At 35.6% G+C, this 57671-nt stretch carries 60 protein-coding genes (1 of these 60 running past the window's edge); 10 read left to right on the forward strand and 50 right to left on the reverse strand.

Going from position 1 to position 57671, the window contains the following annotated elements; translation table 11 throughout:
* Positions 1-441: 441 nt before the first annotated feature.
* The 10 genes from KUA55_RS15655 to KUA55_RS15700 form a co-directional block, all read right to left on the reverse strand.
* Complete coding sequence (locus KUA55_RS15655) at positions 442-930, reverse strand: hypothetical protein (RefSeq protein ID WP_218327335.1); 489 nt, start codon at positions 928-930, stop codon at positions 442-444.
* Between the two features lie 439 nt (positions 931-1369).
* Complete coding sequence (locus KUA55_RS15660) at positions 1370-1909, reverse strand: YagU family protein (RefSeq protein ID WP_218327336.1); 540 nt, start codon at positions 1907-1909, stop codon at positions 1370-1372.
* A gap of 479 nt (positions 1910-2388) precedes the next feature.
* Entirely contained in the window at positions 2389-3063 is a 675-nt protein-coding gene (locus KUA55_RS15665) for a fructose-6-phosphate aldolase (protein WP_218327337.1), read from the reverse strand.
* Between the two features lie 16 nt (positions 3064-3079).
* The gene (locus tag KUA55_RS15670) at positions 3080-3877 is read right to left on the reverse strand and encodes a sorbitol-6-phosphate dehydrogenase subunit (RefSeq protein WP_218327338.1); all 798 of its coding nucleotides are present in this window, start codon (positions 3875-3877) and stop codon (positions 3080-3082) included.
* Between the two features lie 38 nt (positions 3878-3915).
* Entirely contained in the window at positions 3916-4974 is a 1059-nt protein-coding gene (locus KUA55_RS15675; RefSeq protein ID WP_218327339.1) for a zinc-binding dehydrogenase, read from the reverse strand.
* On the reverse strand, positions 4971-6032 hold the full coding sequence (locus KUA55_RS15680) for a galactitol-1-phosphate 5-dehydrogenase (RefSeq protein ID WP_218327340.1): 1062 nt from the start codon (positions 6030-6032) through the stop codon (positions 4971-4973). The genes KUA55_RS15675 and KUA55_RS15680 overlap by 4 nt, the downstream gene beginning before the upstream one ends.
* A 69-nt stretch (positions 6033-6101) precedes the next feature.
* Positions 6102-7373: a PTS galactitol transporter subunit IIC gene (locus tag KUA55_RS15685; RefSeq protein WP_218327341.1), complete on the reverse strand. Its 1272-nt coding sequence runs from the start codon at positions 7371-7373 to the stop codon at positions 6102-6104.
* Positions 7374-7418: 45 nt separating this feature from the next.
* The gene (locus tag KUA55_RS15690) at positions 7419-7715 is read right to left on the reverse strand and encodes a PTS sugar transporter subunit IIB (protein ID WP_218327342.1); all 297 of its coding nucleotides are present in this window, start codon (positions 7713-7715) and stop codon (positions 7419-7421) included.
* 15 nt (positions 7716-7730) lie between these two features.
* Positions 7731-8207, reverse strand: a complete 477-nt coding sequence (locus KUA55_RS15695; RefSeq protein WP_218327343.1) for a PTS sugar transporter subunit IIA — start codon at positions 8205-8207, stop codon at positions 7731-7733.
* A complete protein-coding gene (locus tag KUA55_RS15700) occupies positions 8200-10281 on the reverse strand; it encodes a BglG family transcription antiterminator (protein ID WP_218327424.1) in 2082 nt (693 codons plus the stop codon). The genes KUA55_RS15695 and KUA55_RS15700 overlap by 8 nt, the downstream gene beginning before the upstream one ends.
* A 495-nt stretch (positions 10282-10776) precedes the next feature.
* On the opposite strand from KUA55_RS15700, the gene KUA55_RS15705 reads away from it, so the two are divergent.
* Entirely contained in the window at positions 10777-13140 is a 2364-nt protein-coding gene (locus tag KUA55_RS15705; protein WP_218327344.1) for a phosphoketolase family protein, read from the forward strand.
* A 42-nt stretch (positions 13141-13182) separates the two neighbouring features.
* Here the strand turns inward: KUA55_RS15705 and KUA55_RS15710 are convergent, their stop codons facing one another.
* Positions 13183-13839: an HAD family hydrolase gene (locus KUA55_RS15710; RefSeq protein ID WP_218327345.1), complete on the reverse strand. Its 657-nt coding sequence runs from the start codon at positions 13837-13839 to the stop codon at positions 13183-13185.
* A 158-nt stretch (positions 13840-13997) separates the two neighbouring features.
* Between KUA55_RS15710 and KUA55_RS15715 the strand changes: the two genes are divergently transcribed.
* Positions 13998-15509: a helix-turn-helix domain-containing protein gene (locus tag KUA55_RS15715; protein WP_218327346.1), complete on the forward strand. Its 1512-nt coding sequence runs from the start codon at positions 13998-14000 to the stop codon at positions 15507-15509.
* A gap of 68 nt (positions 15510-15577) precedes the next feature.
* Here KUA55_RS15715 and KUA55_RS15720 read toward each other — a convergent pair whose 3' ends face one another.
* Positions 15578-16330 carry a LytR/AlgR family response regulator transcription factor gene (locus KUA55_RS15720; RefSeq protein WP_218327347.1) on the reverse strand — a complete coding sequence of 251 codons (753 nt, stop codon included), beginning with the start codon at positions 16328-16330 and terminating at the stop codon, positions 15578-15580.
* Position 16331: 1 nt separating this feature from the next.
* A complete protein-coding gene (locus tag KUA55_RS15725; RefSeq protein ID WP_218327348.1) occupies positions 16332-17633 on the reverse strand; it encodes a GHKL domain-containing protein in 1302 nt (433 codons plus the stop codon).
* A gap of 230 nt (positions 17634-17863) precedes the next feature.
* On the opposite strand from KUA55_RS15725, the gene KUA55_RS15730 reads away from it, so the two are divergent.
* Positions 17864-18100: a hypothetical protein gene (locus tag KUA55_RS15730; RefSeq protein ID WP_218327349.1), complete on the forward strand. Its 237-nt coding sequence runs from the start codon at positions 17864-17866 to the stop codon at positions 18098-18100.
* 990 nt (positions 18101-19090) lie between these two features.
* On the opposite strand, the gene KUA55_RS15735 is transcribed toward KUA55_RS15730, so the two are convergent.
* The gene (locus KUA55_RS15735; protein ID WP_218327425.1) at positions 19091-19663 is read right to left on the reverse strand and encodes a TMEM175 family protein; all 573 of its coding nucleotides are present in this window, start codon (positions 19661-19663) and stop codon (positions 19091-19093) included.
* A 140-nt stretch (positions 19664-19803) separates the two neighbouring features.
* On the opposite strand from KUA55_RS15735, the gene KUA55_RS15740 reads away from it, so the two are divergent.
* Positions 19804-19998 carry a hypothetical protein gene (locus KUA55_RS15740; RefSeq protein WP_218327350.1) on the forward strand — a complete coding sequence of 65 codons (195 nt, stop codon included), beginning with the start codon at positions 19804-19806 and terminating at the stop codon, positions 19996-19998.
* A 33-nt stretch (positions 19999-20031) separates the two neighbouring features.
* On the opposite strand, the gene KUA55_RS15745 is transcribed toward KUA55_RS15740, so the two are convergent.
* Both KUA55_RS15745 and KUA55_RS15750 read right to left on the reverse strand, forming a co-directional pair.
* A complete protein-coding gene (locus KUA55_RS15745) occupies positions 20032-20796 on the reverse strand; it encodes a C39 family peptidase (RefSeq protein WP_218327351.1) in 765 nt (254 codons plus the stop codon).
* Between the two features lie 71 nt (positions 20797-20867).
* On the reverse strand, positions 20868-21650 hold the full coding sequence (locus KUA55_RS15750) for a C39 family peptidase (RefSeq protein WP_218327352.1): 783 nt from the start codon (positions 21648-21650) through the stop codon (positions 20868-20870).
* A gap of 198 nt (positions 21651-21848) precedes the next feature.
* On the opposite strand from KUA55_RS15750, the gene KUA55_RS15755 reads away from it, so the two are divergent.
* Positions 21849-22607 (forward strand): SDR family NAD(P)-dependent oxidoreductase, encoded by a 759-nt coding sequence (locus KUA55_RS15755; RefSeq protein WP_218327353.1) that lies wholly within the window; start codon positions 21849-21851, stop codon positions 22605-22607.
* A gap of 455 nt (positions 22608-23062) precedes the next feature.
* Here the strand turns inward: KUA55_RS15755 and KUA55_RS15760 are convergent, their stop codons facing one another.
* The gene (locus KUA55_RS15760; RefSeq protein ID WP_218327354.1) at positions 23063-23881 is read right to left on the reverse strand and encodes a ZIP family metal transporter; all 819 of its coding nucleotides are present in this window, start codon (positions 23879-23881) and stop codon (positions 23063-23065) included.
* A 193-nt stretch (positions 23882-24074) separates the two neighbouring features.
* Between KUA55_RS15760 and spxB the strand changes: the two genes are divergently transcribed.
* Complete coding sequence (spxB, locus tag KUA55_RS15765; RefSeq protein ID WP_218327355.1) at positions 24075-25796, forward strand: pyruvate oxidase; 1722 nt, start codon at positions 24075-24077, stop codon at positions 25794-25796.
* Positions 25797-25838: 42 nt separating this feature from the next.
* On the opposite strand, the gene scrK is transcribed toward spxB, so the two are convergent.
* The 8 genes from scrK to KUA55_RS15805 all read right to left on the reverse strand — a co-directional run bounded on the left by scrK (position 25839) and on the right by KUA55_RS15805 (position 32604).
* On the reverse strand, positions 25839-26717 hold the full coding sequence (gene scrK / locus KUA55_RS15770; RefSeq protein WP_218327356.1) for a fructokinase ScrK: 879 nt from the start codon (positions 26715-26717) through the stop codon (positions 25839-25841).
* A gap of 88 nt (positions 26718-26805) precedes the next feature.
* Complete coding sequence (locus tag KUA55_RS15775) at positions 26806-27705, reverse strand: ketose-bisphosphate aldolase (RefSeq protein WP_218327357.1); 900 nt, start codon at positions 27703-27705, stop codon at positions 26806-26808.
* Positions 27706-27718: 13 nt separating this feature from the next.
* The gene (locus KUA55_RS15780) at positions 27719-28573 is read right to left on the reverse strand and encodes a class II fructose-bisphosphate aldolase (protein ID WP_218327358.1); all 855 of its coding nucleotides are present in this window, start codon (positions 28571-28573) and stop codon (positions 27719-27721) included.
* A gap of 14 nt (positions 28574-28587) precedes the next feature.
* Entirely contained in the window at positions 28588-29673 is a 1086-nt protein-coding gene (locus KUA55_RS15785; protein WP_218327359.1) for a PTS fructose transporter subunit IIC, read from the reverse strand.
* Between the two features lie 19 nt (positions 29674-29692).
* Positions 29693-30004, reverse strand: coding sequence for a PTS fructose transporter subunit IIB (locus KUA55_RS15790; RefSeq protein ID WP_218327360.1), 312 nt, complete (start codon positions 30002-30004; stop codon positions 29693-29695).
* 4 nt (positions 30005-30008) lie between these two features.
* Positions 30009-30476, reverse strand: a complete 468-nt coding sequence (locus KUA55_RS15795) for a PTS sugar transporter subunit IIA (RefSeq protein WP_218327361.1) — start codon at positions 30474-30476, stop codon at positions 30009-30011.
* Positions 30477-31964 (reverse strand): BglG family transcription antiterminator, encoded by a 1488-nt coding sequence (locus tag KUA55_RS15800; RefSeq protein ID WP_218327362.1) that lies wholly within the window; start codon positions 31962-31964, stop codon positions 30477-30479.
* A 262-nt stretch (positions 31965-32226) separates the two neighbouring features.
* Positions 32227-32604, reverse strand: coding sequence for a PTS sugar transporter subunit IIA (locus tag KUA55_RS15805; RefSeq protein ID WP_218327363.1), 378 nt, complete (start codon positions 32602-32604; stop codon positions 32227-32229).
* Between the two features lie 130 nt (positions 32605-32734).
* Here KUA55_RS15805 and KUA55_RS15810 point away from each other — a divergent pair, with 130 nt between their 5' ends.
* Positions 32735-34363: an ABC-F family ATP-binding cassette domain-containing protein gene (locus KUA55_RS15810; protein ID WP_218327364.1), complete on the forward strand. Its 1629-nt coding sequence runs from the start codon at positions 32735-32737 to the stop codon at positions 34361-34363.
* Positions 34364-34404: 41 nt separating this feature from the next.
* Here KUA55_RS15810 and KUA55_RS15815 read toward each other — a convergent pair whose 3' ends face one another.
* Complete coding sequence (locus KUA55_RS15815; RefSeq protein WP_218327365.1) at positions 34405-35370, reverse strand: AEC family transporter; 966 nt, start codon at positions 35368-35370, stop codon at positions 34405-34407.
* A gap of 210 nt (positions 35371-35580) precedes the next feature.
* On the opposite strand from KUA55_RS15815, the gene KUA55_RS15820 reads away from it, so the two are divergent.
* Entirely contained in the window at positions 35581-36462 is an 882-nt protein-coding gene (locus KUA55_RS15820; protein WP_218327366.1) for a LysR family transcriptional regulator, read from the forward strand.
* A 41-nt stretch (positions 36463-36503) separates the two neighbouring features.
* Here the strand turns inward: KUA55_RS15820 and KUA55_RS15825 are convergent, their stop codons facing one another.
* From KUA55_RS15825 to KUA55_RS15870, 10 genes are all read right to left on the reverse strand, one after another.
* Complete coding sequence (locus KUA55_RS15825; protein ID WP_218327367.1) at positions 36504-36695, reverse strand: hypothetical protein; 192 nt, start codon at positions 36693-36695, stop codon at positions 36504-36506.
* A complete protein-coding gene (locus tag KUA55_RS15830; protein WP_218327368.1) occupies positions 36679-36978 on the reverse strand; it encodes a helix-turn-helix domain-containing protein in 300 nt (99 codons plus the stop codon). Before KUA55_RS15830 ends, KUA55_RS15825 begins: the two co-directional genes overlap by 17 nt.
* Positions 36979-37284: 306 nt before the next feature.
* Positions 37285-37899 carry an AAA family ATPase gene (locus KUA55_RS15835; protein ID WP_218327369.1) on the reverse strand — a complete coding sequence of 205 codons (615 nt, stop codon included), beginning with the start codon at positions 37897-37899 and terminating at the stop codon, positions 37285-37287.
* Complete coding sequence (locus KUA55_RS15840; protein ID WP_218327370.1) at positions 37899-38765, reverse strand: class II fructose-bisphosphate aldolase; 867 nt, start codon at positions 38763-38765, stop codon at positions 37899-37901. Before KUA55_RS15840 ends, KUA55_RS15835 begins: the two co-directional genes overlap by 1 nt.
* Before the next feature lie 22 nt (positions 38766-38787).
* Positions 38788-39207, reverse strand: coding sequence for a tetratricopeptide repeat protein (locus tag KUA55_RS15845; RefSeq protein WP_218327371.1), 420 nt, complete (start codon positions 39205-39207; stop codon positions 38788-38790).
* Between the two features lie 16 nt (positions 39208-39223).
* Entirely contained in the window at positions 39224-40507 is a 1284-nt protein-coding gene (locus KUA55_RS15850) for a PTS sugar transporter subunit IIC (RefSeq protein ID WP_218327372.1), read from the reverse strand.
* A 22-nt stretch (positions 40508-40529) separates the two neighbouring features.
* Positions 40530-40838 (reverse strand): PTS sugar transporter subunit IIB, encoded by a 309-nt coding sequence (locus KUA55_RS15855; RefSeq protein ID WP_218327373.1) that lies wholly within the window; start codon positions 40836-40838, stop codon positions 40530-40532.
* A 22-nt stretch (positions 40839-40860) separates the two neighbouring features.
* The gene (locus KUA55_RS15860) at positions 40861-42936 is read right to left on the reverse strand and encodes a BglG family transcription antiterminator (RefSeq protein WP_218327374.1); all 2076 of its coding nucleotides are present in this window, start codon (positions 42934-42936) and stop codon (positions 40861-40863) included.
* A 299-nt stretch (positions 42937-43235) separates the two neighbouring features.
* Positions 43236-44102, reverse strand: a complete 867-nt coding sequence (locus KUA55_RS15865) for a DegV family protein (RefSeq protein WP_218327375.1) — start codon at positions 44100-44102, stop codon at positions 43236-43238.
* Between the two features lie 83 nt (positions 44103-44185).
* A complete protein-coding gene (locus KUA55_RS15870; RefSeq protein ID WP_218327376.1) occupies positions 44186-44731 on the reverse strand; it encodes a prolyl-tRNA synthetase associated domain-containing protein in 546 nt (181 codons plus the stop codon).
* Between the two features lie 98 nt (positions 44732-44829).
* On the opposite strand from KUA55_RS15870, the gene KUA55_RS15875 reads away from it, so the two are divergent.
* A complete protein-coding gene (locus KUA55_RS15875) occupies positions 44830-45720 on the forward strand; it encodes a LysR family transcriptional regulator (RefSeq protein ID WP_246601567.1) in 891 nt (296 codons plus the stop codon).
* Between the two features lie 23 nt (positions 45721-45743).
* Here the strand turns inward: KUA55_RS15875 and KUA55_RS15880 are convergent, their stop codons facing one another.
* From KUA55_RS15880 to rsmG, 14 genes are all read right to left on the reverse strand, one after another.
* Positions 45744-47036 carry an adenylosuccinate synthase gene (locus KUA55_RS15880; protein ID WP_218327377.1) on the reverse strand — a complete coding sequence of 431 codons (1293 nt, stop codon included), beginning with the start codon at positions 47034-47036 and terminating at the stop codon, positions 45744-45746.
* A 167-nt stretch (positions 47037-47203) separates the two neighbouring features.
* Positions 47204-47626 (reverse strand): SRPBCC family protein, encoded by a 423-nt coding sequence (locus KUA55_RS15885; protein WP_218327378.1) that lies wholly within the window; start codon positions 47624-47626, stop codon positions 47204-47206.
* Between the two features lie 71 nt (positions 47627-47697).
* The gene (locus KUA55_RS15890) at positions 47698-48525 is read right to left on the reverse strand and encodes a helix-turn-helix domain-containing protein (RefSeq protein ID WP_218327379.1); all 828 of its coding nucleotides are present in this window, start codon (positions 48523-48525) and stop codon (positions 47698-47700) included.
* 46 nt (positions 48526-48571) lie between these two features.
* Positions 48572-49933 carry a replicative DNA helicase gene (gene dnaB, locus KUA55_RS15895; RefSeq protein ID WP_218327380.1) on the reverse strand — a complete coding sequence of 454 codons (1362 nt, stop codon included), beginning with the start codon at positions 49931-49933 and terminating at the stop codon, positions 48572-48574.
* An 86-nt stretch (positions 49934-50019) separates the two neighbouring features.
* Positions 50020-50262 carry a hypothetical protein gene (locus KUA55_RS15900; RefSeq protein ID WP_218327381.1) on the reverse strand — a complete coding sequence of 81 codons (243 nt, stop codon included), beginning with the start codon at positions 50260-50262 and terminating at the stop codon, positions 50020-50022.
* Positions 50263-50287: 25 nt separating this feature from the next.
* Positions 50288-50953 carry an ABC-2 transporter permease gene (locus tag KUA55_RS15905; protein ID WP_218327382.1) on the reverse strand — a complete coding sequence of 222 codons (666 nt, stop codon included), beginning with the start codon at positions 50951-50953 and terminating at the stop codon, positions 50288-50290.
* Complete coding sequence (locus KUA55_RS15910; protein WP_218327383.1) at positions 50950-51795, reverse strand: ATP-binding cassette domain-containing protein; 846 nt, start codon at positions 51793-51795, stop codon at positions 50950-50952. The genes KUA55_RS15905 and KUA55_RS15910 overlap by 4 nt, the downstream gene beginning before the upstream one ends.
* A gap of 2 nt (positions 51796-51797) precedes the next feature.
* Positions 51798-52169: a GntR family transcriptional regulator gene (locus KUA55_RS15915; RefSeq protein ID WP_218327384.1), complete on the reverse strand. Its 372-nt coding sequence runs from the start codon at positions 52167-52169 to the stop codon at positions 51798-51800.
* Between the two features lie 109 nt (positions 52170-52278).
* Positions 52279-52986 carry a DUF1129 domain-containing protein gene (locus KUA55_RS15920; RefSeq protein ID WP_218327385.1) on the reverse strand — a complete coding sequence of 236 codons (708 nt, stop codon included), beginning with the start codon at positions 52984-52986 and terminating at the stop codon, positions 52279-52281.
* Between the two features lie 17 nt (positions 52987-53003).
* The gene (gene ychF / locus KUA55_RS15925; RefSeq protein ID WP_218327386.1) at positions 53004-54104 is read right to left on the reverse strand and encodes a redox-regulated ATPase YchF; all 1101 of its coding nucleotides are present in this window, start codon (positions 54102-54104) and stop codon (positions 53004-53006) included.
* Positions 54105-54205: 101 nt separating this feature from the next.
* Entirely contained in the window at positions 54206-54391 is a 186-nt protein-coding gene (locus KUA55_RS15930) for a DUF951 domain-containing protein (protein ID WP_218327387.1), read from the reverse strand.
* A gap of 16 nt (positions 54392-54407) precedes the next feature.
* Positions 54408-55298 (reverse strand): ParB/RepB/Spo0J family partition protein, encoded by an 891-nt coding sequence (locus tag KUA55_RS15935; protein ID WP_218327388.1) that lies wholly within the window; start codon positions 55296-55298, stop codon positions 54408-54410.
* The gene (locus tag KUA55_RS15940; protein WP_218327389.1) at positions 55285-56052 is read right to left on the reverse strand and encodes a ParA family protein; all 768 of its coding nucleotides are present in this window, start codon (positions 56050-56052) and stop codon (positions 55285-55287) included. The genes KUA55_RS15935 and KUA55_RS15940 overlap by 14 nt, the downstream gene beginning before the upstream one ends.
* A 134-nt stretch (positions 56053-56186) precedes the next feature.
* Positions 56187-56903, reverse strand: coding sequence for a 16S rRNA (guanine(527)-N(7))-methyltransferase RsmG (rsmG, locus tag KUA55_RS15945; protein ID WP_218327390.1), 717 nt, complete (start codon positions 56901-56903; stop codon positions 56187-56189).
* 219 nt (positions 56904-57122) lie between these two features.
* Between rsmG and KUA55_RS15950 the strand changes: the two genes are divergently transcribed.
* Positions 57123-57671, forward strand: the 5' portion of a protein-coding gene (locus KUA55_RS15950) for a shikimate dehydrogenase (protein WP_218327391.1). The gene runs 333 nt beyond the window's last position; 549 of the gene's 882 nt are visible here — the first part of the coding sequence; the start codon lies at positions 57123-57125; its stop codon lies beyond the right edge, outside the window.

A 57671-nucleotide genomic window follows, 5' to 3' on the forward strand; every position in this document is an offset into this window, starting at 1 on the left:
CAAATTTATTTGTTAATTTTCAACTAACAATTATTTTTATTTGAAAAAAGATTGAAATTAATATGATTTTTGGTTAATATACCAATATAAGCTAGCGTTATATTCGCTTTTAATAAGCGTATATTGCTTTTTAACTTGGTATTCACTATACCAAGTTAAAAAGCAGTGAAGAAAAATAAAAAACTTGTACAAATACCTTCTCCTGAAAAGAGTAGATATCTGTGCAAGTTTTTTTGTAGCTATGGTACCTATAAACAGGCTAACTAAATAACCATTGTGATAAATCAACTTCAAAAATACTTATAAAAATCAAACGTAAATCTTACACTATTTTAGATAACAATTAAAAATAATGTAAAATGACTCAAACTTAAGCACCAACATTACATAATGTGTTTGTGTAACGTTGGATAAATGCAAATTCAAGGAATAAAAGTTCCACTAATTCTTAGTTTTAGTGGAAAATGTTTCATATTTATTTTGCATTCTTTTACTACTTGTCCTATAAACAACATTTAAAATTGAAAGGGAAGACATTAAGATAATAACTACTATAAGATAAGGAATAAAATTCCTCTTGAAAAAAGAGTTCATTAAGTCATAAGTAAAGTAGATTGCATTGAAAAATCCTGCTAGTGAAACATAAAACCATGCAGTTGCTTTATCTAGGAATAGCCATACTTTCTTAGTATCTTCATCACTTAATTTCATCGCATTTAATAGCTGCTTTGATCTCTGTTTTTCTAAATGTATTTTTAAAGGTGGTAGTATCCAATAGATAGGGGACACTTTTTTTTCTCTTAATTCTTCTGGTAATTTTTTTTCAAATGTTAAAAAATTTTCAGATAATTCCAATACAGCTTGATATAAGGGAAATGAAAATAAACTCCACATACCAAAAAAACCACATAAATCAATAAAAATTCGCATTGAATTACCTCCATTGTTGACATTTCTATTTAAAATACATCCATAATATACATAATAAAATTAAAAAAAAATGCTATACAATAGTTTTCTCTTAAAAAATAAAAATTCTCACCCTTGGGCATACCTATAACGGACAGTTTCAATCATAATTAAAATGCACTCAAAAGTTACATTAAAAAAATTCGATATAAGCCCTTATAGCAATTTTACTGATTAAATAAAAAGCGTCACCTATGGGTACGCTCTAAATAGACAATAATAGGGTTTATTAAAGGCTATAAAATTATGACAAAGGAAATTTTTTTTGCATTTGTACAATTTAGTAGTTGAAAAAATTGCAATATAATTTTAAAAGTGACAACAAAAATCACTGCAAACATACTAAAAAGTGTTACTTATGCGTCTATACATAAGTAACACTATTATCACTAGTTAAAATTTAAATGTTGTCAAGATTTCCTTTTTTGTCTTTTGCAATAAGATAGTATACAGTTGACGCTATAGACCAACCCCATACAATGTGACCTAAAAACTCCGATAAATGTTCATCAAATGGTTGGTTCCATGGAGCGGGAATTGTTCCAAGTGCAGGCATTAGAATGATATGCCAGATAACCCACAGTGCTACCCCATATAACGTACCTTGCCAAAGTCCAATTTTTGACCAGTATTGTGAAATGAAAACAAACAATATAGAGAAGCCAATCGCAAATGAAAAATGAAGTATTAATGTGAACCAAAATACTTTTTGGTCTTCTGAATAATAGAAAAATGAGTGTACTATATCGGAAGGAATACCAATTTGTTCAGCCAAATGTTGTGGTGGATTTGTCATATTTCGTGCAATAGTTCTTGGAGGCAAAATATTCTCCCATCCAATTTTTACCATACCTGATATCATACCTGCAATAAATCCAAACCAAACGCTTTTAACAATGATTTCTTTAAGATCAGCTACTGGTTTCTGTAGTTTAATCATAATCAACCCCCTTTTGCTATTAGATTAACATCTTAGGCCTTTTAAAACCGTTTTGTCAATATTAGATTAGCAATTAAATTTTTTCAATGAATATTAACATAAGTACCATTTGGGATAAGATGTTACATGGTATCGTACTTAATTAATCAGGCTCATATAGCGTTCTTTAAATATGCTTCTAACTAAGAGGATCTATATAATATCCATTCAAAAGTTACATTAATTAGCGCTTCTAAAAATTTTGTAGATTAGGATTCTCTAAAAAACAAAAAATGTTACCTATGAGTATATCCTAATAAAATATTTGCTCAATCTAAAAATACAGCACATTACTGAAACAACAATTCCAGCAAATGAACTCAAATTTTCTCTACCCGCTTTGTAGAATTCAAAATCAACCATATACCTATAATGATTAAAAAAATAGACAACTTCTGGGGCGGTACTCCAGAGGTTGTCTCTTATCTGCCTAAATATGATTAAATCCACTCTTCCCCATATAAGTCCACCCAGTCTGCCGTAAATTCATCAACTGCCTGTTTTACACTAGCCAGCTTAAAGCTACTGACTAAAATTTCGGGAGCGAAAGTTACAGCATGAGCACCGTGGTCGATTGCTTCGGTAACCTGACTGACATTTTTTATACTGGAGGCCATAATTTTAGTTTTTAAGTGATTACTGTCAACATATTTTCTAGCGGAATGAATAATGTCAAAAGGGTTCACACCGATATTTTCAGAACGGTTCGAATAGACAGCAATATAATCCGCTTTTGATTCTAACGCTAAAAAAGCCTGCATTTTGGTGTAGACAGCAGTAGCCGTAATCCGACAATCCCGCTGTTGGCTTTTCAAATAATTGATAGCTACAAAACCTGCTTCAGTCGTAGGGATTTTGACATAAACAGTTGGATCAATTTCTTGCCAAATTGTATTGGCATCAGCAATCATTCCTTCACTGTTTTTTGCTGGTACTTGCATATGCAGGGTGCGTTCTGGACCAATCAATTCCAATGTTTTTTTCATATGGGTAAAAAAATCAATTTTTCCTTCTCGTTTGATGATGCTCGGTGTTGAGGTGATTCCTTGAATTGGGACAACTTTCATATATTTTTCAATTAAACTAAGCTTGGTTGTATCCAACATAAATTCCATCTGATGTTCCTCCTTACTAACCACGGGATTTTCCACCAGCGATGTTCGTAATGATACCGCTGACGTAGCTAGCGTGATCTGATAAATAAAAACTTACTACTTCAGCTACTTCGGATAATTTCCCGGCTCGGCCTAAAGGAATACTGGTAGCTTTTTGATAGTTTTGCCGCAACTTTTCAACTGTTGTTCCACGAACAAAGGCTAACGTCTCTTCATAAGCCGCTGACCGCAAAGCTGTCTCTTCCATGATTCCTGGTGCAACTGCTAAGACTCGGATATTATGTTTACCCAATTCTTTGCTCCAGGTCACTGTCATACTATTGATTGCACCTTTCGTACCAACATAAAAACCTTGTCCGATAGAACCTTCATGAGCACTTTCGGTCGACATATTGATAATCACACCAGACTTATTTTTAATCATTTTACTGGCAACTGCCTGACTCATTAAAAAGACACTTTTTTGATTCACGTCAATGCTGCGATCAAACATCTCTTCTGTCAGTTGATGTTTGCCACTACCATCAGGATTGACTAGCATACCCGGTAAAGCAATCCCTGCATTATTCACTAGACCATCAATTCTGCGAAATTTATCAAATACCTGATTCACTTGTTGATCCACTTGTTTTTTATTTGAGACATCCGTTGGGTAAAAGAAATAATTCTCATCTTGAATAGCTGAATTTTCTTTCAAGTCAAAATTTATGACAATCGCTTCATTTACTAGTAAGTTTTCAACAATGCTTTGCCCGATGCCAGAAGAACCGCCAGTTACAATAATTACGCGACCATTTAAAGCCAACCAACTCATACAGTCTCCTCCTTAAAAAAGAGCAGAAATATCTGCTCTTAAAATTCACCTAGATTAGATTCAATCATTACTTTAATTTCATTTCCTGCCATGACTTTATCAAAAGCTTCACGCCAGTCTGCTAAGACATATTTTTTTGTAATCATTTGATCGATCGCAATAGCGCCTTTAGCCAATAAATGCAGCGCAATCGGCCAATCAAAAGGATTTTGTGAGCGGCTACCGATGTACTCGATTTCTCGTTGAATAATTGATTCAGTATCCAATTCAATTTTTTTTGTCGCAAACAAACCTACTTGAATCAATTGTCCTTTTTTTCTAATTAGAGGCAAAGCCTGATTTACAGCGACTGCTGCACCTGATGCATCATACACTTTGTCTACACCGTAACCATCAGTATGCTTCATCACCACTTCTGCTAGATCTTCTTTCATCGTATCGACAATCACATCTGCTCCTAATTCTTTAGCTAATTCCAAACGATGGGCATCTTGAGTAATGCCAGTCATAATAACAAAAGAACCAATTTCTTTCGCAATTTGCAATAGATACAAACCAATTGGACCAGGGCCAATAATGATAATTTTATCTTGCAATTTCAACTGACTTTCCTGATACATCGCATGGACACAGCAGGCCAATGGTTCTGTCATCGCTGCTCCTTGATAACTTAAATGATCCGGTAATACATGAATACTTTCTTCTCTTGCCAAGACATAGTTTGCCATACTGCCATTTTGTTGGGTACCTAATCCTTTACGATAAGGGCAAAGATTATATTGCTTTTGCTGGCAATACTCACATTCACCGCAAACATAAAATGTCGTTTCACTAGTAACTCGATCGCCAATTTTAATTTCCTTCACAGCTTCACCGATAGCGACAACTTCACCAGAAAATTCATGTCCCAAAACAACAGGAGTTGTTGGATTTTTGTATTCACCTTTAAAAGTATGGATGTCTGAACCACAAATGCCAGTATAGGCAACTTTGATTAATACTTTGTCGCCAGTTGCTTCAGGAATCGGCAGCTCGATTAGACTCATTTGATCATAACCAGGTGCTTGCTTTGACACACCTTGCATTGTTTTTGTCATTGTAAATCCTCTTTTCTTTCCGGAAAAATCATCACTTTGTTATACGATTCTTCCCGATTAACCGTTAAATCAAAGGCTTGTTGCACCTCATCTAAAGCAAAACGATGAGAAATTAGACTTTTCAAATCAATTTTTCCTTGTTCAATAAAATCCACAGAATGAAACCATTCTGCTCCCGGAAACGGCGCTGAATAAGAATTCCAAAAACCTTTGATAGTGTATTCTCGTCTAAAAATATTTTCAAAAGCTTCTCTTTGTAATAATACATCGCTATAAGCGATTCCTTGATAACCAATCAAACCACCTTTTTTTGTAATTAATAGGCATTGTTCTTCGGTAATCTTAGAACCGGCACATTCGATTGCAATGTCAACCCCGCTACCATTGGTAAATTCAAAAATTCTTTCTTGAAGAGATTCTTCTAAAGAATTTATCGTATCAGTTACCCCGTAATTTAAAGAGTTGCTTAATTTATTGGCATCAATATCAATGCCTATAATTTTCTTCACTCCGGCTAGACGCAACCATTGAACGGTCAAAATTCCAATCGTTCCTAAACCAAAAATGGCCACCACATCTCCTAATTTGGGATCCAATCCCATAACACCATGAGCAGCAACAGCCAAAGGTTCAATCATAGCGGCTTCTTCAAAAGTAATTTTGTCGCCAATATTGATAATATTCTCTTTGGGCACGGTTACATATTCTTCAAAAGCACCATAGCGGTGAGAGCCAATCATTGTGTAATTTTCACATAGTTGATATTTACCTGCACGACAATATTCACATTCATGACAAGGAATCAACGGTGCGACTGCTACCCGATCACCTAGCTTTACTTTTTTAACATTTTCTCCGATTGCTTCAATTACACCTGAGAATTCATGACCCATAACCATCGGCAACTCATATTTCCAACTGCTCTGCATTTTATGAATATCCGAGCCACAAATCCCCGCTGCTTTTACCTGAACCAATACTTCGTCCTTTGCCGGTTGCGGTTTTGTAATTTCATTTATTTCAAACTGATTCAAATCTGTTAATAAGGCCGCTTTCAAAATTTTTCCTCCTTTGATTTGAACATCATGAAGGAACTAGAATAATGTTCCTTCATTAATACTCAAAAATTAAAGAATACCGCTTACCAATTGTGAGAATTTCAAAATAATCCAGTTTAAGAAATTCCCACCCATATCTAAGGTAGAAACCATTGTTGCGCCTTCTGGGAATTCATAAACGCCACGCATCATTTCTGTATGAACCGGTGCGAAGTTGGTTGCCATCCAAAGAGCTAAGGCAATCACGATTGCACCAGTAATCACAGATTGAATAATATTTCCTTTACGATTGGCTACAATCAACGACACATAAAACGGAATAGTTGCTAAATCTCCAAATGGTAATACTCGATTACCAGGTAAAATAACTGCGATAAATAAAGTAATCGGTACTAACAATAGCCCAGTCGCTAAGTTGGCTGGATGACCCGTTGTTACAGCAGCGTCAAGACCTAAGTAAATTTCACGATCGCCATAGTGTTCTTGTAAGTAATCCCGCACAGATTCTGAAATCGGAATTAAACCTTCCATCAAAATTTTAACCATCCGAGGCATTAAGAACATTACCGCTCCCATATTGATACCCATAGTTAAAATACCGCCAATATCATAACCACCTAATGCAGCGATAACCGCCCCGATGATTATTCCCATCATCATTGGTTCACCAAAAATCCCAAAACGTTTTTGAATCGAATCTGGATCAGCATGTAATTTATTCAAACCAGGAATTTTACCAATTAACATCCCAATCGGAATCCCGATTAAACCAAAAGCAGCAGTTGAGCCTGTTGGTAAACTAACACCTTCTAAACCATAAAATTTCGCTACTAAAGGTGCGGTCTTATCCGCAATTAATAGACAAGCAACTTCATAAATAATCGCACATAAGATTGCGAATACCCAATTTCCGTTAGTTACAACATAACCAGTCGCTCCAGCTGCGATAAAATGCCAATAATTCCATAAATCGATATCTAAGGTTTTTGTCACTTTTAACAATAATAAAACGACGTTCACTACTAAACAGATGGGAATCAATACAGCTGAAACTGGTGATGCCCAAGAAGCAGAAGCTGCCGAGGGCCAACCGGTATCAATTACAGTTAAATGAAAACCAAATCTTTCTACCATTGCTTGGGCTGCTGGGCCTAAATTATCTGATAACACCCCAATAACCAAGTTAATCCCTACAAATCCAATCCCAATCGTTAATCCCGAACGTAACGCTTTGCCGAATGGTACTCTAAAAATGAGTGCAATAATTAAAATCATAATCGGCAACATGACTGTCGGTCCCAAATTCAGGATATACTGTACGACATCATTCACAGCTTTCATTTAAAAATCCTCCTTGTTTTATCTAAATTTTATTGTTGATATCAATTAATTCTCGCCAGCTACTTTGGCAGTCTCTAATATCTGTTGATCTAATTTATCTGCGCCAATACCAGTGATATAGCCTAACGCTGTGACTGCTGGAATATCATATTCTGTTGGTAAGATTGTTGTAGACACTAACATATCCGCACCAGCTTGCTTTGAGGTCGCTTCGGCAATTTTGATTTGTTGCACATCTGCATCAATATGATTGTCTTTCATTAAATCCTCAATTCTTTTCATAACTACTGTTGAAGTGGCGATCCCGGCACCACAAGCGACTAAAATTTTAATTTTTCTCATTATTTTTCCTCTTTTCTAGAAACTATATTGTTTAACAATTTGAATTAATGATGGAACATCCTGACTATTGATTAGCTGGGTTAAAACAGTCTCGTTTTGTAATAAACCCATTAACGACTGCAACATTTCTAATTGCGCATGAGGCTGATTTAGACCTAAGACAAAAACTATCTCAGCGGCAACACTTTGGTTGGCATCATCCATTCGCATAAAGGAGACCGGTTTTTGGTTGGTGACAATCGCAATAAACTCCTGTTTGACACATTCAGGATCCGTATGAGGGATGGCGGCTCCTCTTTTTTCTAACTGGATACCTGTCGGAAAAGTTGTTTCTCGTTCATTAATCTTGTCGATAAAATTTGTTGTTACCCAATCTCTTTTGACTGCTTGTTGATATACCTCTTCAAACAACTCTCCATGAGAATCAAATGTTGCATTTACAAATACCAATGGTTCTTTGATGTAATCTAATAAACTATTTTTTTCACTCATGGCTTTCTCCCCAATATTCTTGATTAAATGCTAGTAATATCTTTCGAATGTCAGTAGAACTAGTAGCAGCTTCCAGATCTGCCAATTTTTCCGAACCAGTTAAACTCATCATTTCAAATATCAAATCGATATGTTCTTCTTTATCATTAGACGCCAGTAGAATGACTGTCTTAATCTTGATGCCATCTGCAGAAGTTACCCCTTTTTTGACTACCCCTAGGCTAAGCCCAACACCTTTGGCACCAGCTTCTGGAACAGTATGCGGCAAAGCAATCTTATTTCTCAAAACACTGTATGCTGGAATTAATGGCATTTCTTCTTTTAGTGCTTGTACATAATTAGCTGTAACGATATCTTTTTCTTCCAGCGGTTTGGCTAATTGATCTAGTAAGTCAGCCCAAGAAATCTCTTCATTAAAAATCTGAATCGTATCTTCTGACAATGCGTCAAACAAACGCAGCTTCTTCTTTTCCAATAATTTATTTTCTTTGGTTTTAAATAGACCTAATAAATCATCGTAAAGTTTGGCTTCATCTGATACATCAACATTTTTTTTGACAATCGCCATGATTTTTTCTGGTGTGATATGGTCTTGCTGAATAAGCGCTGTTGAACGAATCACCTTTTCTCGTAATTGCCTTTTTTCTTTTTCTGATAAGAAGCTTTTGACTACGAAAACTTTTCGATCGGTCTTTAACGGAACTGCCGAAAAAATCAAATCGGCTGGATAATCACTTTTATAGAAATCTTTTTCTGAAACTAATAAAGTGAAATCAAGCTCTGGAAATAGATTACTTAAAGTATTTTCCAGTAAAACAGCGATTGAAACACCATTTGGACAGACAATGATCGCTTTTTTACGATTTTCCGGATGAATAATTTCGGTACTTTCAACAATATGGCTACCAATAAACAAAGAAATTAAAAATAATTCAGCATCTGGTACTTTCTTCTCAAAAAAGGTTTCTAATGGACCACTGGCTTCTTTTACTAAATAAAATAAAGAGAAGAGACTGGCATCTTTATTTTCTTGAAAAAACTTAGACTGCAAATTCAAATGATATTTAATTCGGTAATAAGCCGGACGCATATGAATCAGCAAACGATCTAACAATTTAGATTTTTCCTCTAGAATGACACCAGCACTCTTTTCAAAATTCGAAATCACTGCCTCTAATGCTTCTTTCAATTTATTGATCTCTTTTGCCGATAAAATATCGCCTCGCGAAAGATTGGTAGTCAACAACAGCAATGTCATATACACTCGCTCATTTTCCGTCAAACCATCTACATCCCAAATCATCCGATCAGCTGCTAAATATTCTTTGGTATCGGCCAATTCGCGATAATTAATCTTGTAGTTGTAAGAAATCAGCTTGCCTTTTTGCGCTCTACGAATGAGCAGAATCATGAGCAACGGTAAAACTTTTAAGCGCTCACCAGTGAAACGCACATTTAATTCCTCTTCCACCAACTCCACCCGATTTTTAAAAATTTCAATTTGCTGCCTGTCTAGATTTGCAAATTGAACAATGAATTGGATGCCGTGATGCATGTCAGCTAAATTACTTAATAAGTCTGCCAACAGTTGTCGTTTATTCCATTCATCCCCTTTAATAAAATAGCCCTTTTGACGGGTGTATTTTAATGTCAAATCATAATGCTGAAGCTGATTATCAACTGTTTTCAAATCTCTTAAGATGGTATTACGACTGACTTGCAAATCATCAATAAAATGATTTAAAGATAAATATTCCTCTTTACTTAACAACATCAACTGAATCAAATCAGCCCTTTCCTTAGTGGAAAAAACATAGTCATCTCGTTTAGTAGGCGTCTCAGTCTGTCCTCCTCTGAAAAAATTAAAGACCGCTGGCGCAATGATAAAATGACCATTTTTGGTTCGTTGAATACTTGGTAAATTTTCTGCTTGTAAAGAATCATTGATTTTTTGCAATGCATAATTTAACTGTCCACGAGTTAGCTGATATTTATTACATAATTCACGACTAGCAATTTGTGGATCAGTCATTAGTTCTACAAAAATTTGATTGGTTCTCTCAGTTAAATTCATTTTTTTCATTCCCTTTGACTCCTTTAGTTTAGTTGGAAATCGCTTTCAATTCTACTATCATTGTTCACAAATTATTCAATACATTTTCTGCAACATGAGACTCAATATGTAATTGAATCTAATCTATAATTTTATCACAGTAACAAAAAATAGCTGTTTTTAGGCATTTAAAAAACCTTAAGTCCAAAATTTTTGCACTTATTTTTGCAACATGGTGTTATCGAAAAAAATGGAAATATTTGATTTTTTCATTTTTCACAAATGAAAAGACAGATTGAATTTCTCCATCAATCTGTCACTTTTTCCGCTCAAAAAATAAACAACTATAAAAAAATTGATTAACCTTGTTTTGAAAGCGTTCTATGGAGCTTTTGCTTGATTTTGTAAAAATCTTTTTTGTAGAAAATACCTAAATTAGTTTACAAATTTTTCATTTCAGTATAATATGAGTGCGTACTTTTAAAAGTAAAAATTACTTAAAAGGAGTTTTCTATCATGACAGACTTTTCATCAAAAGAATATTTAAACAAAGTTGACGCGTATTGGCGTGCAGCTAACTACCTTTCTGTTGGACAATTATACTTAAAAGATAATCCCTTATTGGACCGCGATATTGAAGCAAGTGATGTAAAACATCATCCAATCGGCCATTGGGGCACAATTGCGGGACAAAACTTTGTCTATGCTCATTTAAACCGAGTAATTAATAAATACGGTTTAAATATGTTCTACATTTCTGGTCCTGGTCATGGCGGACAAGTTATGGTCTCAAATTCATATTTAGATGGCAGCTACTCAGAAATTTATCCAAATATCTCGGCGGACAAAGCAGGAATGAAAAACTTGTTCAAACAATTTTCATTCCCAGGCGGAATTGCTTCTCACGCAGCTCCAGAAACACCAGGTTCAATTCATGAAGGCGGCGAATTAGGTTATTCTTTATCTCATGCAACAGGTGCGATTTTAGATAATCCTGACGTGATCGCAGCCACTGTAATTGGTGATGGTGAATCTGAAACTGGTCCATTATCAGCAGGTTGGTTCTCAAATACATTTATCAATCCTGTAAATGATGGTGCAGTGCTACCAATTCTTTATTTAAACGGCGGAAAAATTTCTAACCCAACGATTCTTTCACGTAAATCTGATGAAGACTTGACTAAATACTTTGAAGGTATGGGCTGGAAACCTTATTTTGTAGAAGGTACTGATCCTGAAAAAGTTCATGCAATGATGGCAGAAACTCTTGATAAAGTAATTGAAGAAATTAAAGATATTCAAGCAAAAGCACGTGCAGGTAAAGCTGAAGATGCAGAAATGCCTCATTGGCCAGTGATTCTTTTCCGTACACCAAAAGGCTGGACTGGTCCAGAAGTTTGGGATAATGAAAAAATTGAAGGTACTTTCCGTGCCCACCAAGTGCCAATTCCAGTAGATGCAGATCATATGGAACACATCGACAAATTGGTTTCTTGGATGAAATCTTATCGTCCTGAAGAATTATTTACTGCTGATGGAAAACTAATTGATGAATTAAAAGAAATGGCACCAAAAGGCGATCGTCGGATGTCTACGAACCCAATTACCAATGGTGGGATTGATCCAAAACCTTTAAACATGCCAAACTGGAAACAATATGCGATTGACACTTCTAAACCAGGTGCTGTTGAAGCGCAAGATATGATTATCTTTGGCGAACAAGCCCGTGATTTAGTCAAGGAAAATCCAAATAATTTCCGTATTTTCGGTCCTGATGAAACCAAATCAAACCGTTTGAACAAAGTATTTGAAGCAACCAATCGTCAATGGTTAGAACCAAAACGTTCATATGATGAATGGCAAAATTCAGTGGGTCGCGTAATTGATGGCCAATTATCTGAACATCAAGCTGAAGGTTTCTTAGAAGGTTACGTTTTAACTGGTCGTCATGGTTTCTTCGCCAGCTATGAATCATTCTTGCGGGTAGTAGATTCAATGTTGACACAACATTTCAAATGGATGCGCAAAGCTAAAAATGAAGCATGGCGTAAAGATTATCCATCATTAAATATTATTTCAACATCTACCGTGTTCCAACAAGATCACAATGGTTATACTCACCAAGATCCAGGTATCTTAACTCACTTAGCTGAAAAGAAACCTGAATTCATTCGTGAATATTTACCAGCTGATGCAAATAGTTTGATGGCTGTCATGGACAAAGCATTGCAAGATGAAGAAGTGATTAACTTAATCGTTTCATCTAAACATCCTCGTCCTCAATTTTATTCTGCTGATGAAGCAGAAACTTTAGTAAACGAAGGATTAAAAGTGATCGATTGGGCAAGTACCGATAATGGTGAAGAACCAGATTTAGTTATTGCTGCTGCTGGTACTGAACCAAACTTGGAAGCCTTAGCTGCGGTCACTTTATTAAATAAAGCTTTTCCTGACATGAAGATTCGTTTCATCAATGTCGTAGATTTATTGAAATTGCGTCATCCAAATGTAGACCCTCGTGGCTTAACAGATGAGCAATTCGATGCTTTATTTACAACTGACAAACCTGTATTATTCGCATTCCACGGCTACGAAGGAATGATTCGTGACATCTTCTTTGACCGTCATAATCATAATGTTTTAATTCATGGCTACCGTGAAGAAGGCGACATTACTACACCTTTTGATATGCGTGTTTTCAGTGAACTTGATCGCTTCCACTTAGCTCAAGCTGCTGCAAATGCTGTTCTTGGCGATAAAGCAAGTGATTTCGATCAACAAATGACTGACAAATTAAACTTCCACCATGATTACATCCGTCAAAACGGAATGGATACACCAGAAGTTCTAGACTGGAAATGGGAAGATTTACAAAAATAAGCATATGAAAAGCGCCGCAGAAAAAAATCTGCGACGCTTTTTTTACTTACTTAATTCTTCAATTTTTTCGCGACTTAAAATCGCTAAATCATTAATCACCACATCTGCTGCACTTAAATCCTGCGTTGGGAAACTAGGATTAGCATAACCGATACAAAACATCTCAGCAGCTTTGACAGCTCGACTACCATTTAAAGTATCTTCTATCCCAACCGTTTCTTCTGGTGTCACACCTAAACGTTTCATTGCTTCTTGATAAACATCGGGTGCAGGTTTTGAGTGAGGTACTTCTTCGGTACTGACAACTTCTTGAAAAAGATATGTTAACTGAAGCGCGGATAAACTACTTTTAATTTCATGGAGTGAAGAAGAAGAGGCAACTGCAAGTTTTAGCCCTGCTTGATGTAAGTTACGAACCAAATCTTGCGCACCAGGAATCGGTCGTACACCATCTTTTTCCGTAAATTCTGTTCGTAATTTATCCATTTCGGTAATATAAAAGTCGATCTCTTTTGGTAAATTGAACTCTTCTTTCATCTTTTGCCACATAAATGTCTTAGTGGTTCCCATAAACTGATAGTGATAGCTTTCAGTCACGGTTATTCCGGCATTTTTTAAAACCTGTGTCTTACTAGCAAAATAAATATATTCAGAATCAATCAAAACACCATCCATATCAAAGATTACAGTTGTTATCATTTATTTCCTCCTTCACCTTTATCTCACTTTACCATATAAATTACGCAATTAATTGTAAAAAAATTAAATTCATTAAAAATAAAATTGCATTTTTTTGAAATTATTTATCGCTTTACGCAATATATTTTGATAATATTGATTAAAAGGAGGGGATCGTTTTGAACACTATTTTATTTGATAAAAACACCCAAAAAAAAGTGGTTCTAGTAGGTTATTTAAGCACATTGCCGGAGGGCCAATATACGATTCATAAATTAAGCGCTGCCTTAAATTTTTCTTATGATGCAACTTTATTGTTAGTCAATGGGGTCCACCGCGATTTTAAAGAACTAGGATACGGTGCCTTCTTAAGCCCTCAAAACAAAATTCTTTGGGAACCTAAAAATTATAATCCCAACAATTATTTACAATTGTTGGTTCATCATTCGATGCCTTATCAATTTTTACTTTCGACTTTAATCGAACCAAAATTAACTACCGATCAGTTTTGTAAAAAACATCAGATTAGCCGTGCTACACTAGCTCGACGCTTAACTAAATTTGGTAGCTATGTGCGGAAATTTGGCGTTCGGATGAATCTTTCAAAAATGACTTTAATTGGTTCTGAAGTTCGTATCCGAATGCTGTATTTTTGTTTCTTATGGACTGGAAAATTTGGTCTTGATTTAATAACAACATATGAAAACCCAGAGAACGAAAAACTTTTCTTAGAAAAACTAAATAACGAGTGGTTAGACCACATTGTCTTCAAAGAAAAATGGATGGTACTGACGATTTCACGGATTCGTTATTTGCAAGGTCACTTGATTGAAGATGATTTGTTAGACGACCTAGTTTTCCCTGAAGCTTTATGGGAAATTCAAGATGTGGCAGAGGATTATATTGAAGATAAAAATACACTAGTAAGAGAAGTTCGTTTTGTCGGTTACATGTTACTTTATGTCCCTCATTTTGTAAATCATCCTGACAAACGCTTATCTGTCATTAGTTATTACTATCAAAAGCTGCAATTCAAAGGAGACCCTTTGGCGACAGCAACAGATTATTTATCTAAAGAAATTAACAATAAAATTCTGCGGCAACAATTATCCATCGAAGAAGAACAATTGATGCGAGCAAATATTTTTTCTGCTTTATTAAACTTATCTATTTTACATGGTACAACACCAATCTTTCATCAAATGAGCGCCCGAATGGATTATGAACATCCAGATTATCAATATATCAAAGAAATTATTTCGGATATTTTGCCTGCTATTGAAGAAAAGCCAGAATTGAAATGGCTAGTTGATTGTCATGATGACTTTGTTGATGATTTAGGTGAAATTGTTTATCTTTTCTTAATGGATGAAAAGGTGACTGAGAAATTAAAGGTTGCCTTGGTGCCATCGCCTAACTTTGTCATGGTTAATTATTTAATCATGTTTTTAAAACATTTAGATTTTGTCGAAATTTACTATCATCAACCAAACAACTTTATTGCTGACTGTTATTTAACAACTTTCTCGGATTTACTCGAGCCAGAAGAAAAACCTTATTTTATCGTACCAATCGAAGCAAGCAAGGAATACCAAAGTGAATTATTTGATAAATTATGGAAACTTTATCTGCAAAAAATTCATTACGAACGCCCAGCAGATGAAAATTTAATTGAAGAAATCGAAAAATAAGTCCTATTAAAAAGCGTTGAAAGAAAATCCCTGGATTTTCCTTCAACGCTTCTTTGGTGGACTTAAAATCAAACTTTTTTCCCAATACTTATTAATTTTTGTTCCAGTTTTTTTATTTTTCTTACAGAAACGAAGGCCTTCTCACCATTAGAAAATGTACAACTCCGATCAGTCTTATCCAGCAGAACAATGTTATTAATATTCACTAAATAGGACTTGTGAGTTCTGTATAAGTAGTCTGGATAAATATCTAGATTTTCGATCTTATCATAGAAATGAATCGTCCTGTTCTCCAAATGAAGCTTTAATCTATGCGAATTAGTAGAGGTTTCAATGAACATAACTTCTTTAATAGGAATAAATTGGATTTGATTGCCTATTTTTATTTTTAAAAATATTTCTTGAGTATTGTTTTCAGAAAAATATTGTTTATTTGTATGATTAAGGGCTTCAATTACTCTGTTTTTAAAATGTGCGACGTCATCTTTAAGAATATAATCGAGTGCCTCCGTTTTATAAATGAAGGTCAATGGCGCAAATTCTTCGTGAGTCGTCACAAAAATTATTTTTCCCAATCCGTCTAGCTTTCTAATCTCTGCAGCTAATTCGATGCCATTCATTGATGCTTGTAGATCTATATCAAAAAAATAAATACCATTTTTTATTTTGTTTTCTTCTACATAACGAATCACTTCATTTGGGTTGTCTGTAGAGAGTTGAACATGCATATTTAATTCTTCAATCATCACATAATTCTCAATGATTTTATTCAGCTCAGTTCGTTGTATTTGGTCATCTTCGCATATGATTATTGAAAGCATGTCAATCTCCATTTTCTAAGATAATTTTTTGTGAAAAAGTATTGTTAGCTATTTCAGTATCAATAAATATGTTCTCACTTGATTCTACTAGCATTTCCAAATTACTTAAACCTAAACCACGATTGGCACCCTTCGAAGAATAACCTTTCACTGAAAGAGCATGTAAAGGCAACAGATCCGCTCGTGTAGAATTTTTCACAACAATCACAACATGATCTGCTTCATTCAAAAAAAGAACAATTAATTTTCCTTCTTTTAAATCCGCCAATTCCTCAATCGCATTGTCTAAAATAATGGCAAAGATACGAGTTAGCTTTAAAAAATCAAATTTCTGATTAATCGCAATTTCTTCAGGAATATCCAGAATAATCTCTATCCCTTTATTTTGAGCGAAACTTAATTTAGTAGTGAAAAGACTTCTTAGCTCTGGCGATTTTATTTGATTCAATTTATTTAGCTTTAGCAAATTACTTTGAAACATTGATCTGGTTGGTTGAATGACCTTGTCAAAATATTCGTGGGCACCCTCCATGTCATCATTGGTAAAAAAATATTCCAGTGAAGAAATGATATTTAAATAATCATGTCTAAAACTCCGCAGCTCATTATACTGTCTCTCAGTCTCTTCCTCATATTTTTTCATCAATATATATTCAGCCTCTTTACTCTTCATTTCATATTTTAAAGCGTTATTTTTATTTTCGAAATAGAGAATACTGAAGAGAAAAATAATTAGAAATAGATAAATAATAATAATAAAATATTTTAGAAAAAGATTCTCTACATAGTTAGCAACTAACCAATAGGTATCGTAAATAAAAATAAGTAATGTCAAAAAAATAGATACATAAGAAATAATTTTTTTCTTTTCTATATATGGATATATGATTTTTTTGAAACATCTTACTAATACTACAACAAGACCAAAAGTAGCCACTAAAATAACTGTCATCCAAAATAACTGTTTTGTTCCACTATTTGCTCTTATTAGCAATGACATAGGAATCCTTGTAACAACTGTAGTAATACTCTCAATCAGATAAGGAACGATTGAAAAAAGTAAAGAAGAACTGCTATATTTTTTTTCGGTGGAATACAAACTAAGTAGAAAGTAACAAACCAGTAAAAACAAAGAGTCTAGATTGGAAAATCCTCTTCCTAACAAAAGACTCAAAATTAAAACCAAAAAAAATATAACTTTAACTCGAGTTTGTTTTTTATAGATATCGTTTAAGAGAAAATAAGCAAATGAAAATACTATTAAATGTGAGATACTAATGTATTGAATAAATAAGCTTACCATTACTGACACCCCGTCTTCATTGAAGTAAACCTTTCTAAAGTATAATTGATTATTTTCAAAGTTACAATTACTCAAAGTTGTTTTAAGCCGAAAATAGAATAAATTCTGTCTAAAAATATATTTTTTTATACGTTCAGGTATACTAAATCAACGAACAAGTTGCATTTGATAAATTATTATGACCTTGTCATATACTAACATTAGAAAAAATCACTAATAGGAGGAATAAAATGAAAAAAAAGCTAAGTGTTCTATTATTATTGTTTTTTATCTCTTCATCTTTCTTTACTTCAGAGGTTTTTGCCAACGAAAATGTTACAGGAATTTCGAGTTCTTCTGTTAATGCAGAACCACGAGCTGCAACAATAAAATATTGGTTTAATGGTATACCACCCAAAAATTATAACGGAAGAATAAGAATTGATTATTATAAGTATGCTGGAGGCTATATAGGAGTATATTTCTAAGTCAAACAATCTCAATGTTCTTACTTTCAGAGAAATCAACATAAAAGCAGGAGAAGCCTATCACACTAGGCTCTCCTGCTTTTTTAAAACACTTTTCAACTGTTTAACTAACCTCTCACTTCCGCTAAAATCCCCATCATGTAGCGTAATAACAGCACCATTTAAAATAATTAATTTATCTAGAAAATCTTGTTCATTCGAATTTGAATTCTCCAAAACTGCTTGTACTTTATTGATTGCTGCTGGATATTTTTTACAGTACTCAATTTGAGCCTCTAGTTGTTTATAACTTGAAATTGTGTAAAATTAAATATTGTCATTAATCCAGCTAACATTAATCAATTCATCATATTTGTCTTTATTAGTACGCACAATAAAAATTATTAAAGATTGTTTCCTCGGTGTTAACGTTTGTCACTCCACATGCAAATAACCCGATTCCAAAAATTAATCCTAGTCCTGGTTTAATTTTTTTCACAATCATTCACCTCGTTTATTTTGTGCTTTAAAGACCTATATTTGAATCTAGTAACTTGTTTTATTTTAACTTTTTCATTATTACCCCATTGTTAAATCCCCATAATGCTTCATTCACCTGATTACATCTTTAATCCATAACCAGACTTATACCGATCAAATCTTGTTTCCATACCATTTTTAATGCGCTATTTTCAGTTCATAATTGTACTCCTGTTATTATGAGAGATAGTGCTTTGATAATTGAATAAAGTTCCAATCAAACCGATTTATCTTTTTCTCATAGATCTCCTCCCACTATTTTTTTCAACTTTTCTACTTTATCTTATTATAATTTAGAGGAAGAATCGTTTTGAATTTATGTCCTAATCGTTCGAAATTATTACTTAAACGTACACTATAAAATATCAAACAAAGACGAGAAAAATTTTTTGTTATTAAAAATTCACCAAAAAAATAAGCTATTTGTCACTGGAATTTTCAGCAACTAAATAGCTTATTTCTTATTGCAAGTTACAATGTTTGTTCAACTTTTTTCTCAGGGATAAACCACAGTAATAACACAAATACATTCACAATCAAAACAGCAAGTGGTGTAATTAATGCTCCAGCAATCAAAGCCAGTACTGGTAATACAATTGACCATTTCAATTTAGGATAATGATTGAATAATTGACCAATTGGTGATTGTTTACCATTTACTCTCACTAAAGCTCTCATTAATAAGTAGTAAGCCACATCTGTCCCTAAAATAAGCATCCCGAATAATGCTTGTGGTGGCCAAGCTAGCGGATGTTCTCCTACCCAAGCAGTGGTGAATGGAAAAAGTGTCATCATCAAAATTAATAAGTTGTTAGCCCATAAAACGACACCATCGACTCTTTTGACTAGTTGGAATAAATGATGGTGATTGTTCCAGTAAATAGCTAAAAAGATAAAACTAATAAAATAGATTGCTAGCTTGTGACCGTCTTCTCCTAGGGCTGCCCAGCTAGCGTCTTTAGGTATCGGTAACTCCAACACTAGCAAGGTCATCACAATCGCAATTACTGCATCAGTAAAAGCTTCAATTCGTGATTTTGACATCGCTTGTCCCCTTCTTTCCATTAATAATCTCCATTATTTAAACAGTAATCTTTCTGATTGTCAATTATCCGTCTTAAGTTGGATTTCAAGTAACAATTGTTCTGCTAAACTATGGGTAAAGATGAAAGAGGGAAATAAATATGAAAAATAATAGTATCGTTGTCAGAATATTAATGGTCATTGGTTTCTTTGTTGTTGCAAGTATTGCTTTGAGACTTTTAGGTGTTGTTTTATCAGTTGGCTTTAGTTTGTTCTTCAAATTGGTTATTCCATTAGCCATTGCATATTTCTTGGTTAATTGGTTAACAAATAGACGCCGCAGTAACTACCGCTAAAAAAAAGTCAGTCGAAAATTTTTCGACTGGCTTTTATAATTTATCTAGATAAAGTGACTGTTGGCCCAATTGCTGGTAAATATCTACCAATTCATCGTAAGCCACGCTGCGATTTTTTATTCCATAAGGGTCATTGACGAACACCTCATTTGTCGCTGGATCGTAGCCGGTAAGTACAACTGAATGAACCAGTGGCGTCACACTGAGAAGTCCTTCGTCAGTCGGCCAATCTTCAAAATCTTCTTCGGTAGACACTTGCAAATCAACGGTCGCCACAATCCAAACTGGCTTTCCGTTTTGAACCTGCCGTAAAAGCTCATCGAAAGAATATTTTCCATCTCCCGCAACTACTTGATAGCTGTCTGCAACATATCGTTTTGCTAGTTGTGCTATAGGTTCCACTGCTACGCCCATTGCCAACTCACCAGCTTCAATGTCTCCAACGAAACCTTCATGGGGATTACCATAATTATCCGATTCTGTTGTAAAAGGAACATACGTAAGTTCATCCGCCAATTGATTTTTATCCGTATCATAGCCATAAAACTTTAACAACATCGATAAAGCTGTAACTTCACAACCATTTTCTAAGGGATCATCTTCAAATTGATTTTCTAACGGCACATCTAATACAATTGATTTTTCGGAATCCAAAGAATTTTCAGTGGGCGTCGGTTGCTGTTTGACTTTTTCAGATGCCGTTGGCGCGGCTGTATCTTCAGCCAAAAAATAACCAATTATGCTAATTATAGACAAGCAAGTGATCATCACTAATACTATTTTTTTGGAAAATTTCATCGTTAAACCTCTATTTCCTATCAGTAATAGTATAGTAACATGTTGACTTCATTTATGTATTTAAATATTTGCTAAGCTGCTTCAAGATAGAGAGATTGACTGCCCATTGCTTCGTAAATTGTTGCAAAATTATCATAACTGACTACGCGATTTTTATAACCAAAAGGATCATTTAAATAAACCACTTCTGCTGATTCATCATAACCAGTAATCACCACCGAATGAATCAAAGGACTAACGGTAAAAGTTCCTTCATCTGTTTCCCAAGTTCGAAAATCGTCTGCTGTCGGTACAACCAAATCAGCGGTCACGATGGTCCAAACTGGATCCCCGCCTGCAACGACTGCCAAAATATCTATAACATCTGCTTCACTACTGCTGATTACTTGGTACTGACTCTCGTCAACAAATTCTTCCGCCAATTCAGCAATCGGTTCTACCGCTACACCCATTGCTTGCGTGCCTCCATAAATATTTCCAACAAATCCTTCATGAGGATTGCCATAATTTCCTGAAGCAGTAATCAATGGTTCATAAGTTAATTGATCTGCCAGTTGATTCTTATCCACTTGATAATCATAGGTATTCAGTAACATCGATAAAGCGGTCACTTCACAACCATTTCCTAACGCACTATCAGTAAACTGATTTTCTAGCGGTACATCAATCAAGATTGTTCCGTCACTATCGTCTAAATCCTCTATTCCTGAATAAGTTTCTACCTCGTCATCTGTCAGTGCGGTGACATTTTTTGCTGAAGCATTTGGATTTTCTGGACAAAGATATAAATAATAAACGATGGCTACTAACGTCAAGTTAATAAGCAAAAGTAGATTCTTCTTTCGTAATTTCATGCGTTCACTCCTCAATAACGTCATATTAAAGAAGAAAATTGAAGTTTTATTGAAAGGATAAAGACAAATTTACGGCTAAAATCTTCTTATTTAAAGAATAAACTTATATTATCGTAATAATTTCAGCCATTTCATTTGAGAAAAGGCTTACAATTTGCTACGGTATAAAAGTAAATACTATCAAGGAGGAATTTTATTATGAAAAACTATTTAGATTTAACTGGTCACGTGGCAGTCGTGACAGGAGCTTCATCTGGTTTAGGTCGTGAATATGCTAAAGCTTTAGCTGAAAATGGTGCCAAAGTTGCCATTATGGCTCGCCGTGTCGAACGTTTAGAAGAAGTAAAAAATGAAATTGAAGCCGCTGGCGGAGAATGTTTGCCAGTTCCAGTGGATGTATCTAACGAAGATGCTGTCGTATCAGCTGTTCAAAAAGTCGTAGATCACTTTGGCAAAATTGACATTTTAGTCAATAATGCTGGTGCAATTAAAGTAACACCATCGGTTGAATTAACATTAGCAGATTGGCAAAAAGTCGTAGATGTTAGTTTAACTGGTTATTTCCTGATGGCTCGAGAAGTCGGTAAACATATGATTGAAAACAATTACGGTCGCATTATTAATACAGCTTCTATGTTTGGATTAATTGCCGGATTCCACATGACGAACTTGGCCTACAATGCCACAAAAGGTGCCGTACCAAACTTTACCCGCAGCTTAGCACAAGAATGGGCAGAATATAATATTACTGTGAACGCCATCGCACCAGGAATGTTCCCAAGTGAAATGATGGTTATGGACGACTCAGTAGAACAATTATTAAAATTCCGCGCACCAGTCGGCCGTCCTGGTAAAATCGAAGAACTATTAGGTCAGCTATTATTGTTTGCTTCTGAAAATTCAGCTTATACAACTGGTCAAACCATTGCGATTGATGGTGGTTGGACAGCGGTGTAATGCTTATCTCCTAAAAATAAATGAAAGACTTTGTAGGAAAAAATTTCCTCAAAGTCTTTTTTTTGCTAAATAATACTACGTTTTTATTTTTAGATAAACGGGAATTAGGATTTTCTTTATAAGAATATAATCCATTAAAGAAATAAATATAGAATTATTTAATCTATGTCAGCAGAGTAAATGTAGCAAACTCTACAAAAACTAGAAATATTTTTTAAAGTTCTATAAACAATAGCTAGCATAACACTAACAATTCATTCTCCTAATACTTGATAATTATTTCATCAGTAGTAATGGATTTTCTGCGAAATATGGAATTAGTATCTATGTTTAAAAAAGCTAGACTGTTTGAACAAGAACGAATGACCCAGTTTTAACCAACTCACAGACCTCACCTCTTTTAAACAAAAAAGCTAGAAACCTTACACAACAAGGTTTCTAGCTATATTTATCATTTACCCCAACGCAACATCCAAAATCATCATAATAATAAATCCGGTCATCGCACCAAGCACGCCCGAATGATGTTTACTATCAGTAGTTGCTTGCGCCTCAGGAATTAATTCTTCTACTACTACATAAATCATCGCTCCAGCTGCAAAAGATAAAGCATAAGGTAATAATGGTTCCACTCGAGTAACTAATAATGCTCCGATTACTGCAGCAATTGGTTCTACCAAACCAGAAGCTTGTCCATATAAAAATGATTTCGTACGACTTAAACCTTCTTGTCGTAGAGGAATCGAAACAGCAGCACCTTCTGGGAAGTTTTGAATCCCGATTCCTAATGAAACTGAGATGGCCGCTAGTACTGCAGCGGCTGGATTAGCTGCTTCACTGGCTGCGCCAAAAGCAACGCCGACTGCTAAACCTTCTGGAATATTATGCAGAGTTATCGAAAAAACTAATAAAATTGTTCTTTTTAAATGACTAGGAATCCCTTCTTTTTCATGATTTGGTCCAAAATGCATGTGAGGAATTGTCTTATCAGCAATATATAAAAAGACCCCACCTAAACCAAAACCAATACTGACAACTAGCCAAGGAATCGATCCGTTTTCAGTTGCTGCTTCAATCGCCGGATCTAATAAAGACCAAAAACTAGCAGCAATCATTACACCTGAAGCAAAACCCAACATTAAATTTAGAACATTCCGATTAATATTTTTAAAGAAAAAAACCATCCCCGCACCTAATGCGGTCATTCCCCAAGTAAATAAAGTACCCACTAATGCTTGCTGCCAAGCAGCTAAGCTTAATAACCAAGTCGTCATTTTCTGCCCCTTCCAACTTTTACTATTTTATTATAATCATTCAATAAAAATAAAACGTTTACTATAATATGATTTTATCATAAGTTTAGGTGCACCTGCAAACTCTCTCAAGAGCTTTTCTTTGGTAGTGATTATAATTAAGAGTATAATAAAAATTATTAAAATACTTACAAAAAGAAAGTGAGTGACAATGATGGCTAAAATTAATGCTGGTGTCGCAATGGTAAAAGTTTTTGAATCTTGGGGAATTGATCATATTTATGGTATTCCTGGTGGTTCTTTCAACTCAACAATGGATGCCTTATATAAAGAAAGAGATTCAGTCAAATATGTTCAAGTGCGTCATGAAGAAGCTGGCGCAATTGCCGCAGCCGCTGATGCAAAATTAACTGGAAAAGTCGGTGCTGTTTTTGGTTCCGCTGGACCAGGTGCAACTCATTTGATCAACGGTTTATATGATGCACAAATGGATCATGTACCCGTGGTTGCTTTATTAGGTCAAGTTGCTTCAACTCAAATGAATTATAATTCTTTCCAAGAACTAAACGAAAATCCAATGTTTGCGGATGTTTCTGTTTATAATCGGACAGTGATGACACCAGAAAGCTTGCCTCACGTTGTCGATGAAGCCATTAAAGCAGCTTATCAAAATAATGGTGTTGCCGTTGTAACAATTCCAGTTGATTTTGGATTTGCTGAGATTGAAGATTTATCTATTTCGACTGCTGCCAATCATAAAACTGGTGTCTTACAACCAGAAGATACTGATTTAAAAGAAGCTTTACCATTAATTGAAGCCGCTCAAAAACCAGTTCTTTATGTTGGACAAGGCGTTCGTGGTGGATTCGATGCCGTTAAAGCATTTTCTGAACATTTTTCAATGCCAGTTGCCGCTGCTGTTTTAGCAAAAGGAATTATTCCTGATGCTTATGAAAACTTCTTAGGTTTTGCTGCTCGGGTAGCTACAAAACCAGCTAACGAAGCTTTAGCAGCTGCTGATTTGATTGTTTTTGTTGGTAGTGATTTTCCATTTGCTGCTTACTTCTTCAATCCTGCAGCGAAATTCGTACAAATCGATATTGATGCAACAAAATTTGGTCGCCGCCACAAAACAGATGTCTCTATTTTAGGTGATGGTGCCAATGCTTTAAGAAAATTAGTCGCGTTAGGAAAAGCACGGCCTGCTGACAAATGGTTAGCTGCTAACCAAGAAAATATTAAAAACTGGCATGCATGGCGTCATAGCTTTGATAATGATGCACAAACACCTTTACGCCCTGAACCAATCTTTAAAGAAATCAACCGTATTGCTGAAGATGATGCCATCTTTGTAACTGACGTAGGGAATGTAACAGTCAACAGCATTCGTCATTTAAATATGAACGGCAAACAAAAATTTACCACTTCTGGTTGGTTTGCTACGATGGGTTATGGCGTACCTGGCGGAATTGCTGCTCAATTATCTTATCCTGATCGCCAAATCTTTACCTTAGCTGGTGATGGTGGTTTTGCGATGCAAATGCAAGATATCATCACTCAAGTAAAATATAACTTACCGATTATCAATATCGTATTTTCTAACCAAGCCTTTGGTTTCATCGAAGCTGAACAAGAAGATACTGAACAACAAAAATTTGGTGTCTTTTTAGATGATGCTGATTTTGGTAAAGTTGGTGAAGCTTTAGGTGCTGATGGTTTTACAATTACTAGCTACGATCAATTAGAACCAGCTTTCACTGCTGCAAAAGCTAGCAAACGCCCTGTTGTGATTGATATTAAAATTGAAGATGCACGACCTTTACCAGTGGAAGAATTAATATTAGATCCTGAAAAATTCTCGGCTGAAGAAATTCAAGCTTTCAAAGAAAAATATCAAGTTCATGATATGCCAACTTTAAATGAATTATTGAAATAAACTAAAAATCGCCTCGCCCATTAATTTGGACGGGCGATTTTTTTAATTGTGTAAAGCAGCTTCTTTCGCCATCGCAAAACAACCGACAGTGGCTGCATTATCTTCCAATGCTGGAAATACAATGTATTGTTCTAAAGCTGGTACTTCCACATAGTCATTAACTAATTTTGTGAAGGCTTGACGGACATTTTTCATCATTTGTTGTTGTTTCATCACACCGCCGCCCAAAATAATTACTTCTGGACGTAATAGCAACGTCGTATTATAAACACATTGTGCCAAATAATAAGCTTCAATTTCCCAATAAGGATCATCAGCAGCTAAATCTTGACCTTTTTTCCCTAAACGTTTTTCAATGGCTGGGCCAGCTGCCATTCCTTCAAGACAATCTCCATGAAATGGACAAGCGCCAGCAAAATCATCTTCTGGATGGTGTTTGACTTGCATGTGGCCCATCTCAGGATGACTAAAGCCTTCAATCAAACGGCCCTCTTGAATTGCGCCGCCGCCAACCCCGGTCCCAATCGTATAATAAACGGCACTATTTAAGCCTTTACCGCTACCCGCCACGTATTCACCATAAACAGCTGCATTTACATCGGTTGTCCAAGTCATTGGAACCGAGAAATGTTTTTTTAGTTCGCCGATAAAATCATAATGTTGCCAAGGAAGTTTTGGCGTAGAAGTGATATATCCGTAAGTCTTTGAATCTTTGTGAATATCAATCGGACCGAATGAACCAACGCCGATAGCTGCTAAGTCTGTTTGATGTTGCTGAAAAAAAGCAATCACATTTGGCATTGTTTCTTCAGGTGTTTCAGTTGGAAAGCTAACCCGTTCAATGATTTTAAAATTTTCATCACCAATGGCGCAGACAAATTTTGTCCCACCAGCTTCGATACTGCCATAAAATTTTGTCATCTCTTCACCTCATAGAAATCATTTTATTTATGATATGGGAAAAAAAGCAGGCAGTCAACATAAGTTGTCAACTGCCTGTCTCAATTGTTTATTGTAAATCACTGCGCCATGGTTGTTGATTGGCTTCACGATATAGTTTTGCTTTACCAGTTGAGTTAAACAGTCCCATTTTTTGTGTGACTACTTCTTTGGCTGCATCAATACAATCTGGATAAATCGCATTCGGATCCCAAAGCTCTGTCGAAGCTAAGATTTCACGACATTTTTTGTAAAAAGCGTATTTGTAGTCGGAAGAGATATTAACTTTTTGAATACCAATTGCAACTGCTTTAGCAATTTCTTCATCTGGATTAGCAGACCCTCCGTGTAAAACTAATGGAATCGAAATTTTTTCTTTGATTTCTTCTAAAACATCCATTTTCAATTCTGGTTTTACATCTTTTGGATAGATTCCGTGAGCTGTACCGATTGCCACCGCTAAAGTGTCGATACCCGTTTCTTTTACAAAGATTTCAGCATCTTCTGGTTTAGTATAGACAACTTCACTCACGCCGCCTTCAACCGAAGTCCCGGTACTACCAATCGTACCTAATTCTCCTTCAACTGAAACATTTAACTTATGACAAACATCCACCACTTCTTTTGTCACAGCAATATTTTCTTCAAATGGTAATAGTGACCCATCAATCATGACTGAGCTAAAACCACAATGAATGGCCCGCATGATACTTGCTAAGCTATCGCCATGATCCATGTGCACTACGAAAGGTACGCTAGAATTTTTTACTCGTGTCATCACATATTGGAAAAAGTCATCTTTAGTAAAATCCAATTCAGTTGGGTGAACGGCAATAATCGCTGGTGAATCGTTTGCTTCTGCTGCTTCCACTACAGTTCGGAAGAAGTTGCTATCTGCCACATTGAAGGCTCCTACTGCAAAGTTGTTTTCTTGTGCGACGGTTAATAATTCTTTCATGTTTAATAACATATTTAATACGCTCCTATTTTGATTTATTTATTGACCCTGAAAGTCGAATATATTTTTTTACCATTTCTTTTCCGGCAGCCATACTTTGATGAACCAAGGCTGGGTAGTCTACTTTTTCCCCTTTAGCCAATTCTTCGGTTAAAAAGGCTGCTTGTGCTGCCATAAAATCTGAGCCGACATTGATTTTGTTAATCCCTAATTCAATAGATTTTTTGATATTTTCTTCACCAGCACCAGAACCACCATGTAACACGAGTGGTAAATTGGTTGCTGCTTTGATTTTTTCTACGATATCAAAACGAAATTCTGGCACGAAACCTTCTGGATAATCGCCGTGAGTAGAGCCATAAGATAAGGCGAGACAATCAACACCCGTTTCATTAATAAACTGGATGGCTTCATCTACATCAGTAAACATCTGATCGTTGGTCCAATTGTCACCAGCGACCGCTCCCATATTCCCAACTTCCGCTTCGACACTGGCATTATAAGTTTGAGCAAAGTCCACCATATTTTTAGTAATCCGAATATTTTCCGCTAAATCATACATGGAAGCATCCATCATTACACTGGAGAATCCTTCATGCAGACATTGCTTCACAAAAGCGACATCTTGTCCGTGGTCTAAATTAATCGCTACATCGACACTGGCTTTTTCTGCCATCCGTTTAATAGGCAAAGTTAAATATTCGTATCCTAGATGCATTTCCAGATGTTCTTGTAATAAATCAACGATAATCGGTGCCTGTAATTCTTCTGCTGCGTGAATCACGGCTTGAGCAGTTTCTAAATTGAAACAATTTATTGCCATGACTGCGTACTTTTCACGATTGGCTTTTTGCAACATTTCTCTCATTGAAACATACATGTTTTACTGTCCTCCTAAGAAAGAGTAATATCTGACAAGTCCATTTCTTCCTCCTCTTCTGCTTCGAACTGTTCTTCTTCGACCGGTTCTTTTTTCAGTACAAACAGGAGCACACCGGTAATTGCTGAACCAATTAATAATGCCAACATGAACAATAATGGATTAGTCATCGCTGGAACAATAAACAGTCCGCCTGAAGGAACAGGAGAACCAATGCCCCACATCATGCTTAATCCGCCACCTACAGCAGCACCGACAGTACAAGAGAAAATTACTCGTAATGGATCGACTGCGGCAATCGGAATAACGCCTTCTGTGATCATACAAATACCCATTGGAAAAGCGATTTTGATATTGTCTTCTTCGCCTTTAGAATATTTTTTCTTGCGGAATACTTTTGATAATACCCATGAAATTGTTACGCCAAACGGTGGGACCATTGATGCTAAAATTTTCACTGCTTCTGGTTCGAAAACACCTTCTAGTAATAAACCATCTGCAAATAATGAAGCGACTTTATTGACTGGTCCACCAAAGTCAAAGGCTGCCATGCCGCCTACAATAGCACCGAATAAGAAGCGGCCGCTACCTTGCAGACTATTTAAGAAATTGGTTAAGGCTACTGTCGCCCAGACAATCGGCACACCAATTACGAAATACATTAATAATCCCATAACTAAAGTTGATACTAATGGCACAATCATCATCGGCATTAAACCTTCTGCCCATTTTGGTACTTTCAAATTGTTGATGATGAATTTTACTAAGAAACCAACTAGATAACCACCTAGCATTCCACCTAAGAAACCTGCGCCGATACTGTTAGCAATCAAACCCATGAATAAACCTGGTCCAATCCCTGGTCGATCAGCAATTGAATAAGCAATCGCACCGGAAATAACTGGCGCCAATAATCCCATTCCTAGTACACCTAAAGAAACTAAGGCATCAGGAATTGAATAAGCTGCACTGTAATCTTCAATCACTGCCCCGCCAGTTAAATTTCCGATGGCGATTAAAAGTCCGGCAGTAACAACAATTGGCAACATGTAGGAAATGGCTGTTAGGGCGTGCTTCTTCAACTCTAATTTTTTTAACATGTAACTTCCCCCTCATTATTTATGTGTTAACTAATTGTTCTACCTTTTTAATCAATCCTTGTGGTGCTTTAATCACTGTATTAGTGGGAACTTCTACCACTTTTTTTCCGTCAAAACGATTTTTTCCGCCAATTTTGATGTCAGCTGCGATAATGACTACATCTGCTTCTTTGATTTGCTCATTGGTCAATTCATTTTCAGTACCGATGGTTCCTTGTGTCTCGATGTGAATCTCATGCCCTAAAGCTTCACCTGCTTTAACTAATTTTTCCCGTGCAATATAGGTGTGGGCAATTCCTGATGTACATGCGGCAATTCCTACAATTTTCATAAACCTATTCCTCCTCTGCTGTTAATAGTTCAAAAATTTCATCACTCGATTGAGCATTTCTTAAATTGGTTAATAAATCTTCGTCAGCTAATAAAATCGCGACTTTTTGTAATAATTTAATATGAGTGGTGGTTTCATCTGTTTTTTTGACAGCAAACAGAATAACCACATTGACTGGTTCATCATCTAAGGATTCCCACTCGATGGGACTCTTAGTCGTTCCTACGGCGATGGTTGTGATTTTGACACCATCTGATTTTCCATGAGGAATCGCAATTCCATTACCTAAACCAGTGATGCCTTCTTTTTCCCTAGCTAAAACATCTTGGACAAAAGTTTCTTCATCTGATAAATAGCCTTGATCATGTAATCTTTTAGTTAATTCTCGAATGACTGCTTCTTTGTCAGTTCCTTCCAATCCAGTAATGATTAAATTCTTATTGACAACTTCTTTAATATCTAACGTATCCATTTATAACCCCTCCAATAATTTAGCGACATTTTCTTGGTCGCGCTGTGTAAACATGAAATTAACTAACAAACTTGGCACATTGCTTTTGTTATCCAAACTGACTGTCGTCAAAATAAAATCAAAGCTTTCTTTTCCCAGTTTTTCATAATTTTTCTTGTATTGATTTAATGACACTACATCGACAATATCTAAATCAGGAAAAGCTCTTTGGACCTTAATTTTTAATAATTCACTGGTACCAACGCCGCTACTGCACATGATTAAAACTCTCCGTTGGAATCTTTTCTTTTCTAAAATTTGGGCAAAATACAAAACCAAGAAACCGATTTCATCATCTGAGATATTTAAACTTTCAAATTCTGACGACAAATCATCCAAAGCTTTTTGCAAGGCCACATAGATTTCGCTATACTCTCGCCGAATATCTTGAATCAATTCATTTTTTACAATAATGCCGTTCTTACTGCGGTAAAGCATTAAGCGTAGATGTTCTAAAAAGCTGGCGTCATCAATAATTTCAATGAAGGAAAAATTCAATTCAGCTTTTAAATACTTGGCTAAGTGCAATGCCAGTATAGTCACTTCTTCCGATTCGTTCGTCATAGCTTGAGCGTTTTCGTTTGTGCTAACTCTTGAAGCCATAATATATTGAAATAAATAAAACACTTCGATCTCATCAATTTCAGCTACTAGATAGTCTTCAATTCGTTGAATGATTTTCTTGGCGATTTCAAATTTTTCTTGATTTTGTTGAATCAGGTTTTTTTCTTCCCCATCTAGTTCTGACAACTTACTGACTTCTGGATTGGCGACTTTACCTTTACGAAACCGTGACAACAAAATATAAATGTGAGAAAAAATATTGACATTATACGGATAAGGAATCGGGTTCCCCACCATTTTTTCAATGTATTCCAATAATGAAGTAATTAAATCCGCATCATAGGAGTTCATCGTCTCATCATTTACGACATAGGTTTCAGTTGTTAAAAAAGAACCCATTGAAATAAGTTTATAACTCAGATGACGAATTTCTTTTTCCGAACCAACTAACGAAACTAGATTGCGTTTTTTCTTTATTGCTAATTGATAAGGCTTAACTGTTTCCCGCATTTTTTCAATGTCTTTAATAATCAATTCATTTGAGACGAATTGTACTTCATATAAAGTTTGAATATCCATGGGATGAGGCGATTTAAATAGCAACTCTAATAAGATCCGGTTACGACGCCCTTCAGCATTATCTTCTTGGGTATTTTCTTGTTCGTTGATTACTTTCAGATACCTTTTGTAATTTAACGACAACCCCTTACCTGTTTGTGTTTCAATCACTGGACCATTGCTACTTAGTTCATTGATTTTTTTTACTAGTCGATAGACAGTTTTAGTAGAAATTCTCAGATTGTCAGCAATTTCTTGCGCAGTTAAGATTTTTTTGGTTGAAAGAAAAATCTCGATCAAACTGCTCTCTTTTTTACTAAGCTGCATGTCAACCAACTCCTTAATTGAATTATAAGCTCAAATTTTAATCATAAATTTAAAAGACTGTCCTAATCTACGGACAAAAAAGATAACGCTTACAAAATATACAACTTTTAAATTTTGAACATATGACCTTTATGATAACAATTAATATTCGCAAAAAGTGCTGATTTTCAATATTTAAAAACAAACAAAAAAACAGCCGCTTATCATTTCAGATCAATGACTAAGCAGCTGATGGACGATTTATTTTTAAAATTATTTAAATTTACATTTTTCTAATACCGGTTTGGCTGTCACTTACTAATAATTCTGCTAACTCGCTACCAGTTTTTTTGCGGTTCATTAAAGCTTCCATTAACATCGGTAGATTCACGCCGGTAACTAAGTGTTGTCGTTCATCATCTACAACACACTGACTCACATAACGAAAGGGGGTGCCCCCAAAAATATCGACCAACCACAACAATTCATCATTACGCTCTAATGTTTCCTCGCCTAATTCGACAAAATGTTCTTTCATTCCAATCGTGCCAGGTGCCACAGAGATAGTGATGACATCCTCTTGGGTGCCAACGATCGATTCAGCTGTTTTTAATAATTCTTTGCCAAAATGATCATGGGTCGCCACAATTATACCAATCATTTTCCAACCTCCCTTACAGATAAGTCTAACTTATTTCTCAAGTAATCTCAAACATCCCTTGAAACTTCTTCATTTGGTAGCTATAATTCAAGGAGGCTTTACGCCAATACATAAAAAGCGAGGACAATCATTGATTACAGTAAGTGATGTCAGTTTACAATTTCCTGACCGTAAATTATTTGATGACGTAAATATTAAATTCACTCCCGGCAACTGCTACGGCCTAATCGGCGCAAATGGTGCAGGGAAGTCGACTTTTCTTAAAATTTTATCTGGAGAAATCCAACCTTCCACTGGTAACGTAACCTTAGGACCTAACGAACGGATGGCTGTCTTAAAGCAAAATCATTTTGACTTTGAAGACTACACTGTTTTACAAACAGTAATTATGGGCCATGAACGTCTTTACCAAGTGATGCAAGAAAAAGATGCCATTTATATGAAAGAAGATTTTTCTGACGAAGATGGGATTAAAGCTGCTGAACTTGAAGGCGAATTTGCTGAATTAGATGGCTGGGAAGCAGAACCAGAAGCGGCTGTCTTATTACAAGGGCTAAACATTCCAGAAGGATTACACCAACAAAAAATGAGTGAACTAACCGCCGGACAAAAAATCAAAGTCTTGCTGGCACAATCATTATTTGGTAAGCCTGATGTACTATTACTAGATGAGCCTACCAATGGTTTAGATATCCAATCTATCAATTGGTTGGAAGAATTTCTAATCAACTTTGACAATACCGTGATTGTCGTATCCCATGACCGTCACTTCTTGAACAAAGTGTGTACCCACATGGCTGACTTAGACTTTGGTAAAATTAAACTATATGTTGGGAACTACGATTTCTGGTTAGAATCTAGTCAATTAGCCGCAAAATTACAATCACAACAAAATGCTAAAAAAGAAGAACAAGTCAAAGAATTACAAGACTTTATCGCACGTTTTAGTGCCAATGCTTCAAAATCTAAACAAGCAACATCTCGTAAAAAAATGTTGGAAAAAATCACGATTGACGATATTCAGCCATCTTCTCGTCGTTATCCATTCGTGGCATTCAAGCCTGAACGTGAAATCGGCAATGATTTATTACAAGTAGACGATGTTAGCGTAACAATTGATGGCAAAAAGATTTTAGACAATATTTCATTTACCTTGAATAAAGACGATAAAGTTGCCTTTGTAGCTGAAAACGACTTAGTCACAACTACTTTATTCAAAGTAATCATGGGTGATTTAACACCTGACCGCGGTACCGTTCGTTGGGGCGTCACTACCAGTCAAGCGTATTTACCAAAAGATCCAAGTAAAGAATTCGACACAAACTTAACTATCTTAGATTGGTTACGTCAATATGCTTCTAAAGAAGAAGACGACAATACTTTCTTACGAAGTTTCTTAGGTCGGATGCTCTTTTCAGGTGATGAAGTATTGAAACCGGTCAATGTCTTATCCGGTGGTGAAAAAGTTCGTTGTATGCTATCAAAATTAATGTTAGCAAAATCAAATGTCTTGGTTTTAGATGATCCAACCAATCACTTGGATTTAGAATCCATTTCAGCATTGAATGATGGCTTGATGGCCTACAAAGGCTCATTATTATTTGCCTCTCATGACCATCAGTTCATTCAAACAATTGCTAATCGGATTATTGCTATTTCTGACAGTGGATTAGTCGATCGCGCCGAAACCACTTATGATGAATTCTTAGAAAATCCTGACGTACAACAAAAAATGAAACATTTATTTACTGGAAACTAAAAAAAAGGAAGTCGCTTAAATCAAGCGACTTCCTTTTTAGATTAAATAAATTGAATAATTTGCATTAAGATTGGTACCACGACCACGAATAAAATCGTTGAAGTTGTAACTAAATTAGTTGCATATTTTACATCGCCATGGGCTTCATTAGCTAAAATAGGCAAGACCGCTAACATCGGTGTAGCTGATTGAACAATCAAGGTTTGACGTAATAATGGTGCTAAATCTGCGCCAAACAAATTACTACCTATAGTAATCAATAAAATGACCGCAGCTGGCGCAATCACAAAACGACCGATCAAAGCAACGACCGTATCACGATCAAACTTAATACTCTTCAAACCAGCATCATATAAAACAATCCCGATATAAAGTAGTGATAATGGTGTCACGATGCCACCCACATAACTCAAGGTATTGTTAATAAAATCTGGCACTGGAATACTTAATAGTAAGAAAACTAGCGCAACAATAAAACCTAATAATGGTGGTGGCAATAATTTTTTCCAATTTAATTTGGCTTTTGGTCCACCTTTTACTTTTGTCGGATCATCATTGGAAATCAAGAAGACGCCAAATGCCCAAGTGGATATAGTATTGGTGACATAATAAACTAAGAAATAAGGTAAGGCTTTATCACCAAACAATGCCATATTTAACGGCAAACCAATAAAAATTGTATTGGCGTTAGCGATAGCATTCATAAATATACCACGACGTCCAGGGCGTATCTTTAACACTTTGACTAAGATGTAAGCAATGATATAGGAAATAATTACACCGCCGACAGGATAAATCAGGCTACCTGATAGGGAAATTAAACTGTCTTTTGTCAAATTTTTTAAAACTGACACAAAAATTGATGCCGGCAAAGCTACTTTCGTAATTAATGACGAAATACTTTTACCAAAACTTTCATCAAACCAACCTTGACGCTTTAAGATATAACCTAAAGCAATCATTAATATAATACTAATAACACTTTCAATCGATTGAAAGAAAACCATGATTCACTCCTCCTAATATCCACTTCTCGATAAAAACCTTTCGCTTAATATGACGGTATCATTTTCAGCTTGTTTTGGCTTTTTTGCTGTTTATATCCGTTCGTTAAGTGCACAGTTATTCTAGTCGTAATTTGTTAATATAGTCAAAACATAGAAGTATGATAAACTATTTTTATATGAGTAACGGAACATTTTAAGAGGAGCTTTTCTATGAATTTAAAAGATTTAGAATATTTTCAACGCCTTGTAAAAGAGCGTAATTATACAAAGGTCGCAGAAGCCTTTAAAGTAAGTCAACCCACTGTTACCTACGCCGTACAACGATTAGAAGAGATTTTTGGGACGAAATTAATTTACCGTGATCAAAGTCATAAGCAGCTGACCATTACACCTGCTGGTCAAATATTGTCACAACATATCAGCACAATCCTACATGAGCTTTATGTTGCCAGTACGGAAATTAATCGTTTAAAAGACGAGAAGATCGCCTTTGGTTTACCCCCTATTATTGGTAACTATTATTTTCCTAAATTATCAACGCAGCTTTTTGAACACGATTTAATGAATCAGATTAATTTAGTGGATGCTGGTTCAATTGACTTGGTTACCATGTTACAACGAGGAAAAATTGACTTAGCCTTATTGGGCTCAATCTCTCCTATTCGTGATCATCAGTTAAATAGCCATTTACTAATCGAAAAGAATTTTATGATTGTTGTTAGTCCACAACATCCACTGGCGCAACGAAAAAGTGTTGCTTTTGCTGAATTAAAAGCTGAAAACTTTGTCATCTTAAATGAACATTATGTCCATCCAGAAGCCTTTAAGATGATGGCTCAACAAGCCGGTTTCGAACCAACTATTATCTATCAAAATAACAATCTGAATATATTAAAAGGCATGATTCGTGAGCAAGTCGGGATCGGTTTTCTGACCGAAATCGCAGTCAACGAGGAAGACCATTTAGTTTGTCTGCCGATCGAAGACACACCGCAGCCGCATTTTTTGATTTCATTGGTTCAACGAGATACGGCTACCAGTTCAAGTATCAGACAAGAATTAATTGGATTGATTAACCAATTAGCGCTTTAAAAAAAGCATGTACCGGAAAAAAATTCACCGGTACATGCTTTTTAATTTTGCTTGGCTAAGCGCCAACGATAGACATGAGCCAACAGTAAAAAAATAAACGGAATACTACATGAGATCCAAAGCCACGGAGGAACATAACCAACAGGCGGTGCCATACCGCCGCCTGCTAAAGCCAGTAACGCTACCCCGCAAAGATTATACAAAACAGCAATCATTCTATTGATTTTCACCATCTTTTTCTACTCCCCTCTTTGCCGGAAGCCCATAACTTTTTCGAAAATTATCCGCACCCATTAAATAATCAAAAAAGCTAGGTTTTCCTTGACCAAGTAACACATCCACTTTTTTTCCATATAATTGACTTAAACGACTTAACTGATCTAGATCAGGATAGCTTTTATCTAATTCCCACTTGGAAATGGTCTGAGGGGTCACGTGTAATTTTTCAGCCACTTCTTTTTGGGTAAGCTGTTTTTGCTGACGATAATATTTTAGCTGTTCTCCAATTCGAATCATTGACGGCCACCTCTTTTATTTTATTATAGCAAGCTTGTTTATTCATTTACTATAAAATGTGGGTAACTATTTTGTTGACGGGCACTTTTCCAACTCAACGGTGAGTTGAATCGTTGCTAAATCAAGAGTAAATGATCAGATGCGTCATAAAAGATTTACGGAATTTTTCTTACTTTCTTACCCGACTCAACAAATCAAAAAATCAGTTGCGTGTCATTGAATATGGTGATTTTTTTCTTTAGACAAAAAAACTGTAGACATCTTCCTTTTTTGAAGATGGTCTACAGTCTAGATTAGTTTAAGAATTTATCTTTGATTGATTCGTTCAGCCAATTCAATTAAAAAAGAATCATAGTCAACTTTAGAAAAATCAGATACATCGAATTCATACAAGTCACCTAATTGAAAATGATTGTATCCTCTATTTTCGATGACTTGCTTAAACTCTTCTTCGGTAATTAAACTATCAGCTGCTGTTCGATTAATTAATTCATCGCCAAAATGATACTGGCTCATGATATGACTTAAATGACGATCATTTTCGACATCACGGACTTTACGTCTCTGCCATAGAATATCAAAGTCCGCAATCAGACGAATCGTAATGATTTGATAGTCATGTTTTTCGGCTAAGTGAGTTAGCCGATCGGCTTGTTTATAGCTGAAGGGATATTCTGATACAATGACCCGTTTTCCTGCTTCCATATATAAATCTAATACACCATAATAAAATTTCCACACGTGTTTTTCTAATTGAGCTTTTTCAGCCAGGTTATCAAATCCGACTGAATCAGCTAAAATTTCTTTGCCTTCATCAGGTGTAATGACAAATGGATCAGGAATAACTTCTTTGATTCGATCGATTAAATAAGTCTTACCCGTTGCTGGGCTACCTGCGATTAAAATCAAATATTTTTTCATTAGATTGTTTGTTTGATGGGACTTTCTACATTCATAAATAAGCCAATTTTGTGTTTCACAATATTTTTTACGGCGATATTCGCAGGGATAACATTATGCCGTAGAGATTTATTGACTTCTGTTTCACCAAATGAATCTTTGGCTGTTTTTGTCCAATTTACTAATAACTCTGTACCGACGTTAAATTTACGGATACCGTTATTAATTAATTCTGGATAATCTTCTTCTTTTACACCGGTACCGCCATGAATAACCAATGGACAATCAACTACGGCATGAATTTCTTTCAATAATGGAATATTGACTTCGGTTTTTGATTTAAATTGACCGTGGTTAGTTCCAATCGCGATAGCCAATGCATCTACGTCAGTGGCTTTAACAAATTCTACCGCATCTTCAGGACGAGTATAAACTTTATCATCTTCAGCAACAGAAATACCTTCTTCGGTGCCACCAATTGTTCCTAACTCACCTTCGACTGACACACCACGGGGATGCGCATATTCCACTACTGCTTGGGTTTTCGCAATATTTTCTTTAAATGGTAAGTGAGAACCGTCATACATGACACTTGAATAACCAGCATCAATTGCCGCCTTGATTTCATTAAAATCTCGGGCATGGTCTAAGTGTAAGACCACATCTACCATCTCATCCTCAGCAATTTCTTTAACGACCGCAACTAACACTTTGTAGCCAATGTATTTAGCTGTATCGATACTTGTTTGAATAATAATTGGTGCCCCCATTTCTTTTGCGGCACGAATCATTTCTGGCAACATTTCTAAATTATGAGTATTAAAAGCCCCAATAGTCATATTTAACGCTTCTGCTGTCTCAGTTACTTGTTTTAAATTCTTATACATATCATCATTACCTTCTTCTTTTTTATTTTCCGCCAACGGTTACTTTTTTAGCGATTTGGCGCATGTCATCCATTTTGTTCATATATTTTTCAATGCCTTCGTCGTCACCATTTCTAGCAGCTTCTGCTCTTTTGGCATTGTATAAACTCATTAATTTCTTGTAGCCATCACCAATACTTAATTTCAAGTCCAAACTTTTTTCTAAAGCAAGGATGGCTTCGTCAACTTGACTTAATTTTTCATAAGCCAAACCTAATGATTCATAAAGTTTCGCTAATTCAGCATCTTGCAAAGGATCAGCGGCTTCAAGTTCTTTGACTTGAATCTTGATTCTTTCAATTTGATCTTTCAGCTGCTCCTGTTCTGTTTCAGAAAGTTGTGGTTCTTCTGGGACTGGTTTAGCAGGCTGTTTTTCTTTATTTTTTTTCAAAAAGCCAAACATCGAATCTCTCCTTTAATTAGAACATTTTTAGTAACGGGCTAAAGATCCAAGCATATAGTAATGCGGCTGCCACTGTATCAACATCGGTTGCGGTGGCATTAATGAAGCCCATGCTATTGAAAATTCCGACTAGTAATGCTGGCAGTAAGGTAATGAAGAACCCATGGGCAATCCCACCAATAATTGCGCCACGACGACCACCGATTTCATTCCCAAATATCCCAGCAGTACCGCCGGCAAAGAAGTTGGTTAACATACCAGGTAGAATCATTGCTAAGCCAAACATCGGTAAAACAAACATGGCAATCACGGTTCCGATGGTTGTCGTAATAAAGCCTAAAATAACTGAGTTCGGTGCGTATGGGAAAAAGACAGGACAATCTAACGCTGGAATCGCATTTGGCACTAATTTCATAGCAATTCCGCGGAATGCTGGAACGATTTCACCTAACAATAAGCGGACACCAGCAAGTAATACATAGACACCCACAACAAATTGAATCGCTTGCAAGAATGCAAACATCAAATAATTTTGCGCGCCATGGTCACCAACACCAGGACCGGCAAAGGCAGCCGTAATAATGTATAGTGGCACCATTACCACCATCACAGATAGATACGTATCTTGTAAAAATTCAAATGAAGAAGGTAATTTTAAATCTTCAGCTGATTTTTTATTTTCACCTTTTTGACCAAAAATATAAGCGACACCGGCTTCAAACAAGTAACCAATCGTACAAAAATGACCTAAAGCAATATCGTTAGAACCAGTTACACGGCGAATAATTGGTTGGGCAATCGCTGGCATAGCAACTGCGAAAACGGCACCGATAAAACCACCGACTAAAATTAGCGCAATCCCTCGCAAACCTGCAAAGTATCCAAAAACAGTCGTCATGGTAGCCATCCATAAAATGGCTTGCCCGGTTAAGAAAATGTATTTCCACTTAGTGAAACGAGCAATTAAAATATTAAAAACAAAAATTGCTAAAAATGTTAAGGCGATATCGCGACCTAAACCTAGCTCGTTCATGGCTTGACCATTAATGGCTTCAATCGATGGGACAATCCCTTGCATCTTGAAACCTTCTTGGAAAATTTCACCAAAATAAGTTAAACTTCCGACAATAATACTAGAACCTGCACTTAAAACCTGGAAACCAAGCAACGTCTTCAATGTACCTGAAATAATTTGACCGACTGATTTCTTTTGTAACACCAGACCAAGCATGGCGATTAATGCAATCGTAATCGATGCCTGTGTCAAAATATTTTCAATAATAAAAGTTATAACGCCCATTATTACTCCCCCTCAATTTAAATTAGATAGCGCCTTTTGCTTCTAAAACTGGAATTAATTTTTCTTCAATCTCTGCTTTAGAAACAATATTTTTTAAGAAGACAACAGCTGTCTTGCTTTCATCAATTGAAAATTTTTCAAATTGTGATTGGAAATTAGTTGCTGTAATAATCACATCTGGTTGAACCGACGCTGCCGTTGAAATATCCACGTGATCTAATTTTGCATTAACACCTCTTGCATTTAATACATCCTCAGCTGCCATTTGAGCCGCAAAACTACTTCCTAAACCTGCACCACATACGAATAAAATACTGACTTGTTTACCCATTTTTTTCTCTCCATTCTATTTTTTATTGAAATAATGTATCTTTAAAAGCATCAACTGAGTCCAATTGACACAAATAATCTAGTTTTTCTTCGTCATTGATTAAAGCAATCAGATTTTTCATAATGTTTAAATGAGAGTATGAATCGACTGCTGCTAAACAAAAAATGATTTTTACTGGATCGTTGTCGGGATTGCCAAAAACAATCGGTTCTTTTAAGGTCGCGACACTCACCCCTAATTTATTTACGCCATCTTCTGGTCGCGCATGAGCCAGTGCCAGATGCTTTCCGATCACAATGTAAGGCCCATATTGTTTGACTGAATCAATCATGGCGGTCACATAATTTTCTTCAATCACCTTTTCTTTTAATAAAGGTTCTGACACTCGTTGAATAGCCATTTGCCAATCATCCACTTGTTGGTTTAATAAGATATGACTGTCTTTTAAGACATCCTCTAACATAGGCTGAATCTCCTTCTTGTTTATAGTTAAATTATTTTTATCAAATGTGTTTTCCAGCTGACTATAAATCTCACCTGTGATACTGCCACCACTGGCTTCAATAATATTTATCAGTGAATAAAACATCTCAGTTGCATCAGCCGTATTGTTTACCAAACGTCGTAAACTGGCATGTTGTTGTAAAAAATCAATTATTCGTTGTTTATCTTTTTCGCGGATAATAGGATTGACTTCTAACAATGGACGATTCTGATAATTAAGTGCCACGGATGAAAAAACTAAATCAACATCCAACTTATCAATTAATTCAGTCTCACGAGAACTCAATATTGCCAAAACCTCAATATTAAACAGCTCTTTAAGATTTTCAGCTAGTAATTTTCCCGTCGCTACGCCATGATTACAAACCACGACTGCTTTGTAGATATAATGCAAATCTTGATTGATTGCACTAACCGAAGTGGAAAAATGAATAGTTAGAAAAGCTACTTCATCATCACTAACCTTTTTTTCACCCCACCATTGATTTTTTTTCATGAAATTTTGAATGGCTTGATAAATTCCAAAATAATTTTTCTTGATATTCTCTTTTAAAGGATTCACAATTTGAATCTGACTTTTTACACGATTGATTAATCCGGCAATGTGTTTGTACAATCCTTCTTGCAAAACTTCTTCTTTGCGAGTAAAGGGAATTTTTGTTTCATTTTCCACATATTCAATCAATTGAATCGATAGTAATTGTGCTTGCACCCATTCGATTGAATTATTCATGTCCCGAGAATTAAAGGTATTTAGCATAAAGACAATGTACTTAATCTCAATTTCGGGGGGTTGAATTTGAAAAGTCTCACAAACAGCGTTGACAAAATTTCTCATGTCGCCTGTCGGTACATCCGCCGTCTCCCAAGCAGTACTAGCAATTAAATCTTGCCGCATATAGCGACTTAACCAAACAGCTGTGAAAATAATTAGCTGATTGCGATAAATATCATCCTCCACAAAAGAGACGGTTTGTATGTAGAGATCATCTAGCTTTTTTAACAAATGATTGGAAATATATTTATCTAATAGCAACCGATTAAGTGAGGCTTTTTTATCGATATTGGTTAAATTAAGCACTCCGACAGTTCGATTAATCACGTCATAAATCATGGTGCGAACCGAACGCTCGGCACCTCTTAAGACAATCCCTTGCTTAGGAACACTCATGACTTCGATTCCATATTCTTCCAGTTCACTTCGAACACGCCGCATATCTTCGTCCAAAGTGCTTTTAGAAATCTGATATTCCTCTTCCTTTTGGTATAAAAAAGTATTTTCCTGACCTAAAGTGAAAGTTAAAATCAAATCAAAAATGCGATTTTCTCTTTCAAGATATTCATTTTCGCTGGCTTCTTTTAAATATATTCCTAGTTGATTTCGTTCTTCTTTAGACAATGAAAGTTGATAACCCTTTTGACGAATACTTTTGATTTCAGATATTTTTTTCTCTTTTAAAAATTGATTGATTTCTTTTAATTCATTCCGAATAGTTCTGATGCTTACCTTGAAATCTTTTTCCAAACTGGTTAATTCTAAAGGATAGTCTGAAGCAATAAATACTGACAAAATTGAAAGTGTTCTTTCTTTCATGGCGTCATCCCCTTGTCTGACCATATTATATAGCCGTTATATATTCCTTGATAAGTAGATATGTTTGCACTTTATTTTTGCAAAAATGTAAGCGCTACACTTAAAATGCGTCAATTAATAACATAAACATATATAGATTTTACTATTTATATCAACTTAAATACTTTTAAAAAAACGCTTAAAAAAATAGAAAAACCTATTTTATTGAAGCGTATGCTTTTATTAATCAATGTCATTTTTTTAGTTTGTTATTTTTAGACAAAAAAATAAGCAGCCATCGCTGGCTGCTTGATTCTTTTTTAAACTCTTTCGACGCCTCGTGTAAAGACGGCGATACATCCTAATCCAGTATGACTGGCAATTGTTGTCCCTAGTGGAAATATCTGAACTTCTTTCACCGAGATTTTTTCTTCGATCATTTCTTTCAAGGTTAAAGCATCTTCCATCGCATCACTATTCGTAATAAAAATAGATTGTTCAGTCGAATTTTCAGTTGTTGAAATAATTTTGTCAGCTAAAAATTGTAACGCTTTTTTTCTACCACGAATTTTTTCTAAAGTACGTAATTTTCCTTCAGTATCAACATCGATGATTGGTTTCACGTGTAACAATCCACCAATTGCAGCACTGGTTTTTGAAATTCTACCGCCTCTTTGCAAGTGATTTAAATCATCCACCGTTACCCAATGTTGATAACGCAATCGGTTTTCTTTTAGCCAACTTAACAAATCTGATAGAGTCATTCCTGCTTGTTTTTTTTGGGCAGCTTCATAAACCATTAAACCTTGTCCACCGCTAGCTGCTAAAGTATCAAATACATGAATTTCCGCCTCGGGGAAATCTTCTTTAACAATTTCCACAGCTTGCAGCGCACTCTGATAAGAGCCGCTCATTCCAGAAGTAAAACATAAATACAAAATTGGCATCTTCATTTCTGCATATTTCTTGAAAAATTCCACATAACGGCCAACGTTTACTTGTGAGGTTGTCGGCATTGCGCCGTTTCTGATTTCTTCGTAAAAATCCTGAATCTTAAATGTCTTACCTAGATCATCGGCAAATTCTTCACCATTTATGCTGACATACATTGAAATAAAATCAACGTGATGTTCATTCAATATCTCATAAGGAATATCACAACATGAATCAGTTAATAATTGATACATTTTTTCCCCTCCCACTTTTTAACTATCTCTATTTTACTCGATAATTAACAGGATTGGAAAATATTACGCTAAAAAACTTTATTTCATTTATTAAGTTCAATTATTTTAACTTTATTTTTAATTGATGGTAAATATTTTGCTAAAATATCTTGGGTATCTATTTTTAAATAATTTGTTGTTGTACCATCACTACAGCCATAAAAAGTTTGGTGAGTCACTTCTTCATCTATAATAATTTGCACATTCTTAGCAGAGTCCAATAAGCCACTGAAAATTGTTGCGGCACCTATTTTAGTCCCCAATATTTCCTCCATCAAATCAATACTAGCAAACGACACCCGTGCCACACCCAAAGCCTGACTAAATTCTTTAGCTTTAAAGGGTTTTTCACCAGTAGTCACTAATAAGTAAAATGACGTTTTCTGACGATTCGTTAAAAATAGTGTCTTCACCATCTCCATCGATAATTTTTGATTAATTACCTGACAATCTGACATCGTAATCGCTTCATCAGTTTCCACTCGTTCAAAAGGAATCGCTAATTTTTTCAAATTTTGATAAGTTTCTCTCTGTAGTTCCGTCAAAAATTTTTGTGGGGCTTCCTTTGTTATCTCGCTTACATAAAACATTTCTTCACTCTTTTCTTGTTACTAAGATAAAAACACGTTAACATAATTATTAAGATTACAAAAACGAATTTTTAGCATCTTTAACATGACGATTTCAGATGAAAGTAGGAAATGATATGGATATGAACATTCAAAAGTATATTGCCTTTGTTAAAACCGTTCAATTAGGTAGTTTTACCAAAGCAGCTCAGTTACTTAACTATTCTCAATCGGGAATTAGTCGCATGATTCATGATTTGGAAAAAGATTGGGGCGTGACTTTGCTAGAGAGAAACCGTGCTGGTTTAAGACTGACTTCTGACGGATTAAAAATTTTTCCCTTAGCTGAAGAACTCAGTGAAAAATATCAGCATCTCCAAAATCGCTTAGAAGAATTAACTGATCTGCAAACCGGCACGATTCGAATTGGCAACTTTTCTAGTGTGGCTACTCACTGGTTACCAGAATGGATCGCCGATTTTAATCAAAAATATCCTGCTATCGAATTTGAATTGTTGCTAGGTGATTATCAGGAGATTGAACAGTGGATTATTGAAGGACGTGTTGACTTTGGTTTCTTGCGTCTACCTACCTTACCGGCATTAACAAGTGTCCCTTTAAAAACTGAGTCTTTTTTAGCTGTCTTACCCAATGACCATCCTTTAACTTTAAAGAAAAATATTAGTAAAAATGATTTAGTCAACTATCCCTTCATTTTACAAGAACGAAAAGGCAATTCTGATATTATCGAACTTTTCCAACAAGAACATATTAACGCTAAAATCCAATATCGAACTTGGGATGACTATTCAATTTTAGCTATGGTAGAAAATAATCTAGGAATCAGTATTTTACCTGAATTAATCTTAAATAAATTGAATTATCAAGTCACTCTTCGATCACTAGACTTCTTTGCACAACGCCAAATTGGTTTAGTCTACAAAAATCAAGACGCGCTTTCTTTAGCCAGTAAAGTGTTTATTGCCAACATCAAAAAAGAGTTGTCATAACGACAACTCTTTCATCATTCAAATTAAACTTGTGCCCAAACACTTTCTAAGATGTTGGTTTGTTTACGATCTGGCCCAACTGAAAACGTTGAAATACGAACACCAACTAATTCTGAAACACGACGAACATAGTTACGGGCATTTTCTGGTAATTCTGCCAAAGTCCGGCATTCAGTAATATCTTCAGACCAGCCTGGTAATTCTTCATAAACTGGTTTGCAGCGATTTAATTCCTTCAAGCTTGCTGGATAATGATAAATTAATTCACCATCTAATTCGTAAGCTGTACAAATCTTCACTGTATCAAGTCCACTTAACACATCAATTGAGTTTAAAGATAGATTTGTGATCCCAGAAACACGTTTAGAATGACGCATCACAACTGAATCAAACCAGCCGACACGACGAGGACGACCAGTTGTTGTACCGTATTCTTTACCAACTTCGCGAATCGCATGACCGACTTCATCATGTAATTCAGTGGGGAAAGGTCCGTCACCGACACGAGAAGTATAAGCTTTACATACACCTACGACTTTATTAATCTTCGCTGGTCCAACACCGCTACCAATAGTCACACCACCGGCAACTGGATTAGAAGAGGTAACAAATGGGTATGTTCCTTGGTCGATATCTAACATGACTCCTTGGGCACCTTCAAATAAAACTCGTTTACCTTCGTCTAACGCATCATTTAAAATAACTGACGTATCAGTCACATATTGTTTGATTTCTTGACCATATTGATAATATTCTTCAAAAATATCTTCAAAATCCATTTCAGTGTCGTCAAACATTTTTACAAATTGACGGTTTTTATCTTCTAAGTTCATTTTCAAGCGATCTTCAAAGATTTCTTTATCTAATAAATCGGCAACCCGAATTCCTACTCGAGCGGCTTTGTCCATATATGCAGGACCAATCCCTTTGATTGTTGTACCGATTTTGTTATCACCTTTTGCATCTTCTTGCAATTGATCTAATTTAATATGATAAGGCAAAATCACATGGGCCCGATCTGAAATTCTTAGATTATCTGTTGCAACGCCTTTTTCATGCAAATAAGCCAATTCTTCTACTAGAGATTTCGGATTGACCACCACACCGTTACCAATCACGCTGATTTTTTCAGGATAGAAAATCCCTGATGGAATTAAGTGCAATTTATAAGTGACGTTATCAAATTTAATGGTATGGCCGGCATTGTCTCCCCCTTGGTAGCGAGCAATCACTTCCGCATTTTCACTTAAAAAGTCCGTGATTTTTCCTTTACCTTCGTCGCCCCATTGAGTTCCTACAACTACTACAGATGACATCTGAACACCTCGTTTAAGATTTTTTTGGCTCCATCGACATTGTATCAATTATGACAGGGGGATTCAATCAATATTCGAATATTTATACAAATAATTTTTGAAAACAAGGTAAAAACCGAACATTTTTTTTATGATTCATAATTTTCACTATAATTTGCTGAAAGTGATTAAATAGTTATATTTTCATTCGCAAATCTTTGCTTCAAGAACGTTAAATTTTTGGCAAATGCTTGTTTCACAATTGGTTTATAAAATACTATTGGTAAGTGTAGTTTGTGATTTTCTAAGATAGTTAATTTCTCCGTTACGTTTGTATTTTCTGCATTTTTTTCTAAGTCAAAAGTCAAAGTATAACGTAACATGTCACCATAAATTTGAAAAATAACTTTCTGTGATTCCTTGCTGACGGTTACTGTTTCCGTTTGATTGATCGCCTGCTCCATACGGATAATTTGATAATTATCTTCATTAATTTTAATGACTTGAATTGAGGGATTCCATTCTGGTAAATTGGTCACATCCATTAGATAATCAGTGACTGCCATTACTTCTGCTTGAATAGTTATTTGATTGATAAATAGTGGTTTCATAAAAAAACCGCCTCCTTTGTTTTGATAAACATAGGATAGCGGATCAGCTAGTAATAAAAAAATAAGCATACTTATATTTCTTTAAATACAGCCTCTTTATACAATTCTGCAAAGATGTCACTGCGTTTCTTTGCTTCTGTCACTTGATTCAACTGGATCGTTTCTTCTGCAATCAATGCCATTAAATAATATAAATTGGCAATCATAAAAGTAGAAGAATGATCAGTGATATATAAAATACCCTGATTAATTGTCGCAGCGGCTGCTAAGTATTCAGTCATCTCAAATTCTGCTAATGCCTTTAAATAAAACAAGATATTTAGATTCTCTTCATAAGGGGTTTGGGTCAAATTTTTTATGCTGGCTGCTAAAAAATCATGACTAAGTTTTTTCTGCGTCTGCTTAGCATACACTACTCCCAAACTAACTTGAATTAAACGGGCTAAGGTAGTCGTTTCAGTAGAATTTTCCGCTAACGCCAATTTAAAAGCCTGTAAACATTCCGACAAATCAGCTGCTAAATGAAAATAACTACATGCCAAATAATAATAATAAGCGCTATATTCTTCAGCTGTTTCAATCGCTTCTAATACTTCGGAACTCAGTAAAAAATCCTGTAACTCTTGATACTGGTGTTGATTGCATAGTTTTTCAGCTATTTGACTAAAATTTTTATTTTGACTAATCATAAAATGATCTTGTAAAACCAACAGATCGGCTTGAATACCTAATCGTTGGCATAGTTGAATCAGTAACTTGCTATTAGGTAAATATTGGCCGTTTTCTATCGCTGACAACATCGGCTGCGAGCATAAACCATTAGCCAAATTTTTCTGAGAGAGCTTTTGTTCTTTGCGGATTTGTTTTATTGTTGCTCCAAAGGTTTTTTTTTTATCCATCGCAAACTCCTTTTAAATAAAAAAGCCGACTTCAATTGAAATCGACTTAAAATTCTTGTCTTGGTGTTAAAGAAGAAAACTTATTGTATTCTTTGATAAAGAGTAATTCAACCGTTCCTCGGGCGCCACTTCGGTTTTTTTCGATAATGACTTCGATGACGTTACGATTAGCTGCTGAGTCTTCACTCTCTTCGCCTTCACGTTCATAATAATCTTCACGGTATAAGAAAGCCACGATATCTGCATCTTGCTCAATCGAACCAGATTCACGAATATCACTTAACACCGGACGTTTGTCTTGTCGTTGTTCCACACCACGAGAAAGCTGTGATAAAGCAATCACAGGTACTTTTAATTCTTTGGCAATTTTCTTTAGCTGACGAGAAATTTCAGAAACTTCTTGTTGGCGGTTTTCTCGACCAGTTCCTTCGATTAATTGTAAATAATCAATCAAAATCAGACCAAGATTACCTTTTTCTTTAGCTAATTTATGACACTTTGCGCGAATCTCAGAAATTTTAATCCCCGGTGTATCATCAATAAAGATATTAGCTCGCGATAAGCTTCCCATTGCTACAATCAAACTTTGCCATTCTTCTTCTGATAATTGACCGGTTCTTAAATGGCTGGCATCAATCGAACCTTCTGCACAAAGCATCCGATTCACTAAAGATTCCGCCCCCATTTCCAAACTGAAAATAGCAACTGATTGATCGGTTTTGGTTCCGACATTTTGGGCAATATTTAAAGCAAAAGCGGTTTTCCCAACAGCTGGACGAGCAGCTAAAATAATCAATTCTTCTGGTTGTAAACCAGCGGTCATTTTATCTAGTGCCACATAACCAGTCGGCAAACCAGTGATATCTTCATTATTACGAGACAGTTGGTCGATATTTTCAATCGCACTAGTTAACACATCAGAAATCGCCAAAAAGCCACTTTTGTTACGGCGTTCCGAGACTTCCATGATGCTACGCTCTGCGGTATCTAAAATCGTTTGAACATCGTCACTTTGCTCAAAACCTTCTGTCACAATATTGGTCGCTGTTTGAATCAAGTTTCGCAACAGGGATTTTTCTTCGACAATTTTGGCATAATAAGCTACGTTGGCAGCAGTCGGCACATTAATCGCCAGTTCTGATAAATAACTGACACCGCCTGCATCTTCTAATAAATTATCTTGCTCCAGCAGTTCTTTCACTGTAATGACATCAATCGCTTCATTACGATCACTTAATGCAATCATCGTCTGAAAAATCACTTGATGACTCCGACGATAAAAATCAGCTGGTGTTATGTACTCCATCGCGGTAATTAGCGCATCAGCATCTAAAAAAATCGAACCCAAAGTCGCTTGTTCGGCTTCCACACTTTGCGGCGGGATGCGATCTTGTAGTAATTCACTCATTTTTTTAGCTCCTTTACATCCCCTAATTCTACAAAATATAGTTCATAAATACAATGGGAACAAAATAAGATATAAAGGAGCTTAATTTATTTTTGCCATTTCTTTTGAAAATAAGCAAAAATAAACGCTGAACCAACGACCACGCCGTAATACAAAACCGTAAAATAAAACGGTTCGCCATCAGCAAAATAAAAATAATATAAAACAATCGAAGCCATTGCAAAGAAACAAGACAGATACATCTGACTTAACGTTCGATCAAATAAAACCAAAGTATAGGCTGATAGAATAAATAAGATACAACATAAAATAAGTACTACTGAATCCATTTCTATTCCCTCCAAACTACCAAAACTAAGTTAAAACACTTTTTAAACTACGCTGACTGGCAAATGCCGAAATCAAAATAATTAAAGCCATTAAAAGGAGAATTAAGCCGGCAAAAGGAAGAATGGTTAACTGAGTAATTTGTTGGAACCAGCCACTTTGCAAAATGCCACTAAATAGATTGGTTTTCTCAACTAATATGCCCCCAACGATAAACAGAGCCACCATTCCAAACATCACAATTCGACCATTTTCCGAACCAAAGCGAATAATCAACGGCATCGCTAATGCGCCATAGAAACAACCGAATAAAGTAGCACCAAAAGCTAAATATAAAAGATTCGTTAGATTAAAAATGATTGAAGTTTCTAAAAAACTCAAAATAAACACCACAATAATGCTAATTACACTAGCAAAAACAGCCAAGGCAACCATAATCAATTGTTTTTCCCAGATATACGTACTCCGCTTGATTGGAAGTGTAAATAAATAATCATAGCCATTATTTTGTTGCTCATAAGCAATTAAAGTAGTTGCTAAGGACATAAAAAAGAAAACCATAAAGAAAAAGACAAAGATATTACTTCCACCGCCACTAATTACCCCATTTAAACCAGCAATCAAAATAAATCCAATTAACAACTTCCACTGACTAGCCAATATTAATAAATCTTTCACCCATAAGCCTTTCATATTTTCTCCCCCTCCATCATCAGTAATAAAATCTCATCGATTGTTGGTTTTTCCACGACCATTTGCGGAAAATTCTCCAAGAAATAATTTCGTTGACTGGTTAACACATCAAAACCATAGCCTTGTTGTTTTTGATATAACAATAATTCTGGTGCTAACTGAGGATACTCTTCCGTCGTAACTTTTAAAATACCATAACGATCCAACAAAATATCCGTCTCTTCATGTAATAAGACTTTTCCATTTTTCAAATAATAAATATCATCGCAAACTTGTTGTAGATCACTAGAGATATGAGAACTAATCAAAATCGCACTCTCAGGGTATTGGTCTAAATAATCCTGCAACAAGGCTAAAATCTCATTTCGCGCACTAACGTCCAACCCACTGGTAGGCTCATCTAAAATTAATAGCTGGGCGCCATGAGACAAAGCGCTAATCGTTTTTAATTTAGCCTTCATGCCACTAGAAAAATCTTTATATTTCTGTTTAAAAGGCAAACCAAAATTGTCACACAATTTTGTAAAATACGTTGCATCAAAAGTTGGATAGAAATTTTTCAAAATCATTCGGATATCTTTAACTGTGTATAGTTCATTGAAAAATGATTCTGCTAAAACGGTGCCGATATTCATGCTTGCAGATTCTTTTGTTTTTTCCTGTCCGTCAATCAAAATCTTACCGCTACTAATCTCAGTCAAACCTAAGATTGCTTTAAAAGCAGTAGTTTTTCCGGCACCATTTTCGCCTACAATTCCAGTAATCTGACCATTGGCTACTTCTAATGAGCAATTTAATTCAAATTGCGGATATTTCACTACAACATTTTCCATCTTTAACATAATTATCCCTCCAATATCAGCTGAATCATTTCAGTAATTTCTTGATTGGTAATTCCTGCCTGTTGCGCTTTTTTGATTATTATTTCTAGTTCTTCCTGTGTTTTAAAAAGAAGATCTTCTTTTTTCGTGTCCGCATTTACTGCTAAAACAAAACTACCTTTGCCATGAACCGTTTGGGTAAAACCTTCTTCTTCCAATAAATCATAGGCCTTTTTAACTGTTAAAGCGCTGATTTTTAAATCCTTTGCCAATTGTCGCACCGAAGGCAAGGCCATTCCTTCAGCTAATTGACCTGCTAAAATTTCCGCTTTAATCTTATTAGTAATTTGTTCATAAATTGGCACCATTGAATTATGTTGAATAATTATTTGCACAAATCTTAGCCTCCTTTTCATAAACAGTGTATAACAGTGGTTAACACTTTGCAAGATTTTTCAAAAAAAAAACAACCAACAAATTTGTTGGTTGTACATTTTTATATTTTTACCGCTTTGGTGGACGGCTTGAGAAGCTTGAAACCACACCGAAACGTTTTTTCAAGAAGAAGCGCAATCCTAATGATGCCGCTGCTAAAATAATTAAAGCAATTGGATTTAACATTGGATTTAAGCTTGTTGGTAAGTAAACTGTCGCGTTAAAAATGATATACCATAAGACAAATGCGACTACGATGATTAAAATCGATTTCCAAGTTTTCGGTTTCTTCGATTTATCAGCACCGGGTTCGTCATATTGATAGAAAAATAGATACATCATGTAGAAAATCACGCCACCTAAAGCAGCTGCTAAAATAATCGCCGTCAATCCATAAGTACTAACTGATTGTCCAGCTGGCATGAAGAAACTCATGATCCCAGATAAAGCCGCAAGTAATGCAAAGAACATCAAGAAATTATCTAACCACATCAAAAATGGTTGGGTAGATTTTGCCTTTACTACGGGTTTGTTCACAATTGCTTCCATCCGTTCCGTTACCGTACCGTAAAGCTGACGGGCAGTTACCCCACGTTTTTGTTCTTCCACTAAGGCTCTTAACATTTCGTTTAATTCCGTAGTGGTTTGTTCTTGAGAAAAGTTGGCCGCAGCCAGGGCTTTTTTTAAGTCAAAAATATATTGTTCATTTCTTTTAGTTAATTGGCTTTCTAATTCGACATTTTCTTGTGTCAGTTGAGCCAATAATTCTTCTTCCATCCTTTTACCCCTTTTCCTTAGACATTGAAACGGAATAACATAACATCGCCATCTTGCACGACATAATCTTTTCCTTCTAATCTTACACGACCAGCTTCTTTGGCGGCATGCATACTGCCATAATGATTCAAATCTTCAAATGAAACAGTCTCTGCTCGAATGAAGCCTCGTTCAAAGTCTGTATGGATAATTCCAGCTGCTTGAGGTGCTTTGATCCCTTTTCTAAATGTCCAAGCTCGTACTTCTTGAACACCTGCAGTGAAGTAAGTTGCTAAACCTAATAAATCATAAGCTGAACGAATTAATTGATCCAAACCAGATTCTTCAATTCCCATAGCTTCTAAAAATTCTACCTTGTCTTCATCATCTAATTCAGCAATTTCTTCTTCTGCTTGTGCAGAAACAACGATCACTTCTGAATTTTCAGTCGTTGCAAAGTTACGAACTTCTTGGACATATTTATTATCATCTGGATCAGCGACTGTGTCTTCTGCCACATTTGCCACGTATAAAACTGGTTTTGCTGTTAATAAGAAAAAGCCTTTTAAGATCTTTTCTTCATCATCTGAAAATTCGATGGTGCGAGCAGATTTGCCTGCTTCTAATACCGGAATTAATTTGTCTAAAACTGCTAATTCAGCAACAGCCGTTTTTTCTTTTGTTTTCGCAATTTTCGCCACTCGGGCATGACGTTTAGTCACTGATTCTAAATCAGCCAACACCAATTCCAAATTAATAACTTCAATGTCATCAATCGGATCAACGCGACCTTCGACATGGGTAATATTTTCATCGTCAAAACAACGGACCACATGACAAATCGCATCTACTTGGCGAATATGACTTAAAAATTGGTTCCCTAGTCCTTCACCTTTACTAGCACCTTTTACAATTCCGGCAATATCAGTAAATTCAAAAGTTGTTGGCACTGTTTTTTTCGGTTGAACCAGTTCTGTTAAACGATCCAAACGCCAGTCTGGAACTTCCACCATTCCTACATTCGGGTCAATCGTCGCAAATGGATAGTTGGCAGCTTCTGCTCCAGCTTTAGTAATTGCATTAAATAAAGTTGATTTACCTACATTTGGTAAACCTACGATTCCGGCTGTTAAGGCCATGATTTACTTCACTCTTTCTTCATTTCAAGGATAGCTTTGTTAAACAAAACTTCAAAATTCATCATTCTATTAAAACATAGGAATCAGCTATTTCGCTGAAATTACGCTTCTTTCTTCTCTAAAATCTTTTTCATTTTTTTCTCAAAGTCCCGCCGTGTCATCATTACGATATGACCACAGTTGGTACATTTGATTTTAATGTCGGCACCCATACGAATAATTTCCCAGCGATTCGCTTTACAAGCATGGGGCTTTTTCATTTCAACAATATCGCCTAAATCGTACATCTGTTTCCTCCATTATCTATTCTTCATCAAAATGAATATTTAAAATATCTAAAATACGGGTTAAATCAGTTGGTGACAAGTACTCGATTTCGATTTTTCCTTTGCCATCATTTTCTACGATTTCAACACCGGTACCGAATTTATCCATCAAACGATCTTCGCTTTCTCTTAGATAATACGGTTTTTCTTTCGTTAAGCGCGGTGCTTTTTTCTTTTCTTTGGTTTTGCCTTCGTTATATTCGTTCACAATTTGTTCCAATTGACGAACGGTTAAGTTCTCTTTAACGGCACGATTGGCTAATTTTAAAATTTGATCTTTTTTCTTTAAACCTAATAAAGTTCTGGCTTGACCCATTGATAAACGTTCATCTTGGACCATTTCTTTGACTAATTTCGGTAAAGTCAACAAGCGCAAATAATTAGCAATGTAAGGACGACTTTTTCCTAAACGAGCGGCTACATCGGCTTGGGTTAATTTCAAGTTTTTCATTAGCATTTCGTAAGCTTCGGCTTCTTCCAACGGATTTAAATCTTCCCGCTGTAAATTTTCCAATACCGCAATTTGCATCATAGATTCTTCATCAAAGTCGCGAATAATTGCTGGAATAGTTTTCTTGCCCGCTAATTTAGAGGCGCGGAAACGTCGTTCGCCCGCAATTAATTCATAGCCTTTAACTTGCGATTTTCGCACAATAATTGGTTGAAATACACCAGATTGTTCAATTGAATTGGCTAATTCTTGCAAACTGCCCTCATCAAATGATTTTCGTGGTTGATAAGGGTTGGGACGGAGCTCACTTAAGGGAATTTCTTCTACTTGTTCGTTTTTCATATCAACTTCCTCAATACCTTGTAAATCTTGAAATATTGCGTCGATTCCTCGACCTAATCCTTTATTCTTGCTCACGGGCTAACACTTCCTTTGCTAGAGCTTCATACATTTCTGCACCTTTTGAACGGGGATCATAATCAATAATCGGCTGCCCATGACTAGGCGCCTCTGACAAACGGACATTCCGTGGAATAATCGTATCATAGACTTTTTCAGCAAAATAGCGCCGGACTTCTTCCACTACTTCCGCTCCTAAATTGGTTCGTGCATCATACATTGTCAATAGCACACCTTCAATCTCTAAATCAGGATTGAAATGCTTTTGAACCAAGCGAACAGTATTTAACAACTGACTCAATCCTTCCAAAGCATAATACTCACTTTGAACTGGAATCAAAATCGCATTACTGGCGGTAAAAGCATTAATCGTTAAATGACCTAATGATGGTGGACAATCAATTAAAATGTAATCATAATTATCTTGCACATCAGCCAACGCTGTTTTCAAGCGAGACTCGCGAGCCATCATGGAAGTCAATTCGATTTCAGCCCCTGCTAATTGCAATGTTGCCGGAACAATCGATAAATTTTCCCGAGCAGTTGGCAAAATTGTTTCTTCGATTGGAACTTCATTTACTAAGACATCATAAATATCTATTTTGACATCAGGTTTTCTAATACCTAAACCACTGGTTGCATTTCCTTGTGCATCGCTGTCGATAATCAAGACGCGTTTGCCCAGTGCCGATAAACAAGCACCTAAGTTAACGGTAGTGGTTGTTTTCCCTACGCCACCTTTTTGATTTGCAACAGATATAATCCGTGCCATTTGCTTTCCTCCTAATTCATTTTAAAGTAATAAATCTTTTTCAAAAATTTAGTCTGATTTTCATTACGGATACCATTCTTCTATAAAGTGCTTAAGAAGAACTGGCACCTATTTCATACTAAGGTGATAAAATTTTATTTTACTAGTGGCTGCTTGTTGGGCAAACCTGGTTTTCGTGGATATTTTTTGGGTGTTGTCTTTTTCTTTTGAATCGTGATGATATGACGTGTATCGTCATTTGGTAGTGAAACATCATCAGCTGAAATAAGTTTTCCGCCTAATAAAGCAATGGCCGGTTTGGCTTCTGCTAATTCTTCATCACTTTTTGCTGCTTTTAAAGCAAAAAAGTACCCATCTAATTTTACTAACGGTAAGCATAACTCAGTTAAAATATTTAATCGCGCCACTGCTCTAGCTGTCACATAGTCAAACTGCTGACGAAACTGCGGATTTTGACCAAATGTTTCTGCTCGATCATGGTATAAAGCGACTTTTTCCAACTTTAATTCTTCAACTAAAGTAGTTAAAAAAGTAATGCGTTTATTTAAAGAATCAACAATCGTAATGTTTAATTCTGGAAAAACAATTTTTAGTGGGAGGCTAGGAAAACCTGCACCAGATCCAACATCACATAAACTGCCTGTAGGTTCAAATTGCGCCGACAAGCTTAACGTAATTGAATCGAAAAAATGTTTTAAATAAACTTCTTTTTTATCAGTAATCGCCGTTAGATTCATCTTCTGATTCCACTCGACTAAAAGTTGATAATAACGCTCAAATTGGTCCAATTGTTGTTGATTTAAGACGATTTCTAACTTGGCCAATTCTCTCTGGAATTCTTCTGGTATCATACAAAACTCCTTCTAATTTGTGAAACAGAAAATGTTTCACAGACTATCTTCTACTTTAACGCAAAAAGCCTTTTCTTGCAATGCTTTCTACCCGTTTCACAAAAGTTTAGTAAAAGAATTCTTATGAAGAATAATTATCTAAAGTATGTAAATAAAACATTAGTCCTAAGCGTTTATTTTGGTAAAATTAAAGAAAATAGAAAAAAGTGAGGAACTATCATGACAGAAAGATTATCTGGACACACTTTATTAATTAGTTTAATCGCTACACCGATTCGCCACAGCATGTCACCAACGATGCACAATGAAGCTTTTTCTAAATTAGGATTAGATTATGCCTATCTAGCTTTTGAAGTTGGCAATCAAGAATTAGCAGATGCCGTTCAGGGTATTCGTGCAATGGGAATTCGTGGTTCGAACGTATCAATGCCTAACAAACAAGAAATTATCCAATATTTGGATGAAATTTCACCAGAAGCTGAATTAATCGGTGCAGTAAATACTGTAACAAATCTTGAGGGCAAAGGTCATTTAGTTGGTTATAATACTGATGGTATCGGTGCAATGGCAGCTTTAAAAGATGAAGGCGTTGAGGTAAAAGACGCAGTTATTACATTGACTGGTGCTGGCGGCGCAGGTACAGCAGTTGCGGTACAAGCGGCTTTTGACGGAGCTAAAGAAATCCGCATTTTTAATATTGCCGATCAAGCCTTTGAAAATGCAAAATTAACTGCCCAAAAAATTACTGAAAAAACCAATGCGAAAGCA

The sequence above is a fragment of the Enterococcus alishanensis genome (assembly GCF_019218635.1).
In the GTDB taxonomy this organism is placed as follows: Bacteria; Bacillota; Bacilli; order Lactobacillales; family Enterococcaceae; genus Enterococcus_A; species Enterococcus_A alishanensis.

Coding starts and splice junctions, on each gene's coding strand:
- KUA55_RS15700 (WP_218327424.1), bottom strand. CDS start 10,281: ATGAATTTAACTGAGAGAACCAATCAAATTTTTGTAGAACTAATGACT.
- KUA55_RS15805 (WP_218327363.1), bottom strand. CDS start 32,604: ATGATTGGTATAATTGTGGCGACCCATGATCATTTTGGCAAAGAATTA.
- scrK (WP_218327356.1), bottom strand. CDS start 26,717: ATGACAAAATTTTATGGCAGTATCGAAGCTGGTGGGACAAAATTTGTC.
- KUA55_RS15755 (WP_218327353.1), top strand. CDS start 21,849: ATGAAAAACTATTTAGATTTAACTGGTCACGTGGCAGTCGTGACAGGA.
- KUA55_RS15920 (WP_218327385.1), bottom strand. CDS start 52,986: ATGGAAGAAGAATTATTGGCTCAACTGACACAAGAAAATGTCGAATTA.
- KUA55_RS15690 (WP_218327342.1), bottom strand. CDS start 7,715: ATGAGAAAAATTAAAATTTTAGTCGCTTGTGGTGCCGGGATCGCCACT.
- KUA55_RS15900 (WP_218327381.1), bottom strand. CDS start 50,262: ATGGATTCAGTAGTACTTATTTTATGTTGTATCTTATTTATTCTATCA.
- KUA55_RS15710 (WP_218327345.1), bottom strand. CDS start 13,839: ATGATAACAACTGTAATCTTTGATATGGATGGTGTTTTGATTGATTCT.
- KUA55_RS15750 (WP_218327352.1), bottom strand. CDS start 21,650: ATGAAATTACGAAAGAAGAATCTACTTTTGCTTATTAACTTGACGTTA.
- KUA55_RS15685 (WP_218327341.1), bottom strand. CDS start 7,373: ATGAAAGCTGTGAATGATGTCGTACAGTATATCCTGAATTTGGGACCG.
- KUA55_RS15845 (WP_218327371.1), bottom strand. CDS start 39,207: ATGTTTGGCTTTTTGAAAAAAAATAAAGAAAAACAGCCTGCTAAACCA.
- KUA55_RS15705 (WP_218327344.1), top strand. CDS start 10,777: ATGACAGACTTTTCATCAAAAGAATATTTAAACAAAGTTGACGCGTAT.
- ychF (WP_218327386.1), bottom strand. CDS start 54,104: ATGGCCTTAACAGCCGGAATCGTAGGTTTACCAAATGTAGGTAAATCA.
- KUA55_RS15665 (WP_218327337.1), bottom strand. CDS start 3,063: ATGGAATTTATGTTGGATACAACCAAGCTTAGTTTAATTGAAAAATAT.
- KUA55_RS15855 (WP_218327373.1), bottom strand. CDS start 40,838: ATGGGTAAACAAGTCAGTATTTTATTCGTATGTGGTGCAGGTTTAGGA.
- KUA55_RS15850 (WP_218327372.1), bottom strand. CDS start 40,507: ATGGGCGTTATAACTTTTATTATTGAAAATATTTTGACACAGGCATCG.
- KUA55_RS15725 (WP_218327348.1), bottom strand. CDS start 17,633: ATGGTAAGCTTATTTATTCAATACATTAGTATCTCACATTTAATAGTA.
- KUA55_RS15830 (WP_218327368.1), bottom strand. CDS start 36,978: ATGATTCGAATTGGAGAACAGCTAAAATATTATCGTCAGCAAAAACAG.
- dnaB (WP_218327380.1), bottom strand. CDS start 49,933: ATGAGTGAATTACTACAAGATCGCATCCCGCCGCAAAGTGTGGAAGCC.
- KUA55_RS15930 (WP_218327387.1), bottom strand. CDS start 54,391: ATGTACGATTTAGGCGATATTGTTGAAATGAAAAAGCCCCATGCTTGT.
- KUA55_RS15655 (WP_218327335.1), bottom strand. CDS start 930: ATGCGAATTTTTATTGATTTATGTGGTTTTTTTGGTATGTGGAGTTTA.
- KUA55_RS15785 (WP_218327359.1), bottom strand. CDS start 29,673: ATGTTAAAAAAATTAGAGTTGAAGAAGCACGCCCTAACAGCCATTTCC.
- KUA55_RS15885 (WP_218327378.1), bottom strand. CDS start 47,626: ATGAAACCACTATTTATCAATCAAATAACTATTCAAGCAGAAGTAATG.
- KUA55_RS15735 (WP_218327425.1), bottom strand. CDS start 19,663: ATGTCAAAATCACGAATTGAAGCTTTTACTGATGCAGTAATTGCGATT.
- spxB (WP_218327355.1), top strand. CDS start 24,075: ATGGCTAAAATTAATGCTGGTGTCGCAATGGTAAAAGTTTTTGAATCT.
- KUA55_RS15695 (WP_218327343.1), bottom strand. CDS start 8,207: ATGAGTGAAAAAAATAGTTTATTAGATTACATCAAAGAACCATTGGTA.
- KUA55_RS15840 (WP_218327370.1), bottom strand. CDS start 38,765: ATGTATAAGAATTTAAAACAAGTAACTGAGACAGCAGAAGCGTTAAAT.
- KUA55_RS15730 (WP_218327349.1), top strand. CDS start 17,864: ATGAAAAAAAAGCTAAGTGTTCTATTATTATTGTTTTTTATCTCTTCA.
- rsmG (WP_218327390.1), bottom strand. CDS start 56,903: ATGATACCAGAAGAATTCCAGAGAGAATTGGCCAAGTTAGAAATCGTC.
- KUA55_RS15820 (WP_218327366.1), top strand. CDS start 35,581: ATGAATTTAAAAGATTTAGAATATTTTCAACGCCTTGTAAAAGAGCGT.
- KUA55_RS15825 (WP_218327367.1), bottom strand. CDS start 36,695: ATGGTGAAAATCAATAGAATGATTGCTGTTTTGTATAATCTTTGCGGG.
- KUA55_RS15880 (WP_218327377.1), bottom strand. CDS start 47,036: ATGTCATCTGTAGTAGTTGTAGGAACTCAATGGGGCGACGAAGGTAAA.
- KUA55_RS15660 (WP_218327336.1), bottom strand. CDS start 1,909: ATGATTAAACTACAGAAACCAGTAGCTGATCTTAAAGAAATCATTGTT.
- KUA55_RS15910 (WP_218327383.1), bottom strand. CDS start 51,795: ATGTTAAAGATGGAAAATGTTGTAGTGAAATATCCGCAATTTGAATTA.
- KUA55_RS15775 (WP_218327357.1), bottom strand. CDS start 27,705: ATGTTATTAAACATGAAAGAATTATTAACCGTCGCACAAGAAAACAAC.
- KUA55_RS15790 (WP_218327360.1), bottom strand. CDS start 30,004: ATGAAAATTGTAGGAATTGCCGCATGTACATCAGGAATTGCCCACACC.
- KUA55_RS15800 (WP_218327362.1), bottom strand. CDS start 31,964: ATGCAGCTTAGTAAAAAAGAGAGCAGTTTGATCGAGATTTTTCTTTCA.
- KUA55_RS15720 (WP_218327347.1), bottom strand. CDS start 16,330: ATGCTTTCAATAATCATATGCGAAGATGACCAAATACAACGAACTGAG.
- KUA55_RS15675 (WP_218327339.1), bottom strand. CDS start 4,974: ATGACAAAAACAATGCAAGGTGTGTCAAAGCAAGCACCTGGTTATGAT.
- KUA55_RS15740 (WP_218327350.1), top strand. CDS start 19,804: ATGAAAAATAATAGTATCGTTGTCAGAATATTAATGGTCATTGGTTTC.
- KUA55_RS15795 (WP_218327361.1), bottom strand. CDS start 30,476: ATGGATACGTTAGATATTAAAGAAGTTGTCAATAAGAATTTAATCATT.
- KUA55_RS15940 (WP_218327389.1), bottom strand. CDS start 56,052: ATGGCACGGATTATATCTGTTGCAAATCAAAAAGGTGGCGTAGGGAAA.
- KUA55_RS15780 (WP_218327358.1), bottom strand. CDS start 28,573: ATGTATGTTTCAATGAGAGAAATGTTGCAAAAAGCCAATCGTGAAAAG.
- KUA55_RS15835 (WP_218327369.1), bottom strand. CDS start 37,899: ATGAAAAAATATTTGATTTTAATCGCAGGTAGCCCAGCAACGGGTAAG.
- KUA55_RS15890 (WP_218327379.1), bottom strand. CDS start 48,525: ATGGATAAAAAAAAAACCTTTGGAGCAACAATAAAACAAATCCGCAAA.
- KUA55_RS15745 (WP_218327351.1), bottom strand. CDS start 20,796: ATGAAATTTTCCAAAAAAATAGTATTAGTGATGATCACTTGCTTGTCT.
- KUA55_RS15670 (WP_218327338.1), bottom strand. CDS start 3,877: ATGAGTTGGTTGGCTTTAAATGGTCGCGTAATTATTGTAACTGGCGGT.
- KUA55_RS15905 (WP_218327382.1), bottom strand. CDS start 50,953: ATGAAAGGCTTATGGGTGAAAGATTTATTAATATTGGCTAGTCAGTGG.
- KUA55_RS15815 (WP_218327365.1), bottom strand. CDS start 35,370: ATGGTTTTCTTTCAATCGATTGAAAGTGTTATTAGTATTATATTAATG.
- KUA55_RS15870 (WP_218327376.1), bottom strand. CDS start 44,731: ATGTTTTATGTAAGCGAGATAACAAAGGAAGCCCCACAAAAATTTTTG.
- KUA55_RS15760 (WP_218327354.1), bottom strand. CDS start 23,881: ATGACGACTTGGTTATTAAGCTTAGCTGCTTGGCAGCAAGCATTAGTG.
- KUA55_RS15865 (WP_218327375.1), bottom strand. CDS start 44,102: ATGTATCAATTATTAACTGATTCATGTTGTGATATTCCTTATGAGATA.
- KUA55_RS15860 (WP_218327374.1), bottom strand. CDS start 42,936: ATGAAAGAAAGAACACTTTCAATTTTGTCAGTATTTATTGCTTCAGAC.
- KUA55_RS15875 (WP_246601567.1), top strand. CDS start 44,830: ATGAAAGTAGGAAATGATATGGATATGAACATTCAAAAGTATATTGCC.